Source organism: Amnibacterium endophyticum (assembly GCF_042680685.1).
Classification (GTDB): Bacteria; Actinomycetota; Actinomycetes; order Actinomycetales; family Microbacteriaceae; genus Amnibacterium; species Amnibacterium endophyticum.
The window spans coordinates 1-56,003 of record NZ_JBHUEA010000002.1 but is presented as its reverse complement, the minus strand read 5'-3'; the positions used below and the strand labels follow the sequence as shown (position 1 = coordinate 56,003).

Below are 56,003 nucleotides of genomic sequence, written 5' to 3'. Positions count from 1 at the left end.
AGTTCCTCACGGTCACCCGCGGCACCGGCATCGCGAACGCGATCTCCGACGGCTACGACCGGTGGGCCGGCGGCATCACGACGCGCGTCAACGGCTCGATGGTGGCCGACCGCTCCGGCGTGGTCACGCCCTTCGCCCTGCAGAACCTCCAGCAGCGCGGCACCTTCTTCGTGAAGCCCTCCGAGGAGGTCTACGAGGGCATGGTCGTCGGCGAGAACAGCCGCCAGGACGACATGGACGTGAACATCACGAAGGAGAAGCAGCTGAACAACATCCGCTCCTCCACCGGCGAGGAGCTGGAGCGGCTCACCCCGTCCCGCGAGCTGTCGCTCGAGGAGAGCCTGGAGTTCGCGCGCGACGACGAGTGCGTCGAGGTCACCCCGAACGCGGTGCGCATCCGCAAGGTGGCGCTGGACCAGCAGACGCGCGCGCGCAACGCGAGCCGCCTGAAGCGCCAGCTCGCCGACGCCTGATCCGCTGACGGCTCGACCGCGCGACGGCAGGATGAGGCGGTGCGCGAGGAGGGGACCGGGGTGCGCGACTCCCTGATCGGCGTGCCCGCGTGCTTCGTCGCGGGCGTCCTCGTCGGCACGCTCGGCACCTTCAAGCACCAGGTCGGCGTGAGCGCCGCGACCGGGACCGGACCGCCGATCGGGCTCGTGCTCTCGATCGCGATGCTCGTGCTGCTGCTCGCGGCGCTGCGGCTGTCGTTCCCGAGCCGGCGGTACGCGCTCGCCGCGGCGCTCGGCGCGATCGCGGTGTGCGCCGTGCTGCTGCTCGGCGGTCCCGGGGGGTCCCGCGTCGTCCTGCTGAACTACGCCGGGCTGATCTGGGCGGTCGCGCCCGCCGTCGTCTCGGCGGTCGTCGTGGGCTGGCCCCGCCGTGCCGGGAGGGCGCAGCGGACGGATGGGATACTGGTGGACGGCCACGAGGAGGGGAGGCTCGGATGACCTATGTGATCGCGCTGCCGTGCGTCGACGTGAAGGACCGCGCCTGCATCGACGAGTGCCCCGTCGACTGCATCTACGAGGGCGACCGGATGCTCTACATCCAGCCCGACGAGTGCGTCGACTGCGGCGCCTGCGAGCCGGTGTGCCCGGTCGAGGCGATCTACTACGAGGACGACCTGCCCGCGCAGTGGTCCGACTACTACAAGGCGAACGTCGAGTTCTTCGACGAGGTCGGGTCGCCCGGCGGCGCCGCCAAGGTAGGCGTGATCCCGAAGGACCACCCGGTCGTCGCCGCCCTGCCTCCCCAGGCCTGACCGAGCGGTCGGGGCCTCGCCGGTAGGCTTCCGTGGTGACCGACGCCGATCGCGAGACCGCCACCCTCACCTTCCCCGGAGGCAGCGCCGAGTTCCCGATCCTCCCTGCGACCCAGGGTGCATCGAGCCTCGACATCTCCTCGCTCACCCGGCAGACCGGGCTGACCACGCTCGACAACGGCTTCGTCAACACGGCGTCGACGAAGAGCGCGATCACCTTCATCGACGGGGACAAGGGGATCCTCCGGTACCGCGGGTACCCGATCGAGCAGCTCGCGCAGCACTCCAGCTACCTCGAGGTGGCCTGGCTGCTCATCTACGGCGAGCTGCCGACGGCGGACCAGCTGGCGACCTTCGACGAGACGATCCGCCGCCACACGCTGCTGCACGAGGACCTGCGGCGGTTCTTCGACGCCGTCCCGCACACCGCGCACCCGATGACGACGCTCTCGAGCGCGGTCAGCGCCCTCGCGACGTACTACGAGGACGTGCTCGACCCGAACGACCCGGAGGCCGTCGAGGCCTCCACGATCCGGCTGCTCGCGAAGCTGCCGGTGATCGCGGCGTTCGCGTACAAGAAGACCATCGGGCAGGCGATGCTCTACCCGGACAACTCGCTGTCCTTCGTCGACAACTTCCTGCGCCTGAACTTCGGCACGATGGCCGAGCCGTACCAGGTGGACCCGATCGTCTCGAAGGCGCTCGAGCGGCTGCTGATCCTGCACGAGGACCACGAGCAGAACGCCTCCGCCTCCACGGTGCGCCTCGTCGCGTCGACCGAGGCGAACATGTTCGTCTCGATCTCCGCCGGCATCGCGGCGCTGTCGGGCCCGCTGCACGGCGGCGCGAACGAGGCGGTGCTGACGATGCTCGCGCGCATCCGCGACTCGGGCGAGAGCGTCTCCACCTTCGTCGAGCGGGTGAAGAAGAAGGAGGAGGGCGTGCGCCTGATGGGCTTCGGCCACCGGGTGTACAAGTCCTACGACCCGCGGGCGAGGCTCGTGAAGGAGAGCGCGGACGAGGTGCTCGACGGCCTCGGCGTGCACGACCCGCTGCTCGACCTGGCGCGGGAGCTCGAGCAGATCGCGCTCGAGGACGACTACTTCATCGAGCGGCGCCTCTACCCGAACGTCGACTTCTACACCGGCGTGCTCTACCGGGCGATGGGCTTCCCGCCCCGCATGTTCACGGTGCTGTTCGCGATCGGCCGCCTGCCGGGCTGGATCGCGCACTGGCGCGAGTCGAACGCGGACGCGACGACGAAGATCGGCCGCCCGCAGCAGCTGTACGTGGGCCCGGCGGAGCGCGACCTGGGCCGCTGACGCCTGCGCGCCGCCGTTCCGGGCGGGATCCGACACCTCGGGCGCCTCTTCGCGCCCGATCTGTCGGATCCCGCCCGCTTCGGCGCACCGCGTGCGGCGGCCCGCACGCCGGTCGCTCGACCTGAGCGGTGGCGCGATGCCGCTCCACGGGCGGGATCCGACCAGGCGGGCGCCGTTGCACGCCCGTGGCGTCGGGTCGCGCCCGTCGAGGCGGGAGATGCTGAGGGGCTGTGAGGGCGGGGTCAGGAGCACGTCCGCTCCTCCCCAGGGCGGATCAGGGCGATCGGCGGGTCCGAAACCGAACGGGTCGGGCAGCGGTGCCCCTGCGGTGCAGGCATCGCGCCATGGCCGCCGTCCGAGCCCGCGAGCACCTCGTCCTGCGCCATCGCAATCGCCTCGCCGACGAGCGGTCGCTGCAGCGGGCCGCAGCCAAGGGGCTGATGACGCGGCTGCGAAGCGGTGCCTACGTGCCCACCGCGATCTGGGCGTCGCTGAGTCCGGACGAGCGCCGTCGGCTCGAGGCGGTGACTGCCGCGGAGATGAACCCCGACTACATCGCGAGCCACCGCTCCGCCGCAGCACTTTGGCGCGTCCCGACGATCCGTCCGTCGGACGGCCTCGTCCACGCGCGCGTGACGGCCGCGGCCGGGTCCCGGACCGAGCACGGCGTCCGGAAGCACGCCGTGCGGGACCTCGCGCTGCACCTGACTCACGTCGACGGCGTACCGGTGACGACCCTGGTCCGCACGGTGCTCGACCTCGCGGCGACGGAGCCGTTCGAGGAGGCCGTCGTCGCGATGGACTGGGCGCTCGGCCGGGGCCTCACGAAGCGGGAGCTCCACGAGGCGCTCGAGGAATGGGGACCCGTCCGCGGACGGCGTCGCATCGAGGGGGTGATCGACTTCGCAGACGCCCGGTCCGGCTCCGCCGGCGAGTCCTTCTCACGGGTCCTCATGGCCGAGGCGAAGCTCCCGGCACCCGTCCTCCAGCAGCCGTTCGAGGACGGCGACGGGCTGATCGGCTTCGTCGACTTCTGGTGGCCCGAGCACAACCGGATCGGGGAGTTCGACGGCCTGAAGAAGTACCGCGAGCCCGAGCTGCTGCAGGGCCGCGCACCGGGCGAGGTCGTCTCGCTCGAGAAGGTCCGCGAGGACCGGCTCAGGGCCACGCCGACCCGCCCCGACGTCTCCCGCTGGATCTGGGCGGTCCTCCAGGACCAGAGCCTCGGCTGGCGCCTGGCTGCGGCCGGCCTTCCGCGCGTCGGTCGATCGCGGGCGTGAACCGACCGCACGGGCGCGGAGGAGCGCCCCGCCTGTCGGAAGTCGCCCGGATCGAGGGCGGTGCGGCCGAGCTACGCGTGGAGGAGGGGGTTCAGGGTGATGCCGTCGCCGGTGCGGGGAAGGGCCTCGACCGCGCCCGTGCGGCTGTTGCGGCGGTAGAGCCACGCGTCCTGTCCGGACAGCTCGACCGCCTTCGCCGCGCGGGGCTCCTGCCCGGGCACCAGGACCGTCAGCTTCGTGCCGGCGGTCACGTAGAGCCCCGCCTCCACGACGCAGTCGTCGCCGATCGCGATGCCGAGGCCCGCGTTGGCGCCGAGCAGGCTGCGGCGGCCGATCGACACGCGCTGCTTCCCGCCGCCCGACAGCGTGCCCATGATCGACGCACCGCCGCCCACGTCCGAGCCGTCGCCGACGACCACGCCCTGGCTGATGCGCCCCTCCACCATGGAGGTGCCGAGCGTGCCCGCGTTGAAGTTCACGAACCCCGCCTGCATGACGGTCGTCCCGGGGGCGAGGTGCGCGCCGAGGCGCACGCAGGACGCCTCCGCGATCCGCACGCGCGGCGGCAGCACGTAGTCGGTGAGGAACGGGAAGCGGTCGAGCCCGCGCACCGCGAGGCCCTCGCGGCGCAGGCGCGGGCGGCGGCGCTCGGCGTCCTCCGGGCGCATCGGCCCCCGCGCCGTCCAGGCGTTGATCGGCAGGTGCCCCATCAGCCCGTCGAGCGAGACCGTGTTCGGCCTCACCACGCAGTGCGACAGCAGCTGCAGGCGCAGGTACGCGTCGGCGGTCGAGGCGACCGGCGCGTCCAGGTCCGCCTCGACCGTCACCGCCTCGACCCGCACGCGGCGGGTCTCGTCGACGTGCTCCTCGCCCTCGAGCTCGCGGCCCGGGTCGGCGTCCGGGGCCTCGCCGAGCGCGGGGGAGGGGAACCAGGCGTCCAGCACGGTCCCGTCGCGGGCGATGGAGGCGAGGCCGTGGCCCCAGGCGGTCCGATCCGTCACCGGGCCAGGCTAACGAGCCGCCGGTAGGCTCCTCCGGGTGCCGGTTCTGGACCCCACCGCCGACGCGGCGGACCTCACGCGGGCGATCTGCGACGTCCCCAGCGTCTCGGGCGACGAGGCGCTGCTCGCCGACGCGATCGAGGCCGCCGCGCGCACCGCGCCGCACCTCGAGGTGCAGCGGCACGGCGACGCGGTCGTCGCCCGCACGCACCTCGGCCGAGCCACGCGGGTCGTCATCGCCGGCCACATCGACACCGTCCCCATCAACGGCAACGTGCCGACGCGCCTCGAGGGCGACGAGATCGTCGGGCGCGGCACCGTCGACATGAAGGCGGGCGTCGCCGTCCAGCTGAGGCTCGCGGTCGAGATCGCGGAGCCCGTGCCCGACGTCACGTGGATCTGGTACGACCACGAGGAGGTCAGCGACGACCTGAACGGCCTGAACCGGCTGCTCCGCGAGCGGCCTGACCTGCTCGAGGCCGACTTCGCGATCCTCGGCGAGCCCACGGCCGCCGGCATCGAGGGCGGCTGCAACGGGAACCTGCGGGCCGAGATCCGCACCTTCGGCAGGCGCGCCCACGCCGCCCGCGGCTGGGCGGGGGTGAACGCGATCCACCTCGCCGCGCCGATCCTCGACGTGCTGGCCGCCTACGAGCCGCGCCAGGTCGAGGTCGACGGCCTCGTCTACCGCGAGCAGCTGAACGCCGTCGGGATCAGCGGCGGGGTCGCCGGCAACGTCATCCCCGACGAGTGCATGGTCCACGTGAACCACCGCTTCGCCCCCAGCCGCAGCGCGGAAGAGGCCGTCGCGCACATCCGCGAGCTGTTCGAGGGCTACGACGTGCGCATCGTCGATCTGGCCCAGGGCGCGCGGCCCGGCCTCGACGTGCCGGTCGCGCGCGCCTTCGTCGACGCGGTCGGCGCGGAGCCGCGGCCGAAGTTCGGCTGGACGGACGTCGCCCGCTTCGCGGCCCTCGGCGTCCCCGCCGTCAACTACGGCCCGGGCGACCCGATGCTCGCCCACGCCGACGACGAGCGCGTGCCGATCGCGCAGATCCACGCCGTCGAGGCAGGCTTGCGGGCGTGGTTGACCGGAGCGTGACACGCACGGCGGAGCGCCGGCCGGCGGCTCCGCCGAGGTCGCGCCTGCCCTGGTGGGCGGTCGTGCTGCTGGTGTTCGCCGCGTCCCGCGTCGTCACCACGCTGCTCTTCGTCTGGGTCCGCTCGCAGGCGACGGCCCAGTCCCGCGCCGGTGCGGACCCGAGCCTGCTCGGCCTCGCGACCGCGTGGGACGGCGCCTGGTACTGGTTCATCGCGGTGAACGGCTACCCGGCGGTCCTGCCCGTCGACGGCACGGGCGCCGTCACCACGAACCAGTGGGCGTTCCTGCCCGTCTACCCGTACGTCGCGAAGGCCCTCACCCTCGGCCTGCTCGACTGGCGGGTCGTGGCGGTGGCGGTGAGCGTCGTCGCCGGCGCCGCTGCGGCAGTGCTGCTCGGGGCGCTGCTGCTGCCGCGGATCGGCCGGTCCGCGGCGCTCTTCGCGACCGCCGTCTTCTCCTTCTCCCCGCTGTCGTTCGTGCTCCAGATGGCCTACGCGGAGGCGCTCGGGCTCGCCCTGCTGCTCGCGGCCCTGGTGCTGATCGACCGCCGCCGGTACCTCGCCGCGATCGCGCCGACCGTCGTGCTCGCGTTCACGCGCCCCGGCGCGCTCGTGCTCGCCCTCACGGTCGCGCTCGTGCTGGCGGTCCGGCTCGTCCGCGCGCGGCGCGGCGGTCCGGCCGTACCGGTCGCGGAGCTGGTCGCGGGGGCGCTGCTCGCGGCTGCGGCGACCGTCTCGGGCTTCGCCTGGAGCGCGATCGCCGCGCTCGCGACCGGCCGCCCCGACGCCTACTTCGCGACCGAGGGCGCCTGGCGGGCGCTCTGGATGCCGCACTCGGACATCGTCCTGTTCCAGCCGTGGTTCTTCGCGGCCGACTTCTGGATGGGCAGGGCCTTCGGGGCCGACGCCGCGCCCGTGCTCGGGCCGGTGCTGCTCGTCCTCGTGGTCGGCGCCTTCGCCGCGCTCCTCGTCAGCCGGCCGGCCCGGCGCCTCGGACTCGTCGCGGTCCTCTGGTGCGCGTCCTACGGCCTCTACCTGCTCGCGGTGTTCTTCCCGCAGTCGAGCGTCTTCCGGGTGCTGATGCCGATGGCGCCGCTCGCCGGGGTGCTGACCCCGCGCGGCCGCGCCGCCCGCACCGCGGTGCTCGGGGGCGCCGTCGCGCTCCAGGCGCTCTGGCTCTGGGTCGTGCTCGGCCCGCTGCAGACCTACTGGACCGTGCTCTGATCAGGGACTCGTCCGCGCGCGGTTTGGGAGTGGCGATCGCGTGGGGAATAATGGCCTGGCACGGAACACGAGAGAGGTGGCCCGAATGGCGGCGATGAAACCGCGTACTGGCGACGGACCGATGGAGGCCGTCAAGGAGGGGCGCCTGATCATCGTACGGGTGCCGCTCGAGGGCGGCGGCCGGCTGGTCGTCTCCGTCAACGACGCCGAGGCGAAGGAGCTGCGGGACGCGCTCGACGCGGCCGTCAGCTGATCCGCAGGATGTGAGGTCCCCGGTCAGCGGCGGACGAGCTGGAGCAGCCCGTCGCCGACCGGGGACACCCCTGCGAGCAGGTCCTCCCGCTCCCGGACCCCGCGCAGCAGATCGCGGTACACCGTCGTCCGCCGATCCCGTCGTGACGGGTTCGCCACCTTGCCCTGCTGCAGGACCCTCGCGACGAGGACCGTGCCACCCGGCCTGACGAGGCGCAGCGCGGTCTCCGTGTACTGCGCGACCGGCTCGCTGTCCGCGTCGACCAGGACGAGGTCGTAGGCGTCCTCGTTCATTCGCGGCAGCACGTCCGCGGCGCGCCCAGTGATGAAGCGCACGGTGCGGCCGGTGTGCCCGGCCGACTGGAAGCGGGCCCGGGCGGCGACGTGCCGGTCGTGGTCGTGGTCGATCGTGGTGAGCTGCGCGCCGGGTGCGCCGCGCAGCAGCCAGAGGCCCGACACCCCGGCGCCGGTGCCGATCTCGACGAAGGACCCGGCCGGCCGGGCCGCTGCTGCGAGGGCGAGCGCCATGCCGGTCGCGGGGGAGACGGGCTCCACGCCGAGCTCGAGCGACTGCTCCGTCGCGGCGGCGATCTCGTCGTCATCGGGCACGAACGCGTCGGCGAACGCCTCCGGGGTCACTGCTTCGGGCATCCCTCGAAAGCCTAGGCGACCGCCGGTCGCGCACCCCGACGGGCGGGATCGCGCATACCCTGTGCCCATGGGCATCAGCGTCGAGAAGATCATCGTGATCGCCGTCATCGCGATGTTCCTCGTCGGCCCGGAGCGGCTGCCCGACTACGCGCAGCGGCTCGGCCGGTTCGTGCGGCAGGCGCGGCGCATGCTCGACGACGCGAAGGACCGCGTCCGGGACGAGATGGGGCCCGACTTCGACGAGGCCGAGTGGCGCAAGCTCGACCCCCGGCAGTACGACCCGCGGCGCATCATCCGCGACGCGCTGCTCGAGCCGCCCTCGCCCCGTGAGGAGCGGGAGGCGGCGCACGACGCGGAGCCCGAGCCGGTGCCCGTCCTGCGCGAGGAGGCCCGCCCCCGGCAGCGCGCCGTCTTCGACGACGAGGCGACCTGACCCGTCGACCATGATGCGGCGGGGAGATCAGCCCGCGCGCTCGATCTCCGCAGCGATGCGCCCGAGGGCCTGCAGCACCGTGCGCACGCTCGGGCGCTCCGCGTGCTCGACGCGCAGCAGCGCGCTGATCCGCCTGGTCGGCGCGATCCGTTCGAGGGGGCGCAGCACCACCCCGGTGCCCTCGCCGCCCGAGGTGTGGCGGGGCAGGAGGGCGAGCCCCTCGCCCGCCGCGACGAGCGACTCGGTGATGCGGGTGTCGTTGAACCGCTGCACCACGGTCAGCGGGTGGTCGGCGACGCGCTCGATCTCCTGCAGCACCCGCTCGAAGGGGGCGTCCCGCGGCGGCGCGATCCACGGCGACGTCGCGACCTGCACCGCCGTGACCCGGCGGTGCGCGGCGAGCGGGTGCCCCTCCGGCAGGGCGACGTCGAGGGGCTCGTCGAGCAGGTGCTGGACCGCGACCGCGCGATCGTCCCAGCCCGTCGCGGGTCCGACGGAGTAGCCGAGGACCACGTCGTGGTCGGCGACGAGGTCGGTGAAGTCGCCGTCGGTCACATCGACGTCCCGGGCCTCGAGCGACAGCCCGGGCACCTCGCGCAGCGCGGCGAGCAGGCCGGGCAGGAACATGCGGCCCGCGGTCGGGAAGAGGGCGAGCTCGACGACGCCCTGCGGGCTCTCCACGAAGCGGCGCCACACCTGGTCCGCCCGGGCCAGGGCGACGCTGACGCCGTCCGCGGCGCCGGCCAGCGCCTCGCCCGCCGGCGTGAGGACGAGCCCGCGCCCGGAGCGCTCGGTGAGCGGCACGCCGACCTCGCGCTCGAGGGTCTTCAGCTGCTGGGACACGGCGGACGGCGTGACGTGCACGGCCGCCGCGACGGCGGTCACGCTGCCGCGGAGACGGAGCTCGCACAGGACCTCCAGGCGTCGGACGTCCACCTCGGACCCTCTCGTGATCATGAAGCAGCACTGCAAGAGCACTGCAGAACGATTCGATTGTGCTACAGCGTCCGGCGCGGTGCAATGGATGCGGCGTCCAGACGGGACCCGGACCGCGTCCAGCCCGTCCCGACCCGGCGCGCACGGCGCGCCCCGGTCGCCCGGTCCCGCAGACCGGCAGCTCGAACCGCTCGACAAGGAGCCCGCCCATGATCGCCCTGCTCGCCGTCCTCGCCGCCGTCGGCGTCGCCGCGTCCGCCGCCACCGTGCACGCCGTCGCCACCGACGGCTACGGGGCGGTGCCGACCCGCCGGTCCTGACGCGTCAGCGGACCCCGACCGGCAGCGGCCGGCCAGCGAGCCCGCGACCCGTCGACGCCACCGCCGCCGCGAGGGCCTGCAGCGCCGCGGCGGCGTCGTCGTCCGGGGCGGACAGCACCACGGGCCGCCCCTCGTCCCCGGCCAGGCGCAGCGCCGGGGACAGCGGCACGGACGCGAGCAGCGGCACCGGGGCCTCCGTCGACAGCCGCCGCGCGACCTCCTCGCCGCCGCCCGACCCGAACAGGTCGAGCACCGCGCCGCCCGGCAGCCGCGCGGGCGCCATCGTCTCCACGACGCCGGCGACGCGCTGCCCGAGCCGGCGGGCGACGAGGCCGGAGCGCACCGCGACGTCGGCGGCGGCGGGCTGCGGCGTCGTGACCACGAGCACCTCGGCCCCCGGCAGCAGCTGACCGAGCGAGATCGCGACGTCGCCGGTGCCGGGCGGGGTGTCGACGAGCAGCACGTCGAGATCGCCGAAGTGCACGTCGGTGAGGAACTGCTGCAGGGTCCGGTGCAGCATCGGTCCGCGCCACGCGACCGCGCCGTCGCGCTGGTCGGCGGGCAGGAACATCCCGATCGAGACGGCTTTGACGCCGAACGCGACCGGCGGCACGATCAGCCCGTCGAGGTTCACCGGCTCGACGTCCGCGGCGATCCCGAGCAGGCCGGGGATCGAGAAGCCGTGCACGTCGGCGTCGAGCACCCCGACGGCGAGGCCGCGGCCGGCCAGGGCGACGGCGAGGTTCGCGGTGACGGTCGACTTGCCGACCCCGCCCTTGCCGCTCGTGACCGCGATCACCCGGGTCAGCGAGTCCGCGCCGAAGGGCTTGCGACGCGCGCCCCGCAGCCGGTCCGCGAGCGCCTGCCGCCGCTCCGGCGCCATCACCCCGAGCCGCACCTCCGCGGACTCCACGCCGGGGACGCCGAGCGCGGCGACCCGCACCTCGCGCTCGATGCGGTCCGACGCCGGGCAGCCGACGACCGTGAGCGACACGTCCACGACGGCGACGGCGCCCTCCACCGTCACGTCGTCGAGCATGTCGAGGTCGGCGAGCGGCCGGCGGATCTCGGGGTCCTGCACCGCGCCGACCGCGTCCCGCACGGCACGCGCGAGGTCGGTCACCCGCCGGCCGCCCGCGGCAGGTCGTCGCCCTCCCCGCGACGCTCGGCCTCGCGCCGGTCGAGCTCCTCGAGCAGCCCCCGCAGCTCCGTCCGCACGAAGTCCCGCGACGCCATGTCCCGCACGAGCAGGCGCAGGTCGACGATCTCCCGGGCCAGGTACTCCGTGTCGTCGAGGTTCCGCTCGGCGCGCTGCCGGTCCTGCTCCACCTGCACGCGGTCGCGGTCGTCCTGCCGGTTCTGCGCGAGCAGGATCAGCGGCGCGGCGTAGGAGGCCTGCAGGGACAGGATCAGCGTCAGCAGCGTGAAGTTGCTCTTGCGTGGGTCGAACTGCAGCGGCTCGGGCACCAGCGTGTTCCAGGCGAGCCAGACGACGACGAAGATCGTCATCCCGACCAGGAAGTACGACGTGCCCATGCCCCGGGCGAAGGACTCCGAGAACCGGCCGAAGCGGTCGCGGCTCGTGCGCTGACGGCGGCCGCGGAGGCCCTTCGGCTCCTGCAGCGGGTCGCTCTCGCGGGCCCGCTCCTCCCGCCTACCGGGCGCCGCCACCGGAGGCCCTCCTCGATCGGGACGGCAGCGTCGTCACCGCGGCCGTGTTCGTGCTGGGACGCCGCGTCTCGATCGCGTCGGCGCTGCGCCAGTCGTCGGGCAGCAGGCGGTCGATCACGTCGTCCACGGTGACGACGCCGACGAGCCGGCCGTTCTCGTCGACGACGGGCACCTGCACGAGGTTGTAGCTGGCGAGGATGCGGCTCACCTCGGCGACCGGGGTGTCGGCGCGCACCGGCTCGGTCTGCGTGTCGAGGATGCTGCCGAGCTTCTCGTGCGGCGGGTACCGGAGCATCCGCTGGAAGTGGACGATGCCGAGGAACCGCCCGGTCGGCGGCTCGTACGGCGGCAGGGTGACGGACACCGCGGCGCCGAGCGCCGGCGCGAGCTCGTGCCGGCGGATCAGGGCCAGCCCCTCCGCGACGGTCGCGTCGCCGGACAGCACGATCGGGTCCGGCGTCATCATGCCGCCCGCCGTGTCGGGGTCGTAGGCGAGCAGCATGCGGACGTCGTCCGCCTCGTCCTGCTCCATGAGGTCGAGCAGCGCCTCGCCCCGCTCGTCGGACAGCTTCGCGATCAGGTCGGCGGCGTCGTCCGGCTGCATCACCTCGAGCACGTCGGCGGCGCGGTCGTCCCCGAGCCGGGCGAGCACGCGGGCGGCGGCGTCCTCGGGCATCTCCTCGAGCACGTCCGCGAGCCGCTCGTCCGGCAGCTCGTGCACCACCTCGACCATCCGCTGCTCGGGCAGCTCGAGCAGCGTGGAGGCGAGGTCGGCGGCCGGCAGGTCCGCCGTGGACTGGATCAGCTGGGCGGCGGACTGGCCGCGGCCGCCGCGGTCCTGCTCGCGGACCTCGTTCCACTTCACGAAGGCCGTGGCGCCGCGGCCGAACGGGGCGGGGCCGGAGCGCGGGCGGCGCACGAAGGCCTGCGTGACCTCCCAGTCCCCGGCGCCGACCTCCTCGATCGCGACGTCCTCGACCGTCGCCTCGCCGGAGCCGTCCGCGAGCGCGACGCGGCGCCCGAGGATCTCCGCGAGCACGGTGACCTCGCTCGCGCGCTGCTCGAAGCGGCGCACGTTGATCAGCCCGGTCGTGATCACCTGCCCGGCGCCGATGGAGACCACCCGGCCGATGGAGAGGAAGACGCGGCGCCGCCCGGGGATCTCGACCACCATCCCGACCACGCGCGGGGAGGCCGCGCGCCGGTAGACGACGACCACGTCGCGCACCCGGCCGAGCCGGTCGCCCTGGCGGTCGAACACCGCGCACCCGGCCAGCCTGGCCACGAAGATGCGGGTGGTGCTCACCTACTCAGGGTAGTCAACGGTGCCGATCAGCCGCGTTCAGGAAACGGCTGGCACGCTCACAGGGTGACGAACACCCAGAGCCCGTTCGGCGCCGCCCGGGGCGTCGCCTTCCCGACCCTGCCGACCGGCGACGTGGTCGCGAGCTTCAAGAGCTACGCGGAGGCCCAGGCCGCCGTCGACAAGCTCGCCGAGACGGACGACTTCCCGGTGCAGTCCGCGTCGATCGTCGGCAGCGACATGAAGAGCGTCGAGCGCGTGACCGGGCGGCTCTCGTGGGGCCGCGCGGCCGGCGCGGGCGCCGCCAGCGGCCTCTGGATCGGTCTGCTGTTCGGCCTGCTGATCAGCGTGTTCGGCGGCGCGAACGACTCGTACTTCGCCGAGCTGCTGGGTGCAGTGCTGATCGGCGCCGCGTTCGGCATGGTGTTCGGGCTGATCTCCTACGCCCTCACCCGCCGGCGCCGCGACTTCAGCTCGGTGATGCAGGTCGTGGCCTCGAGCTACTCGATCGTCGTCGGCGGCGAGTCCGCGAACCGGGCGCGCAACATCCTCGGCACCGCGGGCGGCGGCACGACCGAGACCACGACGATCGAGGACGCGGGCCTCGACGAGCAGCCGCTCGGCCCGGGCTCCGGCGGTCCCGGCGCCGCGGCCTGACCCCGGCGGCCCTGCCTGCTCGAGCACGCGCCCGAGTCCGTCAGCAGGATCGACGGGCTCCGGCAGGAACGCGGGCTCGCCGCGTTCCTGCCGGAGCCCTCTGGTCCTGCTGAAGCGCATCCGTCAGGACTGCAGGGACGCGATCCAGGCCTCGACCTCGTCCGCCGTGCGCGGGATGCCGGCGGAGAGGCTCTCGACGCCGTCGGCGGTGAGCAGCACGTCGTCCTCGATGCGGACGCCGATGCCGCGGTACTCCTCCGGCACCGTCAGGTCGTCCGGCTGGAAGTAGAGGCCCGGCTCGATGGTGAACACCATGCCGGGCTCGAGCAGCCCGTCCATGTAGAGCTCGCGCCGCGCCTGCTGGCAGTCGTGCACGTCGAGGCCGAGGTGGTGGCTCGTGCCGTGCACCATGTAGCGGCGCGCGGGCTGCTCCACGCCCTCCAGCTCGGCGGCGGGCAGCTGCGGCAGCCCCCACTCGGCCACCTTGCGTGCGATGACCTCCATCGCCGCGACGTGGACGTCGCGGAACCGGACGCCCGGCTTCGCCGCGGCGAAGGCCGCGTCGGCGGCCTCGAGCACCGCCTCGTAGATGCGGCGCTGCACGGGGGAGAAGGTGCCGTTCACCGGCAGCGTGCGGGTGATGTCGGCCGTGTAGAGGCTCGGCAGCTCGACGCCCGCGTCGATCAGCACGAGGTCGCCGGGCACGACGGGCCCGTCGTTGCGGGTCCAGTGCAGGATGCAGGCGTGCGGGCCGGAGGCGGCGATGGTGCCGTAGCCGAGGTCGCTGCCCTCCGAGCGGGCGCGGGTGAAGAAGACGCCCTCGATCACGCGCTCGCCGCGGTCGTGCGCGGTGATCCGAGGGAGCGCGGCGATCACGTCGTCGAAGCCCTGCTTCGTCGCGGCGACCGCGGCGCGCATCTCGGCGACCTCCGCGTCGTCCTTCACGAGGCGGGCCTCCGACAGGTCGCGGGCGAGGTCCTCGTCGTCCAGGGTGACGTCGTCGTCCCGCCGCTCGAGCCCGGCGATGTCGGCGGCGCGGAGCCCGAGGGCGGCGCCGACCTCGTCGACCGACGGCCGGCGGCCGACCCAGAACTCGCCGATCGCGGCGTTCGCGTAGAACTCGTCGGTGTCGCGGCCGGCCGCGGGCTGGAAGTGCAGCACGGCCTCGTGCCCGTCGTCCGTCGGCTCGAGCACGAGCACGGAGCCGGCGACCGTCTCGTCGCCCCAGCCCGTCAGCCACGCGAACGCCGTGTGCGGGCGGTAGGGGTAGTCGGTGTCGTTGGAGCGGACCTTCGGCTCGCCCGCGGCCACCACGAGCCGCTTCCCGGGGTGCTTCGCCGAGATCGCGGCCCGGCGGGCCGCGGCCGCCTGCGCCAGCGGCGCGACGGGCGGCACCTGCGCGGGCGCGTCCGCCCAGCCCGTGCCGATGTAGCGGGTGAACGCCTCGGTCTTCGGGATCTCCGTCCGGCCGTTCGGCCGGGTGTCCCGCTCCTCGGCGGGGAGCTCGGTCACGTCCGTCTGCTCGCTGCTCATGCGCCCCATCCTCCTCCCGGGCGCGCCGTCGCGCAGCCGCGATCTCCTAGCGTCGGGGCGATGAGCGGCACCTTCGACGACGCGGGGCTCGAGCTCCTCTCCGACTCCCTGCGGGTCGTCGGCCGGATCGGCAGCACGGTGGTGCGGCGGACCGGCTGGTGGTCGCCCGCCGTCCACGACCTGCTCGCGCACCTCGAGCGCACCGGGTTCGCGGAGTCGGTGCGGTTCCTCGGCCTCGACGCGGACGGGAACGAGGTCCTCACCTGGATCGAGGGCGTGAGCGGGGAGCGCGCCTGGGCGCAGGTGGTGCCCGAGGCGGGCCTCGCCGAGTACGCCCGGCTGATCCGCCGCTACCACGACGCGGTGCAGGACTACATGCCGCCGGCGGACCGCGAGTGGATGACGGAGGCGCACGGGCTGCGCGTCGGCGAGATCATCACGCACGGCGACGTCGGCCCCTGGAACACGGTGTGGCGCGACGGCCGCGCCGTCGGGCTGCTCGACTGGGACCAGGCGGGACCCCGGCCCGCCCTGCACGACATCGGCTACGCGCTCGAGTACGCGGCCCCCTTCCGCGACGACGCCTTCTGCCTCGACCACCTCGCGCACCCCGCGCCGCCGGACCGCGGCCGCCGGATGCGCCTCTTCGCCGCGGCCTACGGGCTCGACTCGGTCGACGGGCTCGTGGACGCCGTGATCGCCCAGCAGGAGACGACGCTCGCGAACACGCTCCGCCTCGCCGCGCGCGGGCTGCACCCGCACGCGGAGTGGGTCGCGGGCGGCTTCGCCGCCGCGCAGCAGGCGCGCATCGACTGGAGCCGGGCCAACCGCCACCTGTTCGCCTGAACCCGGTGGACCCGCGGGAGGGACGCGCGGTCAGCCGGCGGGCGCGAGGCGGGCGAGCACCGGGCGGTGGTCGCTGCCGGCGGAGTCCTCGTCGCCGAGCACGCGGAACCCGGTGAAGCGCCAGTTCGGGGTCGCGAGCACGTGGTCGATCGGGGTGCCGACGAGCGGCGGGAGGGACGTCGGCCAGGTGCCGACCGCGGCGTTGCGCGTCGCGAGGGCGCCGTCGCGGCAGGCGCCCAGCTGGCCGCCGCCCGTCCCGAGCCCGTCGAAGTGGTCGAGGGTGGCGTTGAAGTCACCCGCGAGCACGACGTTGCGGCCGTCGCACCGTCCCGCGACCCAGGCGAGGTCCGCGCGCCACACGTCCGGGTCGATCGCGTACGGCGCCGTCGTGTGCACCGCCGCGATGCGCGGCCCGTTCTGCCCGGCCGACGGCTCGACGACCACCGTCGGCACCCCGGTCGTGTCGCCGTCGTCGACCTCCCGGTACCCGCCGAGCCCGCGGGCGACGAGCAGGCTGGTCGAGCGCGCCGGGATGCCCGGCTGCTGGTCCCTCGAGAACACGCGGTAGCGGCGGCCGTCCTCCGCGAGCAGGGCCGCGACGGCGCGGGCGCGGTCGCGGGTCGTCTCCGGCAAGGCGATCACGTCCGCCTCCTCGGACGAGGCCGCCCGGGCGATCGCGTCCGCCGGCACCGAGTCGCCGAGCGTGTTCCAGGACAGGACGGTCAGGTCGAACTCGCCGGAGCGCGGCAGGTCCGGCGCACCGATGCCGCGGGCGAGGAGCACGCCCGTGACCGCGACCGCGTAGGCGACGAGCACCAGGGCGAGCGCGCCCGCCAGCCGGCGGAAGCGCCGCGTCAGGTGGCCGAGCGCGCTCAGCACGACCGCGCCGCCGACCGCGGCGACCGCCGTCGCCCCGCGGAACGACACCGCCTGCGCCGCGACCGGGCCGCGCTGCAGGTCGAGCACCTGCGGCCAGGCGAGCAGCCCCAGCACCGCCGCGAGCAGCGCGACGGCGGCGACGGAGCGGAGGCGCACGGGCCGCGATGCTACGTCCCGCCCCCACCGCCGCCCGCCGCGCCTCGCGGACGCTCACGGGCCTCATACGATGGCGGGATGCCGGTCGCGCCGGGCTTCGACCTGCACACCCACTCCACCGTCTCCGACGGCACGGAAGCCCCCGCCGACGTCGTGCGGCAGGCCGCCGCGGCCGGCCTGCCGGGCCTCGCGCTGACCGATCACGACTCGACCGCCGGCTGGGCGGACGCGACCGCGGCGGCCCGGGAGGCCGGGATCGCCCTGCTGCCGGGGATCGAGCTGTCGACGCGGCTCGGCTGGCGCAGCGTCCACCTGCTCGGATACCTGGTCGACCCGGCCGACGCCGGCCTGCGGGAGGAGACCGCCCGCATCCGCGAGGCCCGCCTGAGCCGCGCGCGCCGCATCGTCGACGCGATCGGGCGCGACTACCCGCTGACCTGGGAGGACGTGCTCGGCCAGACGGGCGAGGGGGCCACCGTCGGGCGCCCCCACATCGCGGACGCGCTCGTGGCGCTCGGCATCGAGCCGGACCGCAGCGCCGCGTTCGCCGGGATCCTGCACCCGCGGCGCGGGTACATCGAGCCGCACTACGCGCCGACGCCCGCCGAGGGCGTCCGGCTGGTCCGCGCCGCGGGCGGGGTGCCCGTGCTCGCGCACCCCGGCGCGACCCGGGCCGAGTGGGTGATCGAGGAGGACGAGGTGGCCGAGCTGGTCGACGCGGGCCTCTTCGCCCTCGAGGCGCACCACCCGGAGAACACCCCGGGCGGCGGCGTCCGGGCGCTCGAGCTGGCGGCGCGGTTCGGGCTGCCCGTCACGGGCTCGAGCGACTACCACGGCAGCGGCAAGCCGAACCGGCTCGGGGACCGCACGACCGATCCGGCCGTCGTCGACGCCCTCGTGGCGCAGGCGACCGGCACCGCGCCCGTCGAGCCCTGAGGCGCTCCCGCCGAGTCCTCGGCGCGCGGCCTCCAGCAGGCCCGCGCCGAGGCAGGTGAGGCTCAGTCGAGGGCGAGCCAGGCGCGGAGGGCCTCGACGCCGTCCAGCTGCACGTGGGGGCGGAGGTCAGGTCCGCGCGACTCCCACATCTCGCGGGTCAGCCGGAAGCGCTTCTGCACGGTGACGCGCCCCTCGCGGTCGAGGCGCTCCTCGCCGTTCGGCTCGTAGCCGAGCTTGCGGGTGACCGCGTTCGAGGCCACGTTGTCCGCCCAGGCGGAGGTCGTGACCTCCTGCGCGCCGAGCCCGTCGAAGGCGAGCGTCAGGATCGCGATGCGGTTCAGGGTGCCGATGCCCTTGCCCTGCCACGCCTGCCCGAGCCACGAGCCGCTCTCGGCCGACCGGGTCGTCGGGAAGTGCTCGGAGAACAGGCTCTGCACGCCGATCAGCGTGTGGTCGAGGCGGGCCGCGAACTCGAGCGACCACTTCTCGGGCGACATCTCGTGCCGCATGCGGGAGTGGTAGCGGAACACGTTGCGGGCGACGTCGACCTCGTCGCCGCGCGTCCACGGGGTGGAGAACGGCAGGAAGTTGCCGTGGATGCCGCCGGCGGCCAGGCGCCCGAGCTCGAGCGCGGTGCGGTCGTCGACGGGGGAGAGCTCCACGTCGGAGACGGTCATCTTGACGCCGAGCAGCGGCCAGATGTCGACATCGGTGGGGGTCGGCACGCGCCCGATCCTACGGGCGCGTGCCGACCCGCGGGTCAGGCGGAGGGCGTCGCGGGTCGCGAGCCGCGACGGCGGCGACGACGGCGCGGACGGCCCGCGCCGTCGTGCGCGCCCGAGCCGGGCACGTGCTCCTCGTGCGGCGTCCCCGACTCCTCCGGCGACTCGGCCGGGGCCTGCGGCTCAGAGCCCGCGCCGGCGTCGTCCGCGGTGCGGCGGGTGCGCGAGCGGTTGCGGCTGCGGCGCTCGCCCTGCTCGGTCGGTGCGGCCGTCTCCCGGGCGTGCGGGGCGGGCGCGGCGCGGCGCAGCCGACCCTTCGTCCCCTCCGGGATGCCGAGGTCGGCGTACAGGTGCGGGGAGGACGAGTAGGTCTCGACCGGCTCCGGCCGCCCGAACTCGAGCGCCTTGTCGATCAGGGCCCACTTGTGCAGGTCGTCCCAGTCGACGAAGGTCACGGCCGTGCCGGTGCGGCCCGCCCGGCCGGTGCGGCCCGCGCGGTGCAGGTACGCGTCCGCGTCCTCCGGGATCGTGTGGTTGATGACGTGCGTCACGTCGTCGACGTCGATGCCGCGGGCGGCGACGTCGGTGGCGATCAGCACGTCCTTCTTGCCCGAGCGGAACGAGTTCATCGCCCGCTCGCGCTGGTCCTGGCCGAGGTCGCCGTGCACGGCCGCCGCGTCGAACCCGCGGTCGGTCAGCTCCTCCTGCAGGCGGGCGGCGGCCCGCTTGGTGCGGGTGAAGATCACGGTCTTGCCGCGGCCCTCGGCCTGCAGGATCCGGGAGACGACCTCGTCCTTGTCGAGCGAGTGCGCCCGGTAGACGAGGTGGCGGATGTTCGCCTGGGTGACGCCCTCGTCCGGGTCGGACGCGCGGATGTGCACCGGGCGGTTCATGAAGCGGCGGGCGAGCGCGATGATCGGGCCGGGCATCGTGGCGGAGAACAGCATCGTGTGCCGCGTCGCCGGCGTCTGCGCGAACAGCTTCTCGATGTCGGGCAGGAAGCCGAGGTCGAGCATCTTGTCCGCCTCGTCGAGCACCATCTCGCGCACGTCGGAGAGGCTGAGCAGGCGCTGGCCGGCGAGGTCGAGCAGGCGGCCGGGCGTGCCGACCACGATCTGGGCGCCGTCCTTCAGCGCGGCGATCTGGCCCTCGTAGGCCTTGCCGCCGTAGATCGCGGCCACCTTGGTGGCCCGGGCGGAGGTCGCGAGCTCCAGGTCCTCCGCGACCTGCACGCACAGCTCGCGGGTCGGCACGACGACGAGCACCTGCACGCCGGGCGCGGGCTCGAGGCCGAGGCGCTGGATGATCGGGATGCCGAAGCCGAGGGTCTTGCCCGTGCCGGTCTTGGCCTGGCCGATGATGTCCTGCCCGGTGAGGCCGAGCGGGATGGTCTGGCTCTGGATGGGGAAGGGCTCGGTGATGCCCTTGGCGGCGAGGACGTCGACCATGTCCTGGTCGACGCCGAGTTCAGCGAAGGTCAAAGGGATGTGCCTGTCGTTCGGCGCGCCGCCTCCGCCGCCTCCGGGAAGCGAGGAGCGCACGGCGCGGGATGGGATCCACGCCGAGATCGTGCTGCCCTGACCGGCGCGGTGGGCGCGCTCCGATGGCGCGGCCCGGGGCAGAGCCTACCGCTGCCGCTACGCTGACGGCGTGAAGTGGCCGGGACGAGGGCGCCCGCAGGCCCCGCGGCCACGGCGCGGGGCCGCTCCGCGCGTGGAGCGCATCGCGCTGTCGGACCTCCGGCCCGACCCCGAGGCGCTGCTCGGCCGCATCGCCTACCTGCGCCTCGCGTTCTTCGAGGCGGCGTCCTCGGTCGCCGGCCGCGCGACCGACCTCGCGGACCGCGAGGCGGTGACCGGCGTCGCCCGCGCCCTCCTCGAGCAGCACGGCGCGGTGGTCGCGATGCTCGAGGCCCGCGGCCTCGGGTCGGCGCTCGCGATGCACCCCTACTCCGCCGAGATCGACCGCTACGGGCGGCGCCTCGGCGAGGCGGGCTGGCACGAGTCGGTGCTCACGCTGCACCTCACGACCGGGCTGCTCGACGACTTCTTCGCCGCGTTCGCCGCCGGGATGCCGTCGCCCGAGGGGCCCGAGGTGTCCCGGCTGCTCGAGGCCGACATCGGTCACGACGCCCTCGTCCGGATCCTCCGGGCCGGGATCGCGGCCGACAAGCGGCTCGCGTCCCGCCTCGCGCTGTGGGGCCGGCGGCTGGTCGGGGACACCCTCCTCGTCGCGCGCGGAGCGCTCGCGGACGCCCGCGACGAGCACGGCGAGCCCACGACCACCGACGAGCGCCGGGTCGAGCCCGTGCTGAACGACCTGATCGCCGCGCACTCGCGCCGCATGGACGCGCTCGGCCTCACCGCATAGGTCCGCCGCTCCGCCGCCGGCCCTCCGCCTCCGGGCCGTCGGCCTCCGCGCCGGAGCGCTTCAGCAGGAACCACGACCTTCAGCAGGAACGTGGAGCCGCCTGGTTCCTGCTGATGCTCCCGGTTCCTGCTGAAGGGCTCGGCGACGGACGGTGCGGGCGGGCGGAGCGGAGGTCAGGCGACGGCGGCCAGCCGCTCCTGCTCGGTCCGCCGGCGGGAGCGGCGCAGCGGCACGCCGAGGCCTGCGGCGGACAGCACGGCCGCGCCGAGCGAGGCCGCCCAGATCAAGAGGCCCTCGCCGACGCCCGCCCAGGTCAGGGCGACCCAGACGATCGCGCACGCGGCCCCGGCGACGGCGGGCAGCAGCAGCACGCCCGAGAACGCGCGTCCGGGCAGCAGCCCGTGCAGCGCGAAGCCGAGCAGGATCGCGGCCGACTCGGCGTAGATCAGCTGCATGCGCTCAGGCGACGAAGCCGACCCTGCGGGTGCGCTCGCTGCCGACCTCGACGTAGGCGAGCGTCGCCGTCGGGACCAGGTAGAGCCGCCCGTTCTCGTCCGTGAGGGAGAAGTGCGACGCCCCCTTCTCGATCGCGTCCGCCACGGTCTTCTGCACGGCCGCGGGCGACTCCGCGCTCTCGAAGCCGAGCTCCCGCGGCGAGTTCTGGATGCCGATGCGCACCTCCATGGGTGACGCCCCCTTCTTGTCGGATCGGCCCCCGATCGTCCGACGAGGGGCCGCCTCCAGTATCGCGAACCGCTGTCGGAGCAGCCGCCTACCGTCTGCCGCCGTGAGCGAACGGACGGCCGACCCCGACCAGCGCGCGGTGCTCGACCTGCCCGACGGCGCCTCCGCGGCCGTGCTCGGCGCGCCCGGCACGGGCAAGACCTCGACCGCCGTCGCGCTGATCGCGGACCGCGTCCGCAGCGGGCGCCTGCTCCCGGAGGAGGCGCTGCTGATCGCGCCCCGCCGCACCCAGGCGGCGCGGCTGCGGGACCGGCTGCTGCTCGAGGTCGGCCGGCCCGTGTCCGGCCCGATGGCCCGCACCGCCGCGTCCCTGGCGTTCGACGTCGCCCGCCGCAGCGCGATCGCCGACGGCCGGCCCGCCCCGGTGCTGCTCGCGGGCGCGGAGCAGGACCGGCTGCTCGCGGACCTGCTCGAGGACCCGCGGACGACCTGGCCGGACACCCTCGGGCCCGAGGTCCGCGCCACCCGGGCGTTTCGGAGCGAGCTGCGCGAGCTGGCGGCCCGCGCCACGGAGCGCGGCGCGGGCCCCGAGGGGATCCGGCGCCTCGGCGAGCAGCGCGACCGGCCCGCCTGGACCGCGGCCGGCCGCTTCCTCGAGGAGTACCTCGAGGTGCTGCAGAGCACGCACCCCGACGGCTACGACTCCACCGAGCTCGTCGCCCTCGCAGCCGCGGCGATCGATCGCGGCGAGGCGGGCGAGGTCGCCGGGCGCCTGCGGCTCGTCGTCGTCGACGACCTGCAGGACGCGACCGCCTCGACGGTGGGCCTGCTCGCCGCGCTCGCCGCCCGGGGGTGCGCCGTCGTCGCGCTCGGCGACCCGGACGTCGCCGCCGACACGTTCCGCGGCGGCGAGCCCGACCTGCTCGGCCGGTTCGGCGAGCGCCTCGGCCTGCCGGGCGCGCACCGGCTGCGGCTCGGCACCGTGCACCGGCAGCCGGAGTCGCTGCGCGGCTTCGTCCGCGGCGTCACCGAGCGCATCGGCACGGCGCTCGCGGGCACCCAGCGCACCGCGACGGCGGTCGAGCCGGGCGGGGAGCCGGTGCTCGCGGTGGAGGCGACGGGCCCGGGCGAGCTCGCGCAGCGGATCGCGCACCTGCTGCGCGCCCGCCACCTCGAGCACGACGTGCCCTTCGCGGACCAGGCCGTGATCGTGCGCTCGGGCGCCCAGGTCGAGCCCCTCGCGCGGGCCCTCGAGATCGCGGGCGTCCCGGCCGTGACGACGGACGCCGCAGCGACCGGGCCCGGCGAGCGCGCGCCCCGGGCCCTGCTGCAGGTCGTCGCGCTGGCGCTCGGGCTGCAGCCGCTGACCCCCGAGGCCGCCACGGAGCTGGTGACGGGGCCGTGCTGCGGCCTGGACCGGCTGGCCCTGCGCCGCCTCCGCCTGTCGCTGCGCGTCGAGGAGCTGGGCGGCGGCGGCGCCAGGAGCGCCGGCGAGCTGCTCGTGGACGCGCTCGGTGCGCCGGAGCGGCTCGCGACGATCCCGAACGGACGCCGGGCGGCGCGGCTCGCGGAGACGATGGCGGCCGTGCGCGCGGCGGACGGCGCCGGGGCGAGCGCGGAGGAGCTGCTCTGGCTCGTCTGGGAGGCGAGCGGGCTCGCCGGCCCGTGGCGCGAGCGCGCGCTGGCCGAGGGCGTCGCCTCCGCGGAGGCGAACCGCGACCTCGACGGCGTCGTCGCGCTCTTCGCGGCGGCGGCGCGGGCGGCGGAGCGTGCGCCGCTCGACCCGGCCGCGGTCTTCGTCTCCGGGCAGCTCGCGGCGGACGTCGCCGAGGACTCCCTCGCCCCGCGCGGCGCCCGCGAGGGCGTGCTCGTGACGACGCCGGTGGGCGCCGCCGGCCTCGAGTTCGACACCGTGGTGGTCGCGGGGCTGCAGGACGGGGTCTGGCCGAACCTCCGGCCCCGCGGGTCGCTGCTCGGCCCGGCCGACCTCGCCGCCGCGCTGGACGGCCGGGAGGCGCGGTCCGCGGACGAGCGCCGCGCGGTGCTGTCGGACGAGCTGCGGCTCTTCGCGCTCGCCGCCTCGCGGGCGCGCCGCCGGCTCGTGCTCGCCGCGGTCGCGAACGACGACGAGGCGCCGAGCGTGCTCCTCGGGCTCGCCGACGGGCCGGCGCCCGACGCGCTCGCCGCGCCGCCGAACGCGCTGCGGCCGCTCGTCGGCCACCTCCGCCGCGCGCTCGTGGCGGGCGACGACGCCGGCCGCGGGGACGCCGCTGCAGCGCTCGCCCGGCTCGACGAGGCCGAGGTGCCGGGCGCCGCCCCCGAGCAGTGGTGGGGCCTCGCGCCGCCGACGACGACGGCGCCGCTGCAGCCCGACCCCGACGAGGCGGTGCCGGTGTCGCCCTCGAAGCTGGAGCGGTTCGAGGAGAGCCCGCTCGACTGGTTCGCGGAGCGGGTGGGCGGCGGCGAGGCCCTCCTGTCGAGCGCGGTCGGCACGATGCTCCACTGGGTGATGGAGACGGCCGCCGAGCCGGACGAGGCCGCCATGCTCGCCGCGCTCGAGGGGCGGTGGCGCGAGCTGGACTTCGAGGCGGCGTGGATCGCCGCGCGCGAGCGCCGCCTGGCCGACCGGATGGTCGGCGCGATCGCCCGCTACCTGGCGCGCAGCGCGGCCGAGGGCTGGGCGCTCGTCGGCGGCGAGACCCGCTTCGAGTTCCGCGAGGGCCGAGCGCTCGCCCGCGGGTCGATCGACCGGCTCGAGCAGGACGCGGCCGGCGCGCTGCGCGTCGTCGACCTGAAGACCGGCAGCGGCCGGGTCGCGAGGAAGGACCTGCCCGAGCACGCGCAGCTGGGCGTCTACCAGCTCGCGCTCGCGAGCGGGGCCGTGCCCGACGTGCCCGCCGCGCCGCCGTCGGCCGGCGCGGCCCTCCTGTACGTGCGGATGACGACGCAGCAGCCGTTCGACTGGCTCGCGCAGGACGCGCTCGACGAGAGCCGCGCGGGGGAGCTGCGGCGGCGGCTGCGCGAGGCGGCCGAGGGGATGGCGGGGGCGTCCTTCGAGGGCGCGGTGGAACCGCAGCTGCGGCACGGGCAGAGCCCCTTCAAGCCGTGGCTGCTGCGGGTGCCGGAGGTGTGCGGTGGCTGAGGCGCGGGTGCCGGCGGCGCGGATCGCGGAGCGGCTGGGGCTGCACCCGCCGACCGAGCAGCAGCGCCGCGTGATCGAGTCGCCGCTCGGGCCGGCGCTCGTCGTCGCGGGCGCCGGCAGCGGCAAGACCGAGACGATGGCGATGCGCGTGCTCTGGCTGCTCGCGAACGGGCTCGTCGAGGCGCCGCAGGTGCTCGGCCTCACCTTCACCCGCAAGGCGGCGTCCGAGCTGGCGGAGCGCATCCGCGACCGGCTGCGCGGGCTCGCCGCGGCCGGGCTCGCCGCGGGGTACGACCCGTTCGACCCGCCCGTCGTCTCGACCTACAACGCCTTCGCCAACGGCCTGTACCGCGACCACGCGGTCCGCATCGGCCGCGACGCGGACGGCGTCGTCCTCGGCGACGCGTCGGCGTGGCAGCTCGCGCGCCGCACGGTGCTCGAGCACGAGGACGACCGCCTCGGCGCCCTCGACCTCGGCGCCGACCGCATCACCGAGCTGGTGCTCGCGCTGGCGAACGGCGTGGGGGAGCACGCCGCGGACACGGGCGACGTGCGCGCGTTCGCCGACGCGTACGGCGCCGCGATCGCCGCGCTGCCCTGGGCGCGCCACGAGCTGCGGACCGACGTCGCCGACGCGCTCGCGCCGGCGGAGACGCTGCCGGTGCTGCTCGACCTGGTCGACGCCTTCCGGGCCGCGAAGCGCGCGGCCGGCGCCGTGCAGTTCAGCGACCAGGTCGCGCTGGGGCTCGAGATCACGGACGCGGCGCCCGACGTCGTCGCCGAGCTGCGGCGTCGGCACCGGGTCGTGCTGCTCGACGAGTACCAGGACACGTCGGTGGTGCAGACGCGGCTGCTCGCCCGGCTGTTCGGGGGCGGGGCGGTGATGGCGGTCGGGGACCCGCACCAGTCCATCTACGGCTGGCGCGGGGCCTCGGCCGCCAACCTCGAGGGCTTCGCGGCCGCCTTCGGCGCGTCGCGCGCCGAGGGCGGGGCCGGTGCCGCCGCGGTGCCGGTGCACGCCCTCAGCACCAGCTGGCGCAACGGCACCGCGATCCTCGCGGCCGCGAACGCGATCGCCGACCCGCTGACCGCCGCGTCCCGCGTGGAGGTGCAGCGGCTGGAGGCCTCGCCGGTCGCCTCGGCCGAGCCGGTCGACTCGTGGTTCGGCGAGACGCTGACGGACGAGGCGGATCACGTGGCGGCCTGGTTCGCCGAGCGGCTCGCGGTGCCGGCGGGGTCGCCGCCGTCGGCGGCGATGCTGCTGCGGGCGCGCCGGACGCTGCCGGAGTTCCTCGCCGCCTTCCGGCGGGCCGGGGTCCGCTACCACGTGCTGGGCGTCGGCGGGCTGCTCCTCGAGCCGGAGGTGATGGACCTCGTGGCCGCCCTGCGCGTCGTGCACGACGCGGGGGCGGGGCAGGAGCTGCTCCGGCTGCTCGCGGGCGGCCGCTGGCGCATCGGCCCCGCCGACCTGCAGGCGCTGCAGGGCCTCGCCCGCTGGCTCGAGACCCACGACCCGCGCGAGCAGCGGCTGCAGCCCGCCGTGGCCGAGGCGCTGCAGCGCTCGTTGGCGGAGGGCGAGGCCGCCTCCATCGTCGACGCCCTCGACTTCCTCGCGCGGCGGCGCGGGCACGGCGCGATCCGCGGCTTCACGGACGAGGGCCTCGCGCGCCTCACCGACGCGGGGCGGCTGTTCGCCGGCCTCCGCCTCCGCGCCGGCGGCGACCTCGCCTCCTTCATCCGGCTGGTCGTCGAGGCGCTGCGGCTCGACATCGAGGTCGCGGCGAACGAGCGCCGAGGCGGACCGGCTCCGCTCCACGCCTTCGAGGAGGCCGTCGCCGGCTACCTCGCGGTCGCGGAGTCGGCGACGCTCGGCGGCTTCCTCGGCTGGCTGCAGACCGCGGAGCAGAAGGAGGACCTGTCGCCGCGGCCCGAGCCGCCCGAGCCCGGGACCGTGCAGGTGCTGACCGTCCACGGGTCCAAGGGCCTCGAGTGGGACGTCGTCGCGGTGCCGCGGCTCGTCGCCGACGAGCTGCCGGCCAAGCCGCAGAGCGGCACGAAGGGCTGGCTGTCGCCCGGCGTGCTGCCGTGGCCCTTCCGCGGCGACGCGGCCGAGCTGCCCGAGCTGGCGTGGCGCGGGCTCGCCGACCGGAAGGCGCTGAAGACCGAGCTCGCCCGCTTCAAGGCCGCCGTCGGCGCGATGCTCGGCGCGGAGGAGCGGCGGCTCGCCTACGTCGCCGTCACCCGCGCCCGCCACCGGCTGCTCGTGACCGGCTCCTTCTGGGCGACGCAGACCCGGTGGCGCCGCCCGTCCCCGTTCCTGACCGACCTCGTCGAGGCGGGCGTGGTGCCCGCGCCGCCGGAGGCCCCGGAGTCGGACACCGCGCCGGAGGGCACCCCGGCCGCGACCTTCCGCTGGCCGGCCGATCCGCTGGGCGGCCGGCGCGCGGCGGTGGAGGACGCGGCGGCCGCGGTGCGGGAGGCGACCGGGGACGGCGGGGCCTGGGCGGAGACGGTCGACGTGCTGCTCGCCGAGCGGGCGCGGCGCGAGCGCGGCCCCGCGACCCGCCTGCCCGACCGGATCCCGGCGTCCCGGTTCAAGGACTACGTCGACGACGCGGCCGCGGTGGTCGACCGGGTGCGGCGACCGATGCCGGAGCGGCCCTACCGGGCGACCCGGCTCGGCACGGTCTTCCACGCCTGGGTCGAGCACCGGGCGGGCGTGGCGGGGTCGGCCGAGGTCGTGGACGCCGGGCTCCTCGGCGGCGACGACGAGCTGCAGCAGGGCGACGACGTGCCCGGCCTCGACGTGCTGCAGGCGACCTTCGAGGCGAGCGAGTGGGGCGGGCTCGAGCCGCTGGAGGTCGAGACCGAGATCCAGGTGCCCTTCGCCGGCCGCATCCTGATCTGCAAGATCGACGCGGTCTACCGCCGCGGCGACCGGGTCGAGATCGTCGACTGGAAGACCGGCGCGCCGCCGGCCACGCGCGCCGACGCGGAGCTGAAGCAGTACCAGCTGGCGCTCTACCGGTTCGCCTACGCGCAGCGGGAGGGCCTCGACCCGGAGTCGGTCGACGCGGCGTTCTACTACATCGCGCACGACCGGGTCGTGCGGCCCGAGCGGCTCTACTCCGAGGAGGAGCTGCTCGAGGCCTGGGCGGCGAGCGGCGCGGCGTGACGGGCCGCGAGCATCCGCTCGACCTCGGCCACCGTCAGGGGCGGCATGCGGTCGTGCCCGAGCGACCCCGCGGTGTGCTCGAGGACCGAGGCGAGCAGCGCCTCGAGCATCTGCACGGCGTCCTCCACGACCACCGGGTCCCGGCGCTCGAGGCCGTGCAGCAGCCAGCGGACCAGCTCGAGCTCGGCGTAGAGCAGCGCCCGCTGCGCCAGCGCCGGGTCGTGCTCCTGGGGGCGGGCCGCCGCGTAGGCGCCGAGCACCGCGGCGGGTGCGCCGGGCTCCGGCAGGCCGAGGGCCCAGGCGAGGTCGCGGGCGGGGTCGCCGACGGCCAGCAAGCCCCAGCCGAGCAGCCCCGTGACCCGCTCGCCCTCGCGGTCCACGAGCACGCACTCCGCCCCCATCGCGCCGTGGACGACGGTGGGGCGGAACCGCCACAGGGCGGGGTCCGCCGCGGCCGCCGACCAGCGCCCCACCAGCTCGAGCGGGACGTCGCCGCAGGAGTCGGCCCGGCGCACCAGCTCGTCGACCGCGCGTGCGCAGTCCGCGGCGCTCGCCACGGGCAGCCCCGCGTCCGCGACGACGGCGGCCGGCAGGTCGTGCACGGCGGCGAGGGCGCGCCCCACCGAGCCGGCGAGCGGGCCGTCGGGCCGCACCACCGGGGGCTGCAGCCGGACCCCTTCGATGTAGCCGCCGACGACGGTCCGGGGCTTCGGCAGCACGCCGACGACGGTCGGCGCGTCGAAGGGCAGGCGGGCCCGGGCTCCCGACGTCAGGGCGCCGAGCGCCCGCTCCTCGGCCTCCAGGCGCTCCGCGGACGAGCGGTCGACGGGAGCGCGCACGATGAAGTGGCTGCCGAGCGCGTCGGTGATCAGGGCGGCGTCGTACTGCCCGTCGCCGCCGCCCGTGAACGTGCGGGTGACCGCCACGTCGAGCCCGGGCACGGCCAGCGTGGCGAGCGCGGCTAGGGTGAAACGGTGCCTGGGCATGCCGGCCAGGCTAGGTCGGGGGGCGAGCGGCGGCTCCGGGCGGACCGGCGTGTCCGGGGGCCGGGAGGGGTGGTGCGGGCGATGAGGTCGGACTTCGAGGAGCGGCTCGTCCTCGGCCGCAGCGGCATCGACCGCGCCGCGGCGGACCGGGACGTCGCGATCGACGAGGCGCTCGCGGACCCGTCGACCCGGGTCGTCGTGCTGGCCGCGCGGCGGGCGCTGCGCGCGCCCGGCGACCCGGTGCGCCTGGCCTACCTGCCGGCCGACCGGGTGCCGGCGGACGCGCTGCTGCTCCGCCTCGGCCGGGCGCTGCCGGGCGATCCGGAGCTGGCGGCGGGCGCGGCGGTGCTCGGCGCCGTCGTGAAGGACGAGTCCGCCTTCCCCGACGCGGCCTGGGCGGACCTCCGGCTCGACGGGGACGGGCTCGGCGACCGCGACGCCGGCGTCTTCGCGGAGCTGCTGGGGCTCGCGAACTGGCACGCCGCGTCCGGCTTCTCGCCCCGCACCGGCCACCCCACCGCGCCCGCTCGGGGCGGCTGGGTCCGGCACCCGGCCGGCTTCGAGGACGAGGCGAGCGGCGAGCACGTCTTCCCGCGCACCGACCCGGCCGTGATCATGGGCGTGGTCGACGAGCAGGACCGGCTGCTGCTCGCGTCGAACCTGGCGTGGCCCGAGGACCGCTGGTCGGTGCTCGCCGGCTTCGTGGAGCCGGGGGAGTCCTTCGAGGCGGCGGTGCGGCGCGAGACCGCGGAGGAGACGTCCGTCGACGTGGGGGAGTGCGTCTACCTCGGCTCGCAGCCGTGGCCGTTCCCCGCGAGCGTGATGATCGGCTTCCTCGCCCGCACCCTGCCGGGCGGCCGCGTCGACCCGGTCGTCGACGGCGTCGAGATCCGCGAGGCCCGCTTCTGGAGCCGGGACGATCTGGTCGCCGCGCTCGGGACCCGCGTGCGCCTGCCGGGCCGCACGTCGATCGCCCGCGCGATCATCGAGCACTGGTACGGGGCTCCGCTCCCGGGCGGCTGGTGACCGAGGCGGAGCGACTGCTCGACGCGCTGGACGACCAGCAGCGCGTCGCCGCGGAGGCGCTCGCGGGCCCCGTGTGCGTGCTCGCGGGAGCCGGCACGGGCAAGACCCGGACCATCACGCACCGGATCGCCTACGGCGTCGCGACCGGGGTCTTCCCGCCGAAGCGGGTGATGGCGCTCACCTTCACGACCCGCGCCGCGGCCGAGCTGCGCTCCCGGCTCGCGGCGCTCGGGGCGCCCGGCATCGCCGCGCGCACGTTCCACTCCGCGGCGCTCGCCCAGCTGAACCACTTCTGGCCGCAGGTGATCGGCACGCCCGCGCCGTCGGTGCTCGACTCGAAGGCGCGGGTGGTCGCCCGGGCGGCGGAGGTGCTGCGGCTCGGGCTGCCGCCCGCGGGCCTGAAGGACGCCGCCTCGGAGATCGAGTACCGCAAGGCGAGCGCGATGGGCTTCGACGAGTACGCGGCGGCCGCCGCGTCGCGGGCGCTGCCCGACGGGGTCGACGTGGACGCGATGGTCCGGCTGCAGCAGCTGTACGAGACGCTGAAGGACGAGCAGCGGCTGATCGACTTCGAGGACGTGCTGCTCGCGACGGCCGGCATGATCGAGAGCGAGCCGCAGGTCGCCACCGAGGTGCGCGAGCAGTACCGGTTCTTCACGGTCGACGAGTACCAGGACGTGTCGCCCGCCCAGCAGGCGCTGCTGACGGCGTGGCTCGGGGAGCACCGCGACGTCTGCGTGGTCGGCGACGCGAGCCAGACGATCTACTCCTTCGCGGGTGCGCAGGCGGATCACCTGCTGCGGTTCGGCGAGCGGCCGGGCGCCACCGTGGTGCGGCTGGAGCACAACTACCGCTCGGTCGACGGCGTGGTCAGGAGCGCGAACGCCCTGATGACCGGGCGCCGCGGGGCGCTGACCCTGACCGCCGTGCGCCGCGCGGCGGATCCGCGCGACCCGGCGGTGCAGGTGCGCGCGTTCGGGTCGGACGCGGAGGAGGCGCAGGGGGTCGCCCAGGCGGTCGCCGCGCAGCTCGCCGGCGGGACCCCACCGGCGGACGTGGCGGTGCTGGTGCGGATCAACGCGCAGACGGCGCTGCTGGAGCAGGCGCTGACCGGCGCGGGCGTGCCGGTGACGACCGGGCGCTCCACCCGCTACTTCGAGCAGCCGGTGGTGCGCAAGGCCGTGGAGCTGCTGCGCGCGGCGGTCGCGGCGCGCGTCGAGGAGCCGCTCGTGAAGACGGTGAGCGACGCGCTCCGCCAGCTCGGGCACACGCACCACGCGCCGGAGGGACCCGGGGAGCAGCGCACGCAGTGGGAGCTGCTCGACGCGCTCGGCACCCTCGCGGAGCAGGCGCCGCCCGGCACGGCGCTGCCGGCGTTCGTCGCCGACCTCGCCGAGCGGGCCGCCGCCCAGCACGAGCCGCCGCGGGCGGCGGTCACGCTGCTCACCCTGCACGCCGCGAAGGGCCTGGAGTGGCCGGTCGTCTTCCTCGTGGGCTGCTCGGAGGGGCTGCTGCCGATCGCCTACGCCCGCACGCCCGCGGAGCTGGAGGAGGAGCGCCGGCTGCTCTACGTCGGCGTCACGCGGGCGCGGGACCGGCTGCGGCTGTCGTGGGCGCGGAGCGCGGCGCCCCGGCCGGGGGAGCGACGGGCGTCGCGGTTCCTCGCGGAGCTGGCGCCGCCGGGGACCCGGCAGACGCCCGGTCCCAGCGGCACGGGCACCGCTCGTGCCAGGGCCGCGGCAGCCGGCTGACCGGGCCGTCGGGGGTCAGCCGCAGCGCGGCGCCCTCCAGCCGGGTCGGTGCGCCGGCCCGGGCGAGGGCGAGCACCTCGGTCAGGACGAGGGCGGCCCGCAGCCGGACGGGCAGCGCCCCGGCGGTGCGCGACCGGTCGCGGCGCAGCAGCTGCGCGCCGACGGCGCGGCGGCCCGGCTCCTCGAGCCGGTGCAGCTCGGCGCAGTGCAGGCAGGGGCTCGTCCCGGGCACGACGAGGGGCCCGATCGTGACGGCCTGGTCCCCGAAGACGACCGCGAGGTGCGGCCGGTCCTCCCGCAGGTGGCGGACGCTCGCCGCCGGCGCGACCAGGTGGTGGGCGGCGAGGACGACCAGCTGCGGCTCCGCCGCCTCCTCGAGGGCGAGGAGCGGGCCGAGCGCGCGGACGAGGTCGGGCGGCCCCTCGAGGCCGACCCGGAGGCCGGCGTCGAGGGGCTGCGCGACCGCGAGGGCCGGCGCGACCGCGCGCCGCAGCGCGGCCACCGCGGCCGGGTCGATGCCCGCGTCGGCGGCCTCGGCGTCGAGGCCGGCCCGGTCGATGCCCCGCACGAGCGCCGCGAGCAGCCGGTCGCCGCCGGGCGGCACCGGGTCGAGCACGGCGACGACGGGGTCGTCGCCGAACTGCACGGCGTCGACCGAGCGCCAGAGCGGACGGACGGCGGGATCGATCCTGAGCACGCGGGCATGGTGCCCCTCGACCCGTCGCCGCGCTGGCAGCCGTCCACAGGCCGGCGCCCGGGACGGGCACGACCGGATCAGACCGGGGGAGGGGGCTCCTCGCCGCGGAGGAGGTCCTCCAGCTCGCGGTCGACGTCGTCCTTCGGCGGCTCGCCCCCGGTCAGGCGGGCGACGAGCGCCGCCGGGTCGTCGACGTCGGCCGCCGTCGGCAGCAGGTCCGGGTGCGACCAGAGCGCGTCCCGCGCCTCCGCGCCGACGGCGTCGGTGACGGTGCGCCACATCGACGCGGCCTCGCGCAGCCGGCGCGGGCGGAGCTCCAGGCCGACGAGCGAGGCGAACGCCTGCTCGCCGGGGCCGCCGGTCGCCCGCCGGCGCCGCACCGTCTCGGCGATCGCGTCCGCCTTCGGCAGCCGCTTCGTCGCATCGGCGGTGACCACGTCGACCCAGCCCTCGACGAGCGCCAGCGTCGTCTCGAGCCGGGCCAGCGCCGCCTCCTGCGTGGGCGTCTTCGGCGGGATCAGCTCGCCGGAGGAGAACGCCTCCTTGAGGCGCTCGGTGTCGGTCGGGTCGAAGCCCTCCGCGAAGCGCTCCACCTGGTCGACGTCGACGCCGAGGTCCTCGGCGAAGTCGCGGATCGTGCTCGTCAGCTGCAGGCGCAGCCAGCGGGCGTTGCGGAACAGCCGCGCGTGCGCCAGCTCGCGGACCGCCAGGTGCAGGGCGACCTGCTGCAGGTCGATGTCGAGGCCCTCGGCGAACGCGTCGAGGTTCTGCGGCAGCAGCGCCGCGCGGCCGTCCGGCAGCAGCGGGACGCCGACGTCGCCGCCCGAGACCACCTCGGACGCGAGCCCCCCGACCACCGCGCCGAGCTGCGCGGCGAAGATCGTGCCGCACACCTGCCGCAGCATCCGGCCGGCGTCGGGCATGCGGGCGGCGAGCTCCCCGGCGATCTCCGGCGGGATCCGGTCGGTGAAGATCGTCGACAGCGACTCGGCGATGCGGATCGCGACCGGCTCGGCCAGCTGCACCCAGAAGGGCATCGTGGCGCGCACCCACTCCGTGCGGGTCATCGCGGTCGGCGACTCGGGCAGCGTCTCGAACGACGTCGACTCGTCCAGCCAGAGCTGCGCGACCGTGAACGCCTGGCGCACCTCGTCGACCTGCCGGTCGGTCGCCGACAGGGCGCCCGCGCCCGCCGCCGCGGCGGCCTGCTCGGTCGCGATGCCCCAGTCGATGCGCCCGTCGGGCTGCGACATCGACTGGCGCAGCTGCGCCATCAGCTGCTCCAGCGCGGAGGCGCCGCCCGGCAGGCCCATCGCCTTGGCGAGCGCAGCGGTGTCGGGCGGGGTGCCGCCGGACAGCATGCGTCGGAGCATCTCCTGCAGGTCCGGCTCGCGGTCGTCCGGCTCATCGACCATGCGCCTACGCTAGGCGATCCATGCGCGCGCCCCGCTCCTCCCGCCGCCCGCTGCCGTGGCGCGGCATCACGGCCGTCGGCGCCGTGGTCGCGGTCCTCGTCGTCGCCCTCCTGCCGTCGCCCTACGCCGTGGAGCGGCCGGGGCCCGTCTTCGACGTGCTCGGCGCCTCCGGCACCGGGAAGGACCGGCGGCCGCTGATCTCGATCCCCGAGGAGACGACGTACCCGACGGGGAAGGGCCGGCTCGACCTCCTGACCGTCTCGGTGCTGGGCAGCCCGTCCGGCGGTCCCTCCTGGATCGACCTGGCGCTGGCCTGGGTCAACCCGACTCAGGCCGTGGTGCCGCTCGAGTCGGTCTTCCCGGCGGGCACGACGCTGAAGCAGAACGAGCAGCAGAGCGCCGCGGACATGACCGCGAGCCAGCGCAGCGCCGTCGCGGCCGCGCTGACGCAGCTCGGCGACCGCGTCGAGGGCGACGTGCGGATCGCGACGGTCGGTCGCGGCACCGCCGCCGCGGGCGTGCTCGAGCCCGGTGACGTCGTGGTGTCCTACGACGGCGAGGCGGTCGACGACTCCTGCGCCCTGCAGAACGACGTGATCGCGGGCGGGACCCGCCGCTCCAGCATCGTGGTCGAGCGCGACGGCGCCCGCCGCACGCTCGAGGTCGAGCCGCGCGCCGTGCCGCTCTCCGACGGCTCGACGCGGCCGCTGCTCGGCGTCGCGACGACCGCGTCGTTCGACTTCCCGTTCGAGGTCGACATCCGCATCGAGGACGTGGGCGGTCCGTCGGCCGGGATGATGTTCGCGCTCGGCGTGATCGACAAGCTGACGCCCGGCTCGCTGACCGGCGGCCGGCACGTCGCGGGCACGGGCACCATCTGCGGCGACGGCGCCGTCGGCCCGATCGGCGGGATCCGCCAGAAGATGGCCGCCGCGAGAGCCGCCGGCGCGACGCTGTTCCTCGCGCCGGAGGGCAACTGCGACGAGGTCGCCGGGCACGTGCCCGCAGGCCTCGATGTGGTGCCTGTGAAGACCCTCGCGGGCGCCTTGGACGCGCTCGAGCACGTGCGCGAGCGGGGTTCCGCGCAGGGCCTCCCGACCTGCTCGGCGCCGGTATCCTCGGCCGGGTGACGACGCCAGCACCAGCGCCGGCACGACGCAGGCGCGCGGCTCTCGCGATCACCCTCGGCGTTGTGGTGGTCATCCTCATCGGGTTCTTCCTCTTCGCGGGGCTCTACGCGGACGCGCTCTGGTTCGGCCAGCTCGGGTTCCAATCGGTCCTCTACACGGAGTGGCTGACCATCTCGCTGCTCTTCGTGATCGGGTTCCTCGGCATGGCCGTGCCCGTCGCGGTGACGATCCAGCTGGCGTACCGGCTGCGTCCCGTGTACGCGAAGCTGACCGCGCAGCTCGACCGCTACCAGCAGGTGATCGAGCCGCTGCGCCGGTTCGTGATGTTCGGCGTGCCCGCGGTGATCGGCCTGTTCGCGGGCGTCTCCGCCGCCGCGCGCTGGCAGCCCGTGCTGCTGCTGCTGCACTCGCAGCCGGTCGGGCGCACCGACCCGCAGTTCGGGCTGGACATCGGCTTCTACCTGTTCGTCCTGCCCGCGCTGCACGGCATCGTCGGCTTCGCCTCCGCCGTCCTCGTGGTCTCGATCATCGCGGTGGTGGCGACCAGCTACCTCTACGGCGCCGTGCGGGTCGTCGGCCGCGACATCCGGGTCTCGCGCGCCGCGCGGGTGCAGATCGCCGTGACGGTGGCGGTGTTCGTGCTGCTGCAGGCGGTCAGCCTCTTCATCGACCAGTTCACGACGCTCTACGAGCCGGCGACCGGCGGCCGGATCACCGGCGGCGCGTACGCGGACGTGAACGCGGTGATCCCCGGCCGGCTGATCCTCGCCGTCATCGCGGTGCTCGTCGCCGCGCTCTTCATCGTGACCGCGGCGGTCGGGCGGTGGCGCCTGCCGCTGATCGGCTCCGCGCTGCTCGTCGTGTCCTCGATCGTCGTCGGCTCGATCTTCCCGTGGGCGATGTTCAACCTGCAGGTGCGGCCGAACGAGCGGCAGCTGGAGCAGCCCTACATCGAACGGGCGATCGGGAGCACGCGCACCGCGTTCGGCATCAACGACGTGACGGAGATCCCGTACGACGCGAAGACGGACGCGCAGCCCGGGGCGCTCCGCCAGGACGCGACGACGACGGCGAACATCCGCATCATCGACCCGGACGTCGTCGGCCGCACCTTCGACCAGCTGCAGCAGTTCCGGCAGTACTACCGCTTCCCCCAGCAGCTCGACGTCGACCGCTACACGATCGACGGCGAGAGCCGGGACGCGGTCGTGGCGGTGCGCGAGCTCTACCAGCAGGGCGTGCCGAACCCGACCCCGTTCAACGACGCCTTCGTCTACACGCACGGCTACGGCCTGGTCGCCGCCTACGGCAACCAGCGCTCCGGCAACGGCTCGCCGGAGTTCTTCGAGTCGAACATCCCCACCACGGGCGACCTCGACATCCAGCAGCCCCGCATCTACTTCGGTGAGAACTCGCCGCGGTTCTCCGTCGTCGGCGCGCCGAAGGGCACCCGCCCGATCGAGCTCGACTACGCGGGCGGCACCGGGGGCGAGACGCAGCAGAACAACACCTACGACGGGAACGGCGGGCCGAGCGTCGGCAACTGGTTCAACCGCCTCGTCTACGCGCTGAAGTTCTCCTCCGACCAGATCCTGCTGTCGACCGACGGCGTGAACTCGCAGTCGCAGATCCTGTACGACCGCAACCCGGTCACCCGCGTGCAGAAGGTCGCGCCCTACCTGACGATCGACAACGACCCCTACCCCTCGGTGGTCGACGGCCGGATCGTCTGGATCGTCGACGGCTACACGACGGCGAGCTCGTACCCGTACAGCGCGCAGACGAGCCTCTCCCAGGCCCTGCAGAACAGCAACACCGCGACACCGAGCTACGTCACCGACCAGGTGAACTACATCCGCAACTCGGTGAAGGCCACCGTCGACGCCTACACGGGCAAGGTCACGCTCTACGCGTGGGACGCGAACGACCCGGTGCTGAAGGCCTGGCGCAGCGTCTTCCCCGACACGGTGCAGCCGCTGTCGCAGATGAGCGGCGAGCTGATGAGCCACGTGCGCTACCCGGAGGACCTGTTCCGCGTGCAGCGCTCGGTGCTCGAGCGCTACCACGTCACCGACCCGGTGTCCTGGTACACGGCCGACGACCAGTGGCGGACCCCGCCCGACCCGTCGGCGCGGAACACCAACGGGAACGCCGCCGCCGCGGCGGCGGCGGGCACGAACGTCGACCCGAACGCGAACAGCGGGCCCTCGACGCTGCAGCCGCCGTACTACCTGACGCTGAGGCTGCCGGGGCAGTCCGGCTCGACCTTCTCCCTGTACACGACGTACATCCCGGCGCAGACGACCACGGATCAGGACACCCGCGGCCGCCTCACGGGGTACCTCGCCGCGGACGCGGACGCGGGGTCGACGCAGGGGCAGAAGCGGGCCGACTACGGCAAGCTGCGCCTGCTGGTGCTGCCGCCGGACACCACCGTGCTCGGGCCGTCGCAGGTGCAGGGCCAGTTCCAGTCGGACGCGACGATCCGGAACCAGCTGGCGCTCCTGAACGTCGGCGGCAGCGGCGGGTCCAACACGATCCCGGGCAACCTGCTGACGATCCCCGTCGGCGGCGGCCTGCTCTACGTGCAGCCCGTCTACGTGCAGTCGGCGTCCGGCTCGACCTACCCGCTGCTGCGGAAGGTGCTGACGGCGTTCGGCGACAACGTGCAGATCGGCGACACCCTGGACGAGTCGCTGAACGCCCTGTTCGGCGGCGACTCCGGCACGAGCACCCCCGACAGCGGCAACGGCTCGGGCGGGAGCACGGGCACGCCGAGCACGGGCGGCGGCTCGGGCTCGGGCTCCGGCTCCGGGTCGGGTTCCGGCTCCGGTTCCGGTTCCGGCTCGACCGACAACGCCGCGCTCCAGCAGGCCCTGCAGGACGCCAACAAGGCGCTGCAGGCCCGCCAGCAGGCCTACGCGGACGGGGACCTCGTCGAGGCCGCCCGTCAGGACGAGGCCCTGCAGAGCGCCCTCGAGCGGGCCATCCGCGCCGGCGGCTGAACCGAGCGGCTCCGCCCCCGTGGTAGCGTTGCTCCTGCGACGCGGGGTGGAGCAGTTCGGTAGCTCGCTGGGCTCATAACCCAGAGGTCGTAGGTTCAAATCCTGCCCCCGCAACCACGAAGCAGAAGGCCCGGATCCTCGTCGGATCCGGGCCTTCTTCGTGTCGGCGGAGTTCCGACCGCGCATCTGCGGCGCTCAGGTGCAGTTGCCGTGACCCGTGCCGCCGCAACTGCACCTGAGGGCCGCACGTACGGGCTCCGCCGCTCGCGGACCGCCTAGCCTCGGGACCGTGGTGCGGGTCGCGGTTGGGCAGTTCGGGCCGGGCGACGACGTCGCCGCGAACCTGCGGACGGCGACCGGGCTCGTCCGCCGGGCCGCGGACGACGGCGCGCGCCTCGTGGTGCTGCCCGAGTACGCCTCGTACTTCACCGACCCCATGGGGCCGGGGTTCGCGGCGCACGCGCAGCCGCTCGACGGGCCGTTCGTGGACGGCGTCCGCGACGTCGCCGCGACGACGGGTGCGACCGTCGCGTTCGGCCTCGTCGAGACGGGAGCCGGCGCGCGGTTCCGAAATGCGGCGGTCGCCGTCGACGGCGCGGGCGTCGTCGCCGTCTACCGCAAGACGCACCTGTACGACGCGTTCGGGGCGACGGAGAGCCGGTTCGTCGAGCCGGGCGTGCTGCAGCCGCCGCAGACCTTCGTCGTCGACGGCCTCCGCGTCGGGCTGCAGACCTGCTACGACCTGCGCTTCCCGGAGGTCACCCGGCTGCTCGCCGACGCCGGCGTCGACCTGGTGCTCGTGCCGGCCGACTGGGTGCCCGGTCCCCGGAAGGCGCACCACTGGCGGACGCTGGTGAGCGCTCGAGCGATCGAGAACACGGCCTTCGTCGCGGCTGCCGGACAGGTGCCGCCGGCCGGCATCGGCACGAGCCTGGTGCTCGACCCGGCCGGCGACGTGCTCGCCGAGCTGGGGGAGGAGCCGGGCGTGGCGGTCGCGGACCTCGACCCCGAGCGGATCCGCGAGGTGCGGGCCGCGAACCCCGCGCTCGCGCTGCGGCGCTACACGGTGGTGCCGCGGGGCTGAGCGCCGCGGCCCGCACCCGCGTCGCGACGCGGCACGATGCTGAGGGCCGGGACCGTGCCGCGTCGCGACGTGAAGCGGTGCGCGGCGGTCAGGGGCGGAGGGCGGCGAGGCGCTCAGACGCCTCGGCGAGCACCGCGGGCGACTTGCAGAAGGCGAAGCGGACGAGGCTGCGCACCGCCTCCGCCTGCTGCCCTCGGCAGAAGGCCGCCACCGGGATGCCGACCACCCCGGCGAGGTCCGGCAGGCGGCGGCACAGGTCCGTCGCGTCGGGGAAGCCGAGGGGCGCGCCGTCGGCGATCAGGAAGTAGCCCGCCTGCGGCGTCGAGACCGGGAAGCCCGCGGCTCCGAGCCCGCCGGCGAGCGCGTCGCGCCCCGCCTGCAGCCGCGCCGCGATCCCTGCGAAGACCTCGTCCGGCAGGTCCAGCCCGACCGCGATCGCGGGCTGGAACGGGGCGCCGTTCACGTACGTCAGGAACTGCTTGACGGCGAGGGTCGCCGACACGAGCCGCTCCGGACCCGTGAGCCAGCCGATCTTCCACCCGGTCGTGCTGAAGGTCTTGCCGCCGGAGGAGATCGTGATCGTCCGGTCCTCCGCGCCCGGCAGGGTCGCGACCGGCACGTGGCGCACCCCGTCGAACAGCAGGTGCTCGTAGACCTCGTCCGTGACGATCAGCGCGTCGTGGCGCGCGGCCGCGGCGACGACCGCACGGAGCGCGGCCTCGTCGAGCACGGTCCCGGTCGGGTTGTGCGGCGTGTTCAGCAGCACGATGCGGGTGCGGTCGGTCACGGCCGCCGCGAGGCGCTCGGGGTCCGGCCGGAAGTCGGGCCACGCCATGGGGACCGTGCGGTGGACGCCCCCCGCGAGCGCGACCAGGGCGCCGTAGGCGTCGTAGGCGGGCTCGAGGGTGAGCACCTCGTCGCCCGGCTCCACGAACGCGAGCAGCACCGCGGCGAGCGCCTCGGTGGCGCCCGCGGTCACGAGCACCTCCGTCGCGGGGTCGACCTCGAGGCCGTACCACCGGTGCTGGTGCCGCGAGATCGCCTCGCGGAGCGCCGCCGTGCCCCGGCCCGGCGGATACTGGTTGAGGCCGGCCCCGATCGCCTCGCGGGCGGCCGCCAGCACCTCGGCCGGGCCGTCGGTGTCGGGGAAGCCCTGGCCCAGGTTGATCGCGCCGGTGGCGAGCGCGAGGGCGCTCATCTCCGCGAAGACGGTGGTGCCGGGGCGGCCGTCGGCGCCCAGCAGGCCGGCGCCGGCGGCGGCGCGCCGCCACGGCGCGGTCAGGTCCACGGTCCGACTGTACGAGGCGCGGGATGCCCAGGCGGTCCTTCCGAGGCTCATAAGAACGGCACAGGATCGACCCGCAGTCTGGAGAGGCTTTGGAAGGAGCACCATGAGCGACGACTTCAACCGGCCGGAGGAGCCGCGGTCGGAGACGACCGCCGACGGCGGCCACCTGCACGAGGACGGCACCGACACCCGGGCGGAGCCCGTCACCACGACGGTGGCCGACGACCGCGAAGGAGCCGCGTTCCGGCGCAGCCGTGAGCGGCGCGGCCTCGTCGTGCCGGTCGTCGCCGCCGCGGTGGTGGCGGCGCTGATCGGCGGCGGGCTCGGTGCGGGCATCGCGATCGCGGTGAACCAGCCGACCTCGGCGGTCTCCACCTCGAACGCCAACGGCTCCGGAGCAGGCGTCGTCATCAACAACCCGTCGACCGCGACCGCCGTCTCCGCGGTCGCCGCGAAGGCCTCGCCCTCCGTCGTGACCATTCAGGTGGCCGCCTCCAACGAGTCGGGCACCGGCTCCGGCATCGTGCTGAGCTCCGACGGCTACGTGCTGACGAACAACCACGTGGTCACGCTCGACGGCGACAGCTCGAGCGGCACGATCTCGGTCACCACCACGGACGGGCACCTGTACAAGGCGAAGATCGTCGGCACCGACCCGCTGAACGACCTCGCGGTCATCAAGCTGGAGAACGCTTCGGGCCTCACCGCGGCGACCTTCGCGGACTCGAGCGACCTGAACGTGGGCGACTCCGTGGTCGCGATCGGCGCCCCGCTGAACCTGCCGAACACCGTGACCACCGGCATCGTCTCCGCCTTGAACCGCAGCATCGCGGTCGCCTCGTCCGCGGTGCCCGAGCAGGGCCAGCAGGACCAGGGGCAGGGACAGGGGCAGGGCGAGAGCCCCTTCAACTTCTGGAACTTCGGCAACGGCAACGGCAACGGCAACGGCGGGCAGCAGTCGCAGGCGCAGACCTCGAACATCTACCTGTCGGTGCTGCAGACCGACGCGGCGATCAACCCGGGCAACTCCGGCGGCGCGCTCCTCGACTCGCAGGGCCGCGTGATCGGCGTGAACGTCGCGATCGCGGGCACCGGGTCGTCGACCGGCGGGCAGTCGGGCAGCATCGGCGTCGGCTTCGCCATTCCCTCCAACATCGCGAAGCGCATCGCGGACGAGCTCATCAAGGGCGAGCAGCCGACGCACGGGCAGATCGGCATCGAGTCCCCGTCGAACCAGACCGCGACGAGCGGCGACGTGGCCGGCGTGCCGGTCTCGACGGTCACGTCGGGCGGCCCGGCCGCGAAGGCCGGCATCCAGAAGGGCGACGTCATCACCGCGGTCGGCGGCGTGCCGACGACCGCGTTCACGGACCTCGCCGCGCAGGTCCGCGCGTACCCGGGCGGCAGCACGGTCGAGGTGACGTGGAGCCGCAACGGCCAGTCGAAGACCGGGTCGGTCACCCTCGGCACGGTGAAGGCCGCGTCCTGACCCGTCGCTCCCGTCTCGAGGGCCGGCCCGCGCACGCGGGCCGGCCCTGCGGTGCGCCGTGCTGAGCATCGGCGGCCCGGTCTGGGGCGTCGCGGTGCTGCTCATGCTCGCGACGCTGCTCGTGCTGAACCTCGTGCGCCTGCGGCGCAGCGGCGACGGCCGACCGTCCTGGGTGCCGACCGTGTCGGTGGTGCTCGGCGTGCTCGTCGTGATCGGGCTCGTGCTCGCCTTCGGGGCGCCGCCGGACTGACCGCGGCGGAGCGTCCTCCCGAGGATCGAGGGCGAGACGAAGGGGTCCGATGCTCACGATCGCCCAGCAGGCGGCAGCCGCCCGCGCCTTCGTGCGCGACCGGCTGGCCGAGGCCGGCACCGTCCTCGACGACGTGCTCGAGCGGCGCATGGATGCGCACTTCGAGCGGCTGTACCGCCACTTCACCGACGTGTACGGCGACCGCGCCGACTGCCTCGAGCAGCTCGCGGCGGTCGTGGCGACGGCCGCCCGCGCCGCGGCCGAGCGGTCGCCGGACCTGCGGCGCCTCGACGCGGTGCGGGAGGCGGACCCCGCGTGGTACCTGGACCACCGGATGCTGGGCGGGGTCTGCTACGTCGACCGCTACGCCGGCGACCTGAAGGGCCTGCGCGCCCGCATCCCGTACTTCCGCGAGCTCGGGCTGACGTACCTGCACCTGATGCCCCTCTTCGCGGCCCCCGCGGGCGACTCGGACGGCGGCTACGCCGTCTCCAGCTACCGCGAGGTCGACCCGGGCCTCGGGACGACGGCGCAGCTGCGCGACCTAGCGGCCGACCTGCGCGCCGCCGGCATCTCCCTCGTGGTCGACTTCGTGTTCAACCACACGAGCGACGAGCACGAGTGGGCGCTGGGCGCCGTGGCGGGCGATCCGCGCTACGAGGGCTTCTACCGGATCCACCCCGACCGCACGATCCCGGACCTGTACGAGCGGACGACGCGCGAGGTGTTCCCGGACGACTACCCGGGCTCGTTCGTGCAGCTGCCCGACGGCCGCTGGATCTGGTCGACCTTCCACCGCTTCCAGTGGGACCTGAACTACGCGAACCCGGCGGTGTTCGAGGCGATGGCGGGGGAGATGCTCTTCCTCGCGAACGTGGGCGTCGAGGTCCTGCGGCTCGACGCGGCAGCGTTCATCTGGAAGGAGCTCGGCACCGACTGCGAGAACCGGCCGGAGGCGCACGCGCTGATCCGCGCCTTCAACGCGGTGCTCGCCATCGCCGCCCCGGCCGTCGTCTTCAAGTCCGAGGCGATCGTCCACCCCGACCGCGTCGCGGAGTACATCGACGTGGACGAGTGCCGCCTGTCGTATAACCCGCTGCAGATGGCGCTGATCTGGGACGCGCTCGCGACCCGGGACGCCCGCCTGCTGTCGCAGGCCCTCGAGCGCCGGCACGCGACCGCGCCGGGCACCGCCTGGGTGAACTACGTGCGCAGCCACGACGACATCGGCTGGACCTTCGCGGACGAGGACGCCGCCGAGCTCGGGATCGACGGCTTCGAGCACCGCCGCTTCCTCAACGCCTTCTACGTGGACCGGTTCCCCGGCTCGTTCGCGCGGGGCGTGCCCTTCCAGGAGAACCCGCGCACGGGGGACGCCCGCGTCTCCGGCACCACCGCGTCGCTCGCGGGCGTCGAGGCCGGCGACCCGCACGGGGTCGCCCGGGTGCTGCTCGCGCACGGCGTCGCGATGTCGACCGGCGGGATCCCGCTGCTGTACCTCGGCGACGAGGTCGGGCAGCTGAACGACCACTCCTACCTCGCGGTGCCGGAGCACGCGAGCGACAGCCGCTGGGTGCACCGGCCGGCCTTCCCGGCGGCGCGGTACGCGGAGCGGGACGACCCGGGCACCGACGCCGGCGCCGTGTTCGCGGGGCTCCGGCGCCTCATCGCGGTGCGACGGAGCATTCCCGAGCTGGCGGGCGGCGCACTCGTCGGCTTCGAGACGCACGACCCGCACGTGCTCGGCTACCAGCGGCCGGGGGTCGAGCGGACGGTCCTCGTGCTCGCGAACCTGTCGGACGGGCCGCGCGTCGTGGCCGCGGAGCGGTTCGCCGCCCTGCCCGAGACCGCGCAGGAGCTGCTGACGGAGGCCGAGGTGCACCTCCGCGAGGGCCTCGTGCTGCCGCCCCTCGGATTCGTCTGGCTCCGGGTGCAGCGGGCGGCGGACGGGTCCTGAGCCCCGCGGGGCGCGCCTCGACCGGTGGGGGCCGGACGGTGCCGGGCCGCGGGCTCAGTCCACGTGGCCGCCGTCGAGCGCCCGCTCGTCGGCGTCCGCCTCGCCGATCAGCACCTCGCCCGGGAAGACGCTCGGCGCCGCACCGAACGCCTCCCGCGTCGCCTTGACGACGCGACCGCCGGCCATGCGGTTGCCGGCCCCGCCGATCACCGCGCCGACGCCGAACGGCACCGCCCGCAGCACGACGCTGCCGCCCTGACGGGCCGCGAACCGCTTGAGGAAGGTGCGCCGCACCCGGTCGGCGAGGGGCTTCAGGAACTTGACGGGCATCCGGTCGCCGACCACCTGCCCCCAGTACTCGGAGCGGGGACCGCCGGTGCCGTTCATCTCGCCCGTGAACTGCTCGACCAGCTTGGACCCGGACGGCCCGAGCATGAGCGCCATCACCATCGTGCTCGCGCGCTCCGGCTCCGTCACGGCGACGCCGTGCACCTCGGCGACCGACTGCGCGAACAGCGCGCTCGCCTCGAGGAAGCCGACCGTCTCGACCCCGCTGATGCCGACCGAGGCGATGGTCCCGACGCCGGGGACCACGGCGGCCGCGCCGCTCGCGGCGCCGCCCGCGGTCACGGCCGCGAGGTAGCGCTTCTCGAGGATGCGCAGCACCTGCTCCGGCGACGCCTCCGGGTGCCGCTTCCGGATGCCCCGGAGGTGCGCCAGCACCGCCGGGCGCTGGACGACCAGCAGCCGGTCCCAGCCGCGCTTCGTCCAGGTCTGTTCCAGCTCGTCGTCCGCGTCCTTCGCCATGGTGCCCGGAAGGATAGGCAGTCGCGGTGGACGTCGGCCGAGCGTGCGCGGCGTCGCAGTCGGTCGGGGCGTCCGCCCGGTGTTAGCGTCGGCCGTTCGCCCGGAAGAGATGACCCACGTGACGATCGAGTACTTCGCCGAGGACCAGAACCTGGTCTTCCTCCCCGCGCTGACCGCGCTGCTGGTCGCCACGGTCCTGATCTGCCTGCCGATCGTGTTCGCACCCCGGCTGCGGCGCGGCTCGCGCACCCGGCTGCGGGGCGTCGGGGTCGTCGCCGGCGTGCTCGCCGCGGTCGCGCTCGTGGCGGCTGGGTGGCAGGCGGGCATCGGCGTGCGGACCCTGCAGGCGGAGCGGGCGTCCGTCGCCGACCAGCTGGAGCAGACCTACGGCCTCGGGCTCACGAGCGGGGAGGTCGGCGAGCTCGTGAACGGCGGCGAGCCGCAGCGGGTGCTGCCGGGCCTCGCCGAGCGGCTCGACCTGCGCAGGCCGCAGGAGAAGCACTCCTTCAAGCTCCGGCTCGAGTCGGGCGACGAGTACGGGCTCACCTTCGGCGGCGAGCCGGTCCCGCGCGCCTGAGCCGGCCCGCGCTCCCGTCCCGGGGCGGGAGCGGCCCGGTCAGGAGTAGTCGGCGGTGTACCGCTCGTAGGCGTCCTCGATCGGCCCGTCGAACTTCAGGACGTGGTCGTCGAGGTAGAGCCCGCGGTTGCAGAAGCGCTTGAGGTCGCCGTCGTTGTGCGACACGAAGAACAGCGTCCGGCCGTCGGCCAGCATCTCCTCGATGCGGGCGTAGCACTTGCGCCGGAAGCCGCGGTCGCCGACCGCGAGCACCTCGTCGACGAGCAGGATCGGCTCGTCCAGCCGGGACACGACGCTGAACGCGACGCGGACCTTCATGCCGCTCGACAGGTGCTTGTAGGGCGTGTTCACGAAGTCCTTGATCTCCGCGAACTCGATGATGTCGGCGAACTCGTCGTCGATCTGCTCCCGGCTCTTCCCGTGCAGGCCCGCCGCCAGGTAGACGTTGTCCCGCACCGAGAGGTCGTCGACGAACCCGCCGGTGATCTCGATCAGGGGAGCCACCCCGCGGCGCACCTCCACGGTGCCCTCGTCGGGGATGATCACCTCCGCCACGATCTTCAGCAGCGTCGACTTGCCCTGGCCGTTCCGGCCCACGACCCCGATCGACTCGCCCTGCTGCACGTCGAAGCTGACGTTGCGGAAGGCCCAGAACTCCTCGGGCGCCTCCCGCCGCTGCTTCGTGCCGAAGAGGTCCTTCAGGCTGCGCTGCCGGCGGCGGTTGATCTTGAACTGGATCCCGACGTCCTCCACCGAGATCACGGGCGTCGGCATCAGATCTCCTTCAGCACGCGCGGGATGGAGCGGCGGAACACGACCGCGCCGATCGTGAAGATCACGATCGAGCCGATCAGGCTCTGCAGCACGTAGACCCAGTCCACGATCTGCGGGAAGAACATCCCGCGGTACAGGTCGAAGATGCCCGCGAGCGGGTCGATGCCGTAGATGAAGTGCAGCACCGGGTTGCCGATGTTGAAGTGGTAGAGCACCGGCGCCCCGTAGAAGAGCACCCGCAGGCCCAGCTTCACGACGCGCTCGAGGTCGCGGTAGAAGACCGCGAGCGGCGCGATGATGAAGTTCAGCCCCACCGTCAGCAGCACCTGCAGCGCGATCGCGACGATCAGGTAGAGCGGCGCGAGGGGCGAGGGCGGCCGGAGGTAGATCAGGGCGAAGAAGGCGATGATCGTCAGGCTGATCAGGAACTCGATGCCCTTGCTGCAGATCTGCCGGAGGATCCAGATGCTCCGGGGGATCCGCACGCTGCGGATCAGCTTGCCCTCCTGGCGGAACGCGCGCGTCGCGTCCGACAGGTTGCCGTTGAACCACGTCCAGGGCAGCACCGCGCAGAGCAGGAACAGGATGTAGGGCTGCTCGGTCGTGCCGCCGCGGTTCGTGAACACGAACTGGAACACGACCCAGTAGATCCCGGCCATCAGCAGCGGGTCGATGATCGACCACAGGTAGCCGAGCGCGCTCGTCGTGTAGCGGACCTTGAGGTCGCGGGTCGTGAGCAGCCAGAGGGCGTGGCGGTAGCGGGCCCAGTACGAGCTGCGCGCCGAGGCGGCAGCGGCGCGGGGCGCCGATACGGCAGCGGTCACGGGGCGTCCTTCTGGTGGGGCGCCGCGGGGGAGGTGGTCGGCGTCGGCTCGCCATGGTAATCGAGCGCCTCCGCCCCGACTCGCGCCCAGCCTCCCGGCGCGTCCGCCCCGCTCGGCGGACGCCTTGCTACCGTCGAGCGCGTGACGGACGAGGGCGACGCGGCGGCGACCGCGGTCGCCGGTGCGGAGCCCGCCGAGGCGCCGCCGGTGCTCGAGGTGCAGGGCCTGACCAAGCGGTTCGGCGAGACCGTCGCGGTCGACGCGATCGACCTGACCGTGCAGCCCGGCTCGTTCACCGGCGTCGTCGGCCCGAACGGCGCCGGCAAGACCACGACCCTGTCGATGGTGACGGGGCTGCTGCGGCCGGACGCCGGCCGCGTGCTGGTCCACGGCATCGACGTGTGGGCCGAGCCGGAGCGGGCGAAGCGGACGATCGGCGTGCTGCCGGACGCGCTCCGCCTCTTCGACCGGCTCTCCGGCGCCCAGCTGCTGCACTACTCGGGCGTCCTCCGCGGGATGGACCCCGACGTCGTACGGCGGAGGACGGCGGACCTCGTCTCGGCGTTCGGGCTGGAGGACGCGAGCGGGCGCCTGGTCGCCGACTACTCGGCCGGCATGACGAAGAAGATCGCGCTCGCGGCCGCGATGATCCACTCGCCCCGGCTGCTCGTGCTCGACGAGCCGTTCGAGTCCGTCGACCCCGTCTCGGCGGCGAACCTGGTCGAGATCCTGCAGCGCTACGTCGCCGCCGGCGGCACCGTGCTGCTGTCCAGCCACGGCATGGACCTGATCCAGCGGGTGTGCGACCACGTCGCGATCGTGGTGGGCGGGCGCGTGCTCGCCGCCGGGACGACGGACGAGGTCCGACGGGGCGCCAGCCTCGAGGAGCGGTTCGTGCAGCTGGCGGGCGGACGGCGGGCCGCGGCGGGCATGGAATGGCTGCACAGCTTCACGGACTGAGCGTCCACGGACCGGGCGCCGCGGGAGGGGACCGATGACGCGCCGGCTCGTGATGCTGAAGCTGCGCCTGCTGGCGGGGCAGCTTCGCCGCAGCCCCTGGCAGGTGGTCGGACTCGTCCTGCTGCTCGTCTACGGCATCGGCGTCACCGGGCTGCTCGTCGCGCTGCTCGTCGCCCTGCGGTACGCCCCGCTGCGGCTCGCCACGGACGTCGTGGTCGGCGGCGGGTCGCTGGCCGTGCTCGGCTTCGCGCTGGTGCCCCTGCTGATCGGGGTCGACGACACCCTCGACCCGCGCCGCTTCGCCCTGTTCGGCCTCGACCGCACGCGGCTCGCGATCGGCCTGGCCGTCGCCGCGGTCGTCGGGGTGCCCGGGGTCGCGCTCTCCGTCATCGCGCTCGCGACCGTGGCGACGTGGTCGCGGACGCCGGGCGCGGTGCTGACCGCGCTCGTCGCGGCCCCGCTCACCGTGCTGCTCTGCGTGCTGGCCGGCCGCTGCGCGGCGGCGCTCGCGGGCCTGCTGCTGTCCACGAGGCGCACCCGTGAGGCGGTCTCCGCCGCGGGCGTCGTCGCGCTCGTGCTGCTCGGGCCGGCGTTCGCGCTGCTGTCGAACGCGGACCTCGGGCCCGACGCGGCCGCGACGCTCCAGCACGTGACCGCCGTGCTCGGCTGGACGCCGCTCGGCGCGACCTGGGCCGCCCCTGCCGCGGTCGCCGCGGGCTCGACCGCGGAGGGCCTCCTGCGGCTCGTCATCGGCCTCGTCGTCGTGCTGCTGCTCGCCGTCGCCTGGCGCGCGCTGGTCGGCCGGGCGGTCTCGTCGCCCGCGCGCACGGCGCCGCCCCAGACGGTCACCGGCCTCGGCTGGTTCGGCCGCCTGCCGGGGACGCCGCTCGGTGCGGTCGCGGCGCGCTCGACCACCTACTGGGCCCGGGACGTGCGGTACCGGGTCAGCGCGCTCATCGTCCCGATCACGCCGGTGGCGCTCGTGCTCGTGCTCGGCTTCGCGGGCGTGCCCGGCCCGACCCTCGCGCTGCTGCCGGTGCCCGTCGTGGCGCTGTTCGCGGGCTGGACGACCCATAACGACATCGCCTACGACCACACCGCGGTCTGGCTCCACGTGGCGGCAGGGGTGCGCGGCACCGCCGACCGGCTCGGCCGCCTCGCACCCGTGCTCGCGGTCGGCTCGCCGCTGATCGTGATCGGCGCGATCGTCTGCGGCGTGCTCGCCGGCGACCCCGTCGTCGCGGCGGCGCTGATCGGCACGAGCGGCTGCCTGTTCCTCTCGGGCGCGGGCCTCGGCGCCGTGACCTCGGCGCTCGCGCCCTACCCGGTGCCCCGGCCCGGCGCCTCCCCGTTCCAGCAGCCGAACTCGGCGGGCGGCGCGGCGGCGCTCGTGCAGTCCGCGCTGTTCCTCGGGCAGCTGGTGCTGAGCGCTCCCGCCCTCGTGCTGGGGCTCGTCGGCGTGCGCGGCGGCGGGGACGGCTGGCTCTGGGCGTCGCTCGTCGTCGGCCTCGGCGTCGGGGCGCTCGTGCTCGTCGTCGGCACCCGGATCGGCGGCCGGGTCTTCGACCGCCGCGGGCCGGAGATCCTCGCCGCGGCGCTCCGCGCGTGACCGGCGCGGCCTACCCTGATGCCATGGCAGGAGACTCCGTGACCGACCCCGTGGGCGGCGGCACCTCCACGATCGACCGCGAGCTCGAGGAGCTGCTGAACGGCGAGATCACCGAGGACGGCGACCACGACCGCTTCGCGCACTACGTGCCGAAGGACAAGATCGTGGAGTCCGCCGTGACCGGCAAGCCCGTCCGCGCGCTCTGCGGCAAGAAGTGGGTGCCGGGCCGCAACCCCGACCGCTTCCCGGTCTGCCCCGACTGCAAGCGCATCTACGACCGCATGCAGGACTGACCCGGCTCCCTCTTGCGGGCTCAGCCGAGGTCGGTCGGGATCGCCGGGTCGCCCGGCGACAGCCGCGTGCCCTCCTGCGGCAGCTCCCGCACGACGGCGGCGTGGTGCTCGCGCGCCGCGCGGACGCCTGCGACGCCGACGTGCGCGTGGTCCGCGAGGCCCGCGGTCATGAGCGGAACCGTCACCTGCCGCGCGCCGGCGAGGGTCGGCTCCGCGTCCGAGACCACGACGCGCTCGGTCGTCGCGATCCCGTCCGCGAGCAGGCGGAACGCCCACTTGCGGCCGCCGCTGCCGGCCTTCTGCGCCGAGCGCTTCGCGACCGGTCGCATCGACCCGTCCTCGTCGGCGCGCTCGACCAGCTTGTAGACGAAGCCCGCGGTCGGGTGCCCCGAGCCGCCGACGAGCCGCGTGCCGGCGCCGTAGGAGTCGACGGGCGACGCCGCAAGCCCCGCGATGGCGTACTCGTCGAGGTCGTTGGTCACGGTGATGCGGGTCGACGTCGCGCCCAGCCGGTCGAGCTGCTGCCGCACCGCGGAGACGACCGTCGGCAGGTCGCCGGAGTCGATCCGCACCGCCCCGAGCTCCGCACCGGCGAGCCGGACGGCCGTCTCGACCGCCTCGGTCACGTCGTAGGTGTCGACGAGCAGGGTGGTGCCCGCTCCCATCGCGTCGATCTGGGCCTGGAAGGCGTCCTCCTCGGTGTCGTGCAGCAGCGTGAAGGAGTGCGCCGCGGTGCCCATCGTCGGCACGCCCCAGCGCCGCCCGGCCTCGAGGTTGGAGGTCGCGGAGAAGCCCGCGATCCACGCGGCGCGCGCCGCGCTCACCGCCGCGCGCTCGTGGGTGCGCCGGCCGCCCATCTCCGCGAGCGGCCGGTCGCCGGCCGCGGACACCATCCGCGCCGCGGCGGTCGCGACCGCGCTGTCGGCGTTCAGCACGCTGAGGATCAGGGTCTCCAGCAGGACCGCCTCGGCGAACCCGCCCTCGACGGTGAGCACGGGGGAGGAGGGGAAGTACAGCTCGCCCTCGCGGTACCCGGTCACGTCGCCGGCGAACCGGTAGTCCGCCAGCCAGTCGAGGGTGGGCCGACGCACCACGCCCTCCGCCTCGAGCCACGCGAGCTCGGCGTCGCCGAACCGGAAGCGGTCGATCGCGTCGAGCAGGCGCCCCGTACCGGCGACGACGCCGTAGCGCCGGCCGCCCGGCAGCCGCCGCGCGAAGACCTCGAAGACGCTGCGGCGATGCGCCGTGCCGTCCGCCAGGGCCGCGTCGACCATCGTCAGCTCGTACCGGTCCGTCAGCAGCGCGGTGCTCGTCACCCGCGCGAGCCTAGGGAACGCCTGCCACGCGAAGTGGGGCGGGTGCCGAGCGGAGGCGCCCCCTAACGTGGCCCGCGCGCCGGTCACCCAGCCGCGCCGCGACGCGCTCACCCGGCACGCCGCCTCCGACACCCTCCCCCCGGAAGGCCCCTTCCATGGTCCCCACCCAGGACTTCCTGCTGCACGCGTCCCTCATCGAGTCCGCGTTCCCCTCGCTCGACTACCTGCCCGCCGGGGTCGTCGCCGTCGTCGTCGCCGCCTTCGCGGTCGCCCTCGTCCTCAGCGTCCGCCGCCGCGACGCCGACTGACCGCGGTCGCTCGGCGCCGGCCAGGGACGTCCCGCGCGACGCGGCTAGGCTTCCGGCCCGTGAACGACGCGCCGATCGGGGTCTTCGACTCGGGCGTCGGCGGGCTCACCGTCGCGCGGGCCATCCTCGACCAGCTGCCGAACGAGGCGATCCGCTACGTCGGCGACACGGCGCACTCGCCGTACGGCCCGAAGCCGCTCGCCGAGGTGCGGGCCTACGCCCTCGAGGTGCTGGACGACCTCGTCGCCCAGGGCGTGAAGCTGCTCGTGATCGCCTGCAACACCGCGTCGGCGGCGATGTTCCGCGACGCCCGCGAGCGCTTCACGCACGGCGCCGGCATCCCGGTGCTCGAGGTGGTGCTGCCCGCGGTGCGCGCGGCCGCGCGGCGCACCCGCACCAAGCGGATCGGTGTCATCGGCACCGAGGGCACGGTGCGCTCGAACGCCTACGTCGACGCCTTCGTCGCGGACCCCGACGTGACGGTCGTGCAGGCGGCCTGCCCGCGCTTCGTGGAGTTCGTCGAGGCCGGCGTCACGAGCGGCCCCGAGCTGTTCGCCGCCGCCCGCGAGTACCTCGCGCCGCTGAAGGCGGCGGACGTCGACACGGTGCTGCTCGGCTGCACCCACTACCCGCTGCTGTCCGCCGCGATCCGCCTCGAGATGGGGCCTGAGGTCGCGCTCGTGTCGTCCGCCGAGGAGACCGCGTCCGACGTCTACCGCGCGCTCGTCCAGCACGACCTGCTCCGCACGGCCGCCGAGCCGCCCCGGCACCGGTTCGAGGCGACGGGCGACAGCGAGGAGGAGTTCCTCCGCCTCGCCCGCCGCTTCCTCGGCCCCGAGGTCCCCTCCGTCGAGCTGGTGCACACCGGCGCGATCACCCTGCCAGACGACCTGCGAGGAGCACCATGACCGAGCGCCGAGACGGCCGCACCCCCGAGGACCTGCGTCCCGTGACCATCGAGCGGGGCTGGAGCAGCCAGGCGGAGGGCAGCGCGCTCATCTCCTTCGGGGACACCCGGGTGCTCTGCACCGCCTCGTTCACGAACGGCGTGCCGCGCTGGCTGCAGGGCAAGGGCCGCGGCTGGGTGACGGCGGAGTACGCGATGCTGCCGCGCGCGACGAACGATCGCTCCGACCGCGAGAGCGTGAAGGGGCGCATCGGCGGCCGCACGCACGAGATCTCCCGCCTGATCGGCCGGTCGCTGCGCGCGGTCGTCGACACGAAGGCGCTCGGCGAGAACACCGTCGTGCTCGACTGCGACGTCCTCCAGGCCGACGGCGGCACGCGCACCGCGGCGATCACGGGCGCCTACGTCGCGCTCGCCGACGCGATCGAGTGGGCGCGCGAGAAGCGCTTCGTCGGGCAGCGCAGCCAGCCGCTCGTCGACTCGGTCGCGGCCGTCTCGGTCGGGATCATCGACGGCGCGCCCATGCTCGACCTGGCGTACACGGAGGACGTGCGCGCCGAGACCGACATGAACGTGGTCGCGACCGGCCGCGGGCTCTTCGTCGAGGTGCAGGGCACCGCCGAGGGCGCGACGTTCGACCGCCGCGAGCTCGACGGCCTGCTCGACCTCGCGCTCGCCGGGACCGCGCGGCTGACCGAGCTGCAGCGCGCCGCGCTCGCGGGGGAGCGGTGACCGCGCAGCCGCCGCGCCGCATCGTGCTCGGCACCGGCAACGCGCACAAGGTCGTCGAGCTGACCGCGATCCTGGGGCCCCTGCTGCCGGGCGTGGAGCTGCTGCGGTACGACGGCCCGTCGCCGGTCGAGGACGGGGACGACTTCGTCGCGAACGCGCTGATCAAAGCCCGCGCCGCCGCCCGGCACACGGGCCTGCCGGCCATCGCGGACGACTCGGGCATCGCGGTCGCGGCGCTCGGCGGCGAGCCGGGCATCCGGTCGGCGCGCTACGCCGGCACCGGGCGGGACGAGGACAACCGGGCGCTGCTGCTCGAGCGCCTCGCCGGGAGGAGCGACCGGGCGGCGGCGTTCGTCTGCGCCGCGGTCCTCGTGGACGGCGACGCCGAGCTGACGGTGCAGCGCGAGTGGCCGGGGCGCGTCCTCGAGGGCGAGCGCGGTGAGGGCGGCTTCGGCTACGACCCGCTGTTCGTCCCGGCGGGGGACGAGCGGTCGGCCGCCGAGCTGAGCGCGCACGAGAAGAACGCGGTGAGCCACCGCGGTCAGGCGTTCCGCGCCCTCGTCGAGGCGATGCGCGAGCGCGGGCTGCCCGTGGGCTGACACGCAGGGAGGGCTGCGGCGGCCGGGGTCAGACCGCCGGGTCCTGCGTCGCGGACGCGGCGTTGCGCTTCGCCTGACGGTGGTTCTTCCAGACGTGGTACAGCGTCGGGCCGAGCGACAGCACCACCGCGCCGAGCAGGATGACGTCGATGTAGTTGGAGACCCAGTCGGCGATGACGGGGTTGTAGCCGAGCAGGAAGCCGATGAACGTCACGCCGAAGCCCCACGCGACCGCGCCGATCGCGTTGTAGAGGCTGTACCGGCGGTAGTCCATCCGCCCGACGCCCGCCGCGATCGGGGCGATGGTCCGCACGACGGGGACGAAGCGGGCGAGGATCACCGCGATCGGCCCGTACCGGTCGAAGAAGCGGAAGGTCTGCTCGACCTGCTTCTTGCTGAACAGGCCGGACTCCCGCCGCTCGAAGACGCGCGGCCCCGTCTTCTTGCCGACGTAGTAGCCGAGCTCGCCGCCGAGGAAGGCCGCCACCGCGATCGCGGGCGCGGCGATCCAGACCGGGACCTGCATGTAGTGGTCGGAGTCCGGGTGGGTCAGCAGGCCGGTGATGATCAGCAGCGTGTCCCCGGGGAACACGAAGCCGATGAGCAGACCGGTCTCCGCGAAGATGATCAGGCAGACGCCGATGAGGCCGAACGGCCCGAAGGCGTTGATGAGGTTCGCGGGGTCGAGGAACGGGAACAGCGACTGCGCGGTCGGCATGGGCTGCATGGGTCCGGTCCTCTCCGTCGACTCGCGGGCGCTGCGGTCGTGCGGAAGGAGGGACTCGAACCCTCACGCCGAAGCACAGGAACCTAAATCCTGCGTGTCTGCCAGTTCCACCACTCCCGCGCGGCGAGCCCGGTCAGTGTACCCAGCGCGGGGGAGCACGCCGGGAGGCGGGGGCTGTGGACAACCGCCGACGGGCGCGGTCCGGCCTCGTCACACTGCTGCCCGTGAGCGACCCCGTGCAGCTGATCGCCGAGTCCGTCCGGTCGCGGGCGCGGCGCGGCGACCTCGGCCCGTCGCCGGAGGACGCGGTGCAGCAGGAGCTGCAGCGGTACGCCGAGCGGGCGTTCGGGGCCGACGTGCCGCTGATCGCGGACGAGTCGGCGGCGCGGCGGCGGGTGGTCGCCGAGCTGACGGGCCTCGGCCCGCTGCAGCCGCTGCTCGACGACCCGGCGGTCGAGGAGGTCTGGATCAACGGCCCCACGCGCGTCTTCGCGGCGCGCGGCGGGGTCGCCGAGCTGACGCCGGTCGTGCTGACCGAGCAGGAGGTGCGCGACCTGGTGGAGCGGATGCTCGCCCCGAGCGGGCGCCGCATCGACCTGTCGAGCCCGTTCGTCGACGCCTCCCTGCCGGACGGCTCGCGCCTGCACGTCGTGATCCCGGACGTGACGCGGCGGCACTGGGCCGTGAACATCCGCAAGTTCTCCGACCGCGCGCTCACCTTGGATGCCCTCGTGGGTCACGGCTCCCTGCCGCGGCAGGCGGCGGACTTCCTGCGGGCGGCGATGCTCGCCGGGATGAACGTGCTCGTGTCCGGGGCGACCCAGGCGGGCAAGACGACCCTCCTGAACGCGCTGCTCGCGGCGGGGAGGCCGACCGACCGGGTGATCACCGTGGAGGAGACGTTCGAGCTGAAGCCGCCCGGCCGCGACGCCGTCGCGCTGCAGTGCCGGCAGCCGAGCCTCGAGGGCACCGGCGAGATCACCCTGCGACGCCTCATCAAGGAGGCGCTGCGGATGCGGCCGGACCGGCTCGTGGTCGGCGAGGTGCGCGAGGCGGAGGCCCTCGACCTCCTCATCGCGCTGAACAGCGGCATCCCGGGGGCGTGCTCGATCCATGCGAACTCCGCGCGCGACGCCCTGGTGAAGCTCGCGACGCTGCCGCTGCTCGCGGGCCGCAACATCGACGCCGGGTTCGTCCTGCCGACGGTGGCGTCGACCGTCGAGCTCGTCGTGCACTGCGAGCTGCAGCGCTCGGGGCGCCGGCGGGTCGTGGAGGTCCTCGCACCGACCGGAGCGCTGAGCGCCTCCGTCGCCGACGGCGGCGTCGTCGAGGCGAGCCGGCTCTTCCACCTGGTCGACGGCGTGCTCAGGCCGTCCGGCGGCCTGCCGCCGCGGCCGGAGAAGCTGCAGGCCGTGGGCCTCGACCCGGTCGCGCTGCTGCGGCCCGCCGCGTGATCGCCGCGCTCGGGGCGCTCGGCGGCGCCGGGGTGCTGCTGATCCTCGCGCCGCGGCTGTGGCCGGGGTCGGCGCGCCGGCCGCGTGAGCGCCGCCGAGCCGGCGCCGCGATCGAGGAGCGCCTGGCGGGCGCGGGGGTGGGGGGGCTGGCACCGGCGGGCTTCGTCCTCGCGTCGGCGG

General features: G+C 74.9%; 52 protein-coding genes, 2 tRNA genes and 1 pseudogene (1 of these 55 running past the window's edge). 34 read left to right on the top strand and 21 right to left on the bottom strand.

The genetic code is table 11. The features are described 5' to 3' along the window. The 5 genes from typA to ACFSBI_RS01605 form a co-directional block, all read left to right on the top strand. A protein-coding gene (gene typA / locus ACFSBI_RS01625; protein ID WP_377931442.1) for a translational GTPase TypA crosses the window boundary here: on the top strand, positions 1-473 show its 3' end. It extends 1,444 nt beyond the left edge of the window; only the last 473 of its 1,917 coding nucleotides appear in the window; the start codon falls outside the window, past its left edge; the stop codon is at positions 471-473. Positions 474-512: 39 nt separating this feature from the next. After that, positions 513-950, top strand: a complete 438-nt coding sequence (locus ACFSBI_RS01620) for a hypothetical protein (RefSeq protein ID WP_377931441.1) — start codon at positions 513-515, stop codon at positions 948-950. Further along, on the top strand, positions 947-1,264 hold the full coding sequence (gene fdxA / locus ACFSBI_RS01615) for a ferredoxin (RefSeq protein WP_377931440.1): 318 nt from the start codon (positions 947-949) through the stop codon (positions 1,262-1,264). Before ACFSBI_RS01620 ends, fdxA begins: the two co-directional genes overlap by 4 nt. A 35-nt stretch (positions 1,265-1,299) precedes the next feature. Next, positions 1,300-2,586: a citrate synthase gene (locus ACFSBI_RS01610; protein ID WP_377931439.1), complete on the top strand. Its 1,287-nt coding sequence runs from the start codon at positions 1,300-1,302 to the stop codon at positions 2,584-2,586. A gap of 344 nt (positions 2,587-2,930) precedes the next feature. Further along, positions 2,931-3,866, top strand: coding sequence for a hypothetical protein (locus ACFSBI_RS01605; RefSeq protein ID WP_377931438.1), 936 nt, complete (start codon positions 2,931-2,933; stop codon positions 3,864-3,866). A gap of 71 nt (positions 3,867-3,937) precedes the next feature. On the opposite strand, the gene dapD is transcribed toward ACFSBI_RS01605, so the two are convergent. Beyond that, positions 3,938-4,867 (bottom strand): 2,3,4,5-tetrahydropyridine-2,6-dicarboxylate N-succinyltransferase, encoded by a 930-nt coding sequence (gene dapD / locus ACFSBI_RS01600; protein WP_377931437.1) that lies wholly within the window; start codon positions 4,865-4,867, stop codon positions 3,938-3,940. Between the two features lie 37 nt (positions 4,868-4,904). On the opposite strand from dapD, the gene dapE reads away from it, so the two are divergent. The 3 genes from dapE to ACFSBI_RS01585 all read left to right on the top strand — a co-directional run bounded on the left by dapE (position 4,905) and on the right by ACFSBI_RS01585 (position 7,445). After that, on the top strand, positions 4,905-5,969 hold the full coding sequence (gene dapE / locus ACFSBI_RS01595) for a succinyl-diaminopimelate desuccinylase (RefSeq protein ID WP_377931436.1): 1,065 nt from the start codon (positions 4,905-4,907) through the stop codon (positions 5,967-5,969). After that, positions 5,951-7,192 carry a hypothetical protein gene (locus ACFSBI_RS01590; RefSeq protein ID WP_377931435.1) on the top strand — a complete coding sequence of 414 codons (1,242 nt, stop codon included), beginning with the start codon at positions 5,951-5,953 and terminating at the stop codon, positions 7,190-7,192. Before dapE ends, ACFSBI_RS01590 begins: the two co-directional genes overlap by 19 nt. A gap of 85 nt (positions 7,193-7,277) precedes the next feature. Continuing rightward, entirely contained in the window at positions 7,278-7,445 is a 168-nt protein-coding gene (locus ACFSBI_RS01585) for a DUF3117 domain-containing protein (protein WP_377931434.1), read from the top strand. Positions 7,446-7,468: 23 nt separating this feature from the next. On the opposite strand, the gene ACFSBI_RS01580 is transcribed toward ACFSBI_RS01585, so the two are convergent. After that, on the bottom strand, positions 7,469-8,095 hold the full coding sequence (locus ACFSBI_RS01580) for an O-methyltransferase (protein ID WP_377931433.1): 627 nt from the start codon (positions 8,093-8,095) through the stop codon (positions 7,469-7,471). A 67-nt stretch (positions 8,096-8,162) separates the two neighbouring features. Here ACFSBI_RS01580 and ACFSBI_RS01575 point away from each other — a divergent pair, with 67 nt between their 5' ends. Beyond that, positions 8,163-8,528, top strand: a complete 366-nt coding sequence (locus ACFSBI_RS01575) for a twin-arginine translocase TatA/TatE family subunit (protein WP_377931432.1) — start codon at positions 8,163-8,165, stop codon at positions 8,526-8,528. Between the two features lie 27 nt (positions 8,529-8,555). On the opposite strand, the gene ACFSBI_RS01570 is transcribed toward ACFSBI_RS01575, so the two are convergent. The 4 genes from ACFSBI_RS01570 to ACFSBI_RS01555 all read right to left on the bottom strand — a co-directional run bounded on the left by ACFSBI_RS01570 (position 8,556) and on the right by ACFSBI_RS01555 (position 12,761). Then, positions 8,556-9,464 (bottom strand): LysR family transcriptional regulator, encoded by a 909-nt coding sequence (locus ACFSBI_RS01570; protein ID WP_377931431.1) that lies wholly within the window; start codon positions 9,462-9,464, stop codon positions 8,556-8,558. Between the two features lie 324 nt (positions 9,465-9,788). After that, positions 9,789-10,907 (bottom strand): Mrp/NBP35 family ATP-binding protein, encoded by a 1,119-nt coding sequence (locus ACFSBI_RS01565; RefSeq protein WP_377931430.1) that lies wholly within the window; start codon positions 10,905-10,907, stop codon positions 9,789-9,791. Beyond that, positions 10,904-11,455: a DUF1003 domain-containing protein gene (locus tag ACFSBI_RS01560; protein WP_377931429.1), complete on the bottom strand. Its 552-nt coding sequence runs from the start codon at positions 11,453-11,455 to the stop codon at positions 10,904-10,906. The genes ACFSBI_RS01565 and ACFSBI_RS01560 overlap by 4 nt, the downstream gene beginning before the upstream one ends. Continuing rightward, a complete protein-coding gene (locus ACFSBI_RS01555) occupies positions 11,439-12,761 on the bottom strand; it encodes a magnesium transporter MgtE N-terminal domain-containing protein (RefSeq protein WP_377931428.1) in 1,323 nt (440 codons plus the stop codon). Before ACFSBI_RS01555 ends, ACFSBI_RS01560 begins: the two co-directional genes overlap by 17 nt. A 63-nt stretch (positions 12,762-12,824) precedes the next feature. Here ACFSBI_RS01555 and ACFSBI_RS01550 point away from each other — a divergent pair, with 63 nt between their 5' ends. Next, entirely contained in the window at positions 12,825-13,415 is a 591-nt protein-coding gene (locus tag ACFSBI_RS01550) for a YflT domain-containing protein (protein WP_377931427.1), read from the top strand. A gap of 123 nt (positions 13,416-13,538) precedes the next feature. Here the strand turns inward: ACFSBI_RS01550 and ACFSBI_RS01545 are convergent, their stop codons facing one another. Further along, complete coding sequence (locus ACFSBI_RS01545) at positions 13,539-14,948, bottom strand: aminopeptidase P family protein (protein WP_377931426.1); 1,410 nt, start codon at positions 14,946-14,948, stop codon at positions 13,539-13,541. Positions 14,949-15,008: 60 nt separating this feature from the next. On the opposite strand from ACFSBI_RS01545, the gene ACFSBI_RS01540 reads away from it, so the two are divergent. Continuing rightward, positions 15,009-15,794 (top strand): phosphotransferase, encoded by a 786-nt coding sequence (locus tag ACFSBI_RS01540; protein WP_377931425.1) that lies wholly within the window; start codon positions 15,009-15,011, stop codon positions 15,792-15,794. A gap of 30 nt (positions 15,795-15,824) precedes the next feature. Here the strand turns inward: ACFSBI_RS01540 and ACFSBI_RS01535 are convergent, their stop codons facing one another. Next, positions 15,825-16,829, bottom strand: coding sequence for an endonuclease/exonuclease/phosphatase family protein (locus ACFSBI_RS01535; protein ID WP_377931424.1), 1,005 nt, complete (start codon positions 16,827-16,829; stop codon positions 15,825-15,827). A gap of 78 nt (positions 16,830-16,907) precedes the next feature. On the opposite strand from ACFSBI_RS01535, the gene ACFSBI_RS01530 reads away from it, so the two are divergent. Next, entirely contained in the window at positions 16,908-17,765 is an 858-nt protein-coding gene (locus tag ACFSBI_RS01530) for a PHP domain-containing protein (RefSeq protein ID WP_377931423.1), read from the top strand. A 62-nt stretch (positions 17,766-17,827) separates the two neighbouring features. On the opposite strand, the gene ACFSBI_RS01525 is transcribed toward ACFSBI_RS01530, so the two are convergent. Then, positions 17,828-18,490 (bottom strand): GNAT family N-acetyltransferase, encoded by a 663-nt coding sequence (locus tag ACFSBI_RS01525; protein WP_377931422.1) that lies wholly within the window; start codon positions 18,488-18,490, stop codon positions 17,828-17,830. 35 nt (positions 18,491-18,525) lie between these two features. After that, entirely contained in the window at positions 18,526-19,968 is a 1,443-nt protein-coding gene (locus ACFSBI_RS01520) for a DEAD/DEAH box helicase (RefSeq protein ID WP_377931421.1), read from the bottom strand. Positions 19,969-20,200: 232 nt separating this feature from the next. On the opposite strand from ACFSBI_RS01520, the gene ACFSBI_RS01515 reads away from it, so the two are divergent. Then, on the top strand, positions 20,201-20,857 hold the full coding sequence (locus ACFSBI_RS01515; protein ID WP_377931420.1) for a ferritin-like fold-containing protein: 657 nt from the start codon (positions 20,201-20,203) through the stop codon (positions 20,855-20,857). A 173-nt stretch (positions 20,858-21,030) separates the two neighbouring features. On the opposite strand, the gene ACFSBI_RS01510 is transcribed toward ACFSBI_RS01515, so the two are convergent. Next, on the bottom strand, positions 21,031-21,312 hold the full coding sequence (locus ACFSBI_RS01510; RefSeq protein WP_377931419.1) for a hypothetical protein: 282 nt from the start codon (positions 21,310-21,312) through the stop codon (positions 21,031-21,033). Positions 21,313-21,316: 4 nt separating this feature from the next. After that, entirely contained in the window at positions 21,317-21,541 is a 225-nt protein-coding gene (locus ACFSBI_RS01505; protein ID WP_377931418.1) for a DUF3107 domain-containing protein, read from the bottom strand. Between the two features lie 103 nt (positions 21,542-21,644). Between ACFSBI_RS01505 and ACFSBI_RS01500 the strand changes: the two genes are divergently transcribed. Further along, positions 21,645-24,683 (top strand): PD-(D/E)XK nuclease family protein, encoded by a 3,039-nt coding sequence (locus ACFSBI_RS01500; protein ID WP_377931417.1) that lies wholly within the window; start codon positions 21,645-21,647, stop codon positions 24,681-24,683. Beyond that, the gene (locus tag ACFSBI_RS01495) at positions 24,676-27,858 is read left to right on the top strand and encodes a UvrD-helicase domain-containing protein (protein ID WP_377931416.1); all 3,183 of its coding nucleotides are present in this window, start codon (positions 24,676-24,678) and stop codon (positions 27,856-27,858) included. The genes ACFSBI_RS01500 and ACFSBI_RS01495 overlap by 8 nt, the downstream gene beginning before the upstream one ends. Here ACFSBI_RS01495 and ACFSBI_RS01490 read toward each other — a convergent pair. Continuing rightward, entirely contained in the window at positions 27,807-28,844 is a 1,038-nt protein-coding gene (locus ACFSBI_RS01490; protein WP_377931415.1) for a phosphotransferase, read from the bottom strand. The two genes, ACFSBI_RS01495 and ACFSBI_RS01490, sit on opposite strands and share 52 nt — an antisense overlap. A gap of 81 nt (positions 28,845-28,925) precedes the next feature. Here ACFSBI_RS01490 and nudC point away from each other — a divergent pair, with 81 nt between their 5' ends. Together nudC and ACFSBI_RS01480 are read left to right on the top strand one after the other, a co-directional pair. Continuing rightward, a complete protein-coding gene (gene nudC / locus ACFSBI_RS01485) occupies positions 28,926-29,870 on the top strand; it encodes an NAD(+) diphosphatase (protein WP_377931414.1) in 945 nt (314 codons plus the stop codon). After that, on the top strand, positions 29,864-31,621 hold the full coding sequence (locus ACFSBI_RS01480) for an ATP-dependent helicase (protein WP_377931683.1): 1,758 nt from the start codon (positions 29,864-29,866) through the stop codon (positions 31,619-31,621). Before nudC ends, ACFSBI_RS01480 begins: the two co-directional genes overlap by 7 nt. A gap of 774 nt (positions 31,622-32,395) precedes the next feature. On the opposite strand, the gene ACFSBI_RS01475 is transcribed toward ACFSBI_RS01480, so the two are convergent. Next, positions 32,396-33,733: a zinc-dependent metalloprotease gene (locus ACFSBI_RS01475; RefSeq protein WP_377931413.1), complete on the bottom strand. Its 1,338-nt coding sequence runs from the start codon at positions 33,731-33,733 to the stop codon at positions 32,396-32,398. A gap of 20 nt (positions 33,734-33,753) precedes the next feature. On the opposite strand from ACFSBI_RS01475, the gene ACFSBI_RS01470 reads away from it, so the two are divergent. From ACFSBI_RS01470 to ACFSBI_RS01455, 4 genes are all read left to right on the top strand, one after another. Then, the gene (locus tag ACFSBI_RS01470) at positions 33,754-34,863 is read left to right on the top strand and encodes a YlbL family protein (RefSeq protein WP_377931412.1); all 1,110 of its coding nucleotides are present in this window, start codon (positions 33,754-33,756) and stop codon (positions 34,861-34,863) included. Then, positions 34,860-37,868 (top strand): UPF0182 family membrane protein, encoded by a 3,009-nt coding sequence (locus tag ACFSBI_RS01465; protein ID WP_377931411.1) that lies wholly within the window; start codon positions 34,860-34,862, stop codon positions 37,866-37,868. Before ACFSBI_RS01470 ends, ACFSBI_RS01465 begins: the two co-directional genes overlap by 4 nt. 40 nt (positions 37,869-37,908) lie before the next feature. After that, positions 37,909-37,985 (top strand) — tRNA-Met (locus tag ACFSBI_RS01460). 172 nt (positions 37,986-38,157) lie between these two features. Beyond that, positions 38,158-38,952 carry a carbon-nitrogen hydrolase family protein gene (locus ACFSBI_RS01455; RefSeq protein ID WP_377931410.1) on the top strand — a complete coding sequence of 265 codons (795 nt, stop codon included), beginning with the start codon at positions 38,158-38,160 and terminating at the stop codon, positions 38,950-38,952. Positions 38,953-39,040: 88 nt separating this feature from the next. On the opposite strand, the gene ACFSBI_RS01450 is transcribed toward ACFSBI_RS01455, so the two are convergent. Continuing rightward, a complete protein-coding gene (locus ACFSBI_RS01450) occupies positions 39,041-40,291 on the bottom strand; it encodes an aminotransferase class I/II-fold pyridoxal phosphate-dependent enzyme (protein WP_377931409.1) in 1,251 nt (416 codons plus the stop codon). Positions 40,292-40,343: 52 nt separating this feature from the next. Here ACFSBI_RS01450 and ACFSBI_RS01445 point away from each other — a divergent pair, with 52 nt between their 5' ends. Genes ACFSBI_RS01445 through ACFSBI_RS01435 form a run of 3 tightly spaced genes read left to right on the top strand, consistent with a single transcriptional unit; the run spans position 40,344 to position 43,936 of the window. Beyond that, complete coding sequence (locus ACFSBI_RS01445) at positions 40,344-41,729, top strand: S1C family serine protease (RefSeq protein ID WP_377931408.1); 1,386 nt, start codon at positions 40,344-40,346, stop codon at positions 41,727-41,729. 58 nt (positions 41,730-41,787) lie between these two features. Then, positions 41,788-41,979, top strand: a complete 192-nt coding sequence (locus ACFSBI_RS01440) for a hypothetical protein (protein WP_377931407.1) — start codon at positions 41,788-41,790, stop codon at positions 41,977-41,979. 49 nt (positions 41,980-42,028) lie between these two features. Then, on the top strand, positions 42,029-43,936 hold the full coding sequence (locus tag ACFSBI_RS01435) for an amylosucrase (RefSeq protein WP_377931406.1): 1,908 nt from the start codon (positions 42,029-42,031) through the stop codon (positions 43,934-43,936). Between the two features lie 54 nt (positions 43,937-43,990). Here the strand turns inward: ACFSBI_RS01435 and ACFSBI_RS01430 are convergent, their stop codons facing one another. Beyond that, entirely contained in the window at positions 43,991-44,743 is a 753-nt protein-coding gene (locus tag ACFSBI_RS01430; protein WP_377931405.1) for a hypothetical protein, read from the bottom strand. 118 nt (positions 44,744-44,861) lie between these two features. Here ACFSBI_RS01430 and ACFSBI_RS01425 point away from each other — a divergent pair, with 118 nt between their 5' ends. Then, entirely contained in the window at positions 44,862-45,320 is a 459-nt protein-coding gene (locus ACFSBI_RS01425) for a hypothetical protein (RefSeq protein WP_377931404.1), read from the top strand. A gap of 39 nt (positions 45,321-45,359) precedes the next feature. Here the strand turns inward: ACFSBI_RS01425 and ACFSBI_RS01420 are convergent, their stop codons facing one another. Then, positions 45,360-46,094, bottom strand: coding sequence for an ABC transporter ATP-binding protein (locus tag ACFSBI_RS01420; RefSeq protein WP_377931403.1), 735 nt, complete (start codon positions 46,092-46,094; stop codon positions 45,360-45,362). Further along, the gene (locus ACFSBI_RS01415) at positions 46,094-46,918 is read right to left on the bottom strand and encodes an ABC transporter permease (protein WP_377931402.1); all 825 of its coding nucleotides are present in this window, start codon (positions 46,916-46,918) and stop codon (positions 46,094-46,096) included. Before ACFSBI_RS01415 ends, ACFSBI_RS01420 begins: the two co-directional genes overlap by 1 nt. Positions 46,919-47,059: 141 nt before the next feature. On the opposite strand from ACFSBI_RS01415, the gene ACFSBI_RS01410 reads away from it, so the two are divergent. The 3 genes from ACFSBI_RS01410 to ACFSBI_RS01400 are packed head-to-tail and all read left to right on the top strand — an operon-like array spanning position 47,060 to position 49,780. Beyond that, the gene (locus ACFSBI_RS01410; protein ID WP_377931401.1) at positions 47,060-47,878 is read left to right on the top strand and encodes an ABC transporter ATP-binding protein; all 819 of its coding nucleotides are present in this window, start codon (positions 47,060-47,062) and stop codon (positions 47,876-47,878) included. Between the two features lie 34 nt (positions 47,879-47,912). Next, a complete protein-coding gene (locus ACFSBI_RS01405; protein WP_377931400.1) occupies positions 47,913-49,487 on the top strand; it encodes an ABC transporter permease in 1,575 nt (524 codons plus the stop codon). Between the two features lie 23 nt (positions 49,488-49,510). After that, positions 49,511-49,780 (top strand): DUF3039 domain-containing protein, encoded by a 270-nt coding sequence (locus ACFSBI_RS01400; protein ID WP_377931399.1) that lies wholly within the window; start codon positions 49,511-49,513, stop codon positions 49,778-49,780. Positions 49,781-49,800: 20 nt separating this feature from the next. Here the strand turns inward: ACFSBI_RS01400 and ACFSBI_RS01395 are convergent, their stop codons facing one another. After that, the gene (locus ACFSBI_RS01395) at positions 49,801-51,054 is read right to left on the bottom strand and encodes a nicotinate phosphoribosyltransferase (RefSeq protein WP_377931681.1); all 1,254 of its coding nucleotides are present in this window, start codon (positions 51,052-51,054) and stop codon (positions 49,801-49,803) included. Positions 51,055-51,251: 197 nt separating this feature from the next. Here ACFSBI_RS01395 and ACFSBI_RS01390 point away from each other — a divergent pair, with 197 nt between their 5' ends. Genes ACFSBI_RS01390 through rdgB form a run of 4 tightly spaced genes read left to right on the top strand, consistent with a single transcriptional unit; the run spans position 51,252 to position 53,642 of the window. Continuing rightward, the gene (locus ACFSBI_RS01390) at positions 51,252-51,404 is read left to right on the top strand and encodes a hypothetical protein (RefSeq protein ID WP_377931398.1); all 153 of its coding nucleotides are present in this window, start codon (positions 51,252-51,254) and stop codon (positions 51,402-51,404) included. Between the two features lie 59 nt (positions 51,405-51,463). Further along, positions 51,464-52,312, top strand: a complete 849-nt coding sequence (gene murI / locus ACFSBI_RS01385; RefSeq protein ID WP_377931397.1) for a glutamate racemase — start codon at positions 51,464-51,466, stop codon at positions 52,310-52,312. Continuing rightward, entirely contained in the window at positions 52,309-53,043 is a 735-nt protein-coding gene (gene rph, locus ACFSBI_RS01380) for a ribonuclease PH (RefSeq protein WP_377931396.1), read from the top strand. Before murI ends, rph begins: the two co-directional genes overlap by 4 nt. Beyond that, positions 53,040-53,642 carry an RdgB/HAM1 family non-canonical purine NTP pyrophosphatase gene (gene rdgB, locus ACFSBI_RS01375; RefSeq protein ID WP_377931395.1) on the top strand — a complete coding sequence of 201 codons (603 nt, stop codon included), beginning with the start codon at positions 53,040-53,042 and terminating at the stop codon, positions 53,640-53,642. Before rph ends, rdgB begins: the two co-directional genes overlap by 4 nt. Before the next feature lie 28 nt (positions 53,643-53,670). On the opposite strand, the gene ACFSBI_RS01370 is transcribed toward rdgB, so the two are convergent. Then, complete coding sequence (locus ACFSBI_RS01370) at positions 53,671-54,369, bottom strand: DedA family protein (RefSeq protein WP_377931394.1); 699 nt, start codon at positions 54,367-54,369, stop codon at positions 53,671-53,673. A 40-nt stretch (positions 54,370-54,409) separates the two neighbouring features. Further along, positions 54,410-54,489: transfer RNA gene (locus ACFSBI_RS01365), tRNA-Leu, on the bottom strand. Positions 54,490-54,593: 104 nt separating this feature from the next. Here ACFSBI_RS01365 and ACFSBI_RS01360 point away from each other — a divergent pair. Then, positions 54,594-55,823, top strand: coding sequence for a CpaF family protein (locus ACFSBI_RS01360; protein ID WP_377931393.1), 1,230 nt, complete (start codon positions 54,594-54,596; stop codon positions 55,821-55,823). Further along, a pseudogene (locus ACFSBI_RS01355) lies at positions 55,820-56,003 on the top strand (type II secretion system F family protein); the annotation flags it as partial. The gene ACFSBI_RS01360 and the pseudogene ACFSBI_RS01355, both read left to right, overlap by 4 nt.

Excerpts from the sequence above, each read along its gene's own strand:
- ACFSBI_RS01575 (WP_377931432.1), top strand. The coding sequence starts at position 8,163 with ATGGGCATCAGCGTCGAGAAGATCATCGTGATCGCCGTCATCGCGATG.
- rph (WP_377931396.1), top strand. The coding sequence starts at position 52,309 with ATGACCGAGCGCCGAGACGGCCGCACCCCCGAGGACCTGCGTCCCGTG.
- ACFSBI_RS01475 (WP_377931413.1), bottom strand. The coding sequence starts at position 33,733 with ATGGTCGATGAGCCGGACGACCGCGAGCCGGACCTGCAGGAGATGCTC.
- ACFSBI_RS01585 (WP_377931434.1), top strand. The coding sequence starts at position 7,278 with ATGGCGGCGATGAAACCGCGTACTGGCGACGGACCGATGGAGGCCGTC.
- nudC (WP_377931414.1), top strand. The coding sequence starts at position 28,926 with ATGAGGTCGGACTTCGAGGAGCGGCTCGTCCTCGGCCGCAGCGGCATC.
- ACFSBI_RS01450 (WP_377931409.1), bottom strand. The coding sequence starts at position 40,291 with ATGAGCCTCGGAAGGACCGCCTGGGCATCCCGCGCCTCGTACAGTCGG.
- ACFSBI_RS01530 (WP_377931423.1), top strand. The coding sequence starts at position 16,908 with ATGCCGGTCGCGCCGGGCTTCGACCTGCACACCCACTCCACCGTCTCC.
- ACFSBI_RS01400 (WP_377931399.1), top strand. The coding sequence starts at position 49,511 with ATGGCAGGAGACTCCGTGACCGACCCCGTGGGCGGCGGCACCTCCACG.
- ACFSBI_RS01435 (WP_377931406.1), top strand. The coding sequence starts at position 42,029 with ATGCTCACGATCGCCCAGCAGGCGGCAGCCGCCCGCGCCTTCGTGCGC.
- ACFSBI_RS01395 (WP_377931681.1), bottom strand. The coding sequence starts at position 51,054 with ATGGTCGACGCGGCCCTGGCGGACGGCACGGCGCATCGCCGCAGCGTC.
- ACFSBI_RS01405 (WP_377931400.1), top strand. The coding sequence starts at position 47,913 with ATGACGCGCCGGCTCGTGATGCTGAAGCTGCGCCTGCTGGCGGGGCAG.
- ACFSBI_RS01605 (WP_377931438.1), top strand. The coding sequence starts at position 2,931 with ATGGCCGCCGTCCGAGCCCGCGAGCACCTCGTCCTGCGCCATCGCAAT.
- ACFSBI_RS01510 (WP_377931419.1), bottom strand. The coding sequence starts at position 21,312 with ATGCAGCTGATCTACGCCGAGTCGGCCGCGATCCTGCTCGGCTTCGCG.
- ACFSBI_RS01540 (WP_377931425.1), top strand. The coding sequence starts at position 15,009 with ATGAGCGGCACCTTCGACGACGCGGGGCTCGAGCTCCTCTCCGACTCC.
- ACFSBI_RS01420 (WP_377931403.1), bottom strand. The coding sequence starts at position 46,094 with ATGCCGACGCCCGTGATCTCGGTGGAGGACGTCGGGATCCAGTTCAAG.
- ACFSBI_RS01545 (WP_377931426.1), bottom strand. The coding sequence starts at position 14,948 with ATGAGCAGCGAGCAGACGGACGTGACCGAGCTCCCCGCCGAGGAGCGG.
- ACFSBI_RS01580 (WP_377931433.1), bottom strand. The coding sequence starts at position 8,095 with ATGCCCGAAGCAGTGACCCCGGAGGCGTTCGCCGACGCGTTCGTGCCC.
- ACFSBI_RS01390 (WP_377931398.1), top strand. The coding sequence starts at position 51,252 with ATGGTCCCCACCCAGGACTTCCTGCTGCACGCGTCCCTCATCGAGTCC.
- ACFSBI_RS01430 (WP_377931405.1), bottom strand. The coding sequence starts at position 44,743 with ATGGCGAAGGACGCGGACGACGAGCTGGAACAGACCTGGACGAAGCGC.
- fdxA (WP_377931440.1), top strand. The coding sequence starts at position 947 with ATGACCTATGTGATCGCGCTGCCGTGCGTCGACGTGAAGGACCGCGCC.
- ACFSBI_RS01505 (WP_377931418.1), bottom strand. The coding sequence starts at position 21,541 with ATGGAGGTGCGCATCGGCATCCAGAACTCGCCGCGGGAGCTCGGCTTC.
- ACFSBI_RS01470 (WP_377931412.1), top strand. The coding sequence starts at position 33,754 with ATGCGCGCGCCCCGCTCCTCCCGCCGCCCGCTGCCGTGGCGCGGCATC.
- ACFSBI_RS01445 (WP_377931408.1), top strand. The coding sequence starts at position 40,344 with ATGAGCGACGACTTCAACCGGCCGGAGGAGCCGCGGTCGGAGACGACC.
- ACFSBI_RS01490 (WP_377931415.1), bottom strand. The coding sequence starts at position 28,844 with ATGCCCAGGCACCGTTTCACCCTAGCCGCGCTCGCCACGCTGGCCGTG.
- ACFSBI_RS01370 (WP_377931394.1), bottom strand. The coding sequence starts at position 54,369 with ATGCAGCCCATGCCGACCGCGCAGTCGCTGTTCCCGTTCCTCGACCCC.